The sequence below is a fragment of the Rhodanobacter sp. B04 genome (assembly GCF_002001125.1).
Lineage (GTDB): Bacteria > Pseudomonadota > Gammaproteobacteria > Xanthomonadales > Rhodanobacteraceae > Rhodanobacter.
This window is the reverse complement of the sequence record NZ_MUNV01000008.1, coordinates 1-55,962: the sequence shown is the minus strand read 5'-3', so window position 1 is coordinate 55,962 and position 55,962 is coordinate 1. Positions and strand designations below refer to the sequence as shown.

General features: G+C 65.4%; 54 protein-coding genes. 30 read left to right on the top strand and 24 right to left on the bottom strand.

All coding sequences use genetic code 11. The annotated features are described in order from the left end of the window. The first annotated feature begins 96 nt into the window (after positions 1-96). Complete coding sequence (locus tag B0E46_RS06865) at positions 97-1,527, top strand: aldehyde dehydrogenase family protein (RefSeq protein WP_077555211.1); 1,431 nt, start codon at positions 97-99, stop codon at positions 1,525-1,527. Positions 1,528-1,548: 21 nt separating this feature from the next. Here the strand turns inward: B0E46_RS06865 and B0E46_RS06860 are convergent, their stop codons facing one another. Next, positions 1,549-2,310, bottom strand: a complete 762-nt coding sequence (locus B0E46_RS06860) for a YdcF family protein (protein ID WP_077555045.1) — start codon at positions 2,308-2,310, stop codon at positions 1,549-1,551. Between the two features lie 165 nt (positions 2,311-2,475). Between B0E46_RS06860 and B0E46_RS06855 the strand changes: the two genes are divergently transcribed. Both B0E46_RS06855 and B0E46_RS06850 read left to right on the top strand, forming a co-directional pair. Further along, positions 2,476-5,904 (top strand): glycosyltransferase, encoded by a 3,429-nt coding sequence (locus B0E46_RS06855; RefSeq protein WP_077555044.1) that lies wholly within the window; start codon positions 2,476-2,478, stop codon positions 5,902-5,904. 75 nt (positions 5,905-5,979) lie between these two features. After that, positions 5,980-7,749, top strand: a complete 1,770-nt coding sequence (locus tag B0E46_RS06850; protein ID WP_077555043.1) for an N-6 DNA methylase — start codon at positions 5,980-5,982, stop codon at positions 7,747-7,749. On the opposite strand, the gene B0E46_RS06845 is transcribed toward B0E46_RS06850, so the two are convergent. Together B0E46_RS06845 and B0E46_RS06840 are read right to left on the bottom strand one after the other, a co-directional pair. Beyond that, positions 7,723-8,769 (bottom strand): restriction endonuclease, encoded by a 1,047-nt coding sequence (locus B0E46_RS06845; RefSeq protein WP_077555042.1) that lies wholly within the window; start codon positions 8,767-8,769, stop codon positions 7,723-7,725. The two genes, B0E46_RS06850 and B0E46_RS06845, sit on opposite strands and share 27 nt — an antisense overlap. Before the next feature lie 50 nt (positions 8,770-8,819). After that, complete coding sequence (locus B0E46_RS06840; protein WP_077555041.1) at positions 8,820-9,293, bottom strand: DUF1456 family protein; 474 nt, start codon at positions 9,291-9,293, stop codon at positions 8,820-8,822. A 407-nt stretch (positions 9,294-9,700) separates the two neighbouring features. Between B0E46_RS06840 and B0E46_RS06835 the strand changes: the two genes are divergently transcribed. From B0E46_RS06835 to B0E46_RS06820, 4 genes are all read left to right on the top strand, one after another. After that, positions 9,701-10,255: an RNA polymerase sigma factor gene (locus B0E46_RS06835; protein WP_077555040.1), complete on the top strand. Its 555-nt coding sequence runs from the start codon at positions 9,701-9,703 to the stop codon at positions 10,253-10,255. Continuing rightward, positions 10,252-11,313, top strand: a complete 1,062-nt coding sequence (locus tag B0E46_RS06830) for a hypothetical protein (protein ID WP_077555039.1) — start codon at positions 10,252-10,254, stop codon at positions 11,311-11,313. Before B0E46_RS06835 ends, B0E46_RS06830 begins: the two co-directional genes overlap by 4 nt. Next, positions 11,310-11,906 carry a YigZ family protein gene (locus B0E46_RS06825; RefSeq protein WP_077555038.1) on the top strand — a complete coding sequence of 199 codons (597 nt, stop codon included), beginning with the start codon at positions 11,310-11,312 and terminating at the stop codon, positions 11,904-11,906. The genes B0E46_RS06830 and B0E46_RS06825 overlap by 4 nt, the downstream gene beginning before the upstream one ends. A gap of 109 nt (positions 11,907-12,015) precedes the next feature. After that, positions 12,016-13,788 (top strand): ABC transporter transmembrane domain-containing protein, encoded by a 1,773-nt coding sequence (locus B0E46_RS06820; protein ID WP_077555037.1) that lies wholly within the window; start codon positions 12,016-12,018, stop codon positions 13,786-13,788. Positions 13,789-13,855: 67 nt separating this feature from the next. Here B0E46_RS06820 and B0E46_RS06815 read toward each other — a convergent pair whose 3' ends face one another. The 5 genes from B0E46_RS06815 to B0E46_RS06800 form a co-directional block, all read right to left on the bottom strand. Beyond that, the gene (locus B0E46_RS06815) at positions 13,856-14,038 is read right to left on the bottom strand and encodes a hypothetical protein (RefSeq protein WP_077555036.1); all 183 of its coding nucleotides are present in this window, start codon (positions 14,036-14,038) and stop codon (positions 13,856-13,858) included. A 119-nt stretch (positions 14,039-14,157) separates the two neighbouring features. Continuing rightward, on the bottom strand, positions 14,158-14,310 hold the full coding sequence (locus B0E46_RS17690; RefSeq protein WP_168171152.1) for a hypothetical protein: 153 nt from the start codon (positions 14,308-14,310) through the stop codon (positions 14,158-14,160). Positions 14,311-14,351: 41 nt separating this feature from the next. Then, the gene (gene murJ / locus B0E46_RS06810) at positions 14,352-15,932 is read right to left on the bottom strand and encodes a murein biosynthesis integral membrane protein MurJ (RefSeq protein WP_217316329.1); all 1,581 of its coding nucleotides are present in this window, start codon (positions 15,930-15,932) and stop codon (positions 14,352-14,354) included. Between the two features lie 62 nt (positions 15,933-15,994). Next, complete coding sequence (locus tag B0E46_RS06805) at positions 15,995-16,456, bottom strand: GNAT family N-acetyltransferase (protein ID WP_139350452.1); 462 nt, start codon at positions 16,454-16,456, stop codon at positions 15,995-15,997. A 254-nt stretch (positions 16,457-16,710) separates the two neighbouring features. Further along, on the bottom strand, positions 16,711-18,552 hold the full coding sequence (locus B0E46_RS06800) for an ABC transporter ATP-binding protein (protein ID WP_168171161.1): 1,842 nt from the start codon (positions 18,550-18,552) through the stop codon (positions 16,711-16,713). A 75-nt stretch (positions 18,553-18,627) separates the two neighbouring features. Between B0E46_RS06800 and B0E46_RS17890 the strand changes: the two genes are divergently transcribed. From B0E46_RS17890 to B0E46_RS06785, 4 genes are all read left to right on the top strand, one after another. After that, entirely contained in the window at positions 18,628-18,921 is a 294-nt protein-coding gene (locus tag B0E46_RS17890; RefSeq protein ID WP_217316328.1) for a GFA family protein, read from the top strand. A gap of 27 nt (positions 18,922-18,948) precedes the next feature. Then, positions 18,949-19,149, top strand: coding sequence for a GFA family protein (locus B0E46_RS17885; protein ID WP_217316327.1), 201 nt, complete (start codon positions 18,949-18,951; stop codon positions 19,147-19,149). A 176-nt stretch (positions 19,150-19,325) separates the two neighbouring features. Next, on the top strand, positions 19,326-21,731 hold the full coding sequence (locus tag B0E46_RS06790) for a DUF3772 domain-containing protein (RefSeq protein WP_077555034.1): 2,406 nt from the start codon (positions 19,326-19,328) through the stop codon (positions 21,729-21,731). A gap of 119 nt (positions 21,732-21,850) precedes the next feature. Then, a complete protein-coding gene (locus B0E46_RS06785) occupies positions 21,851-22,279 on the top strand; it encodes a VOC family protein (RefSeq protein WP_077555033.1) in 429 nt (142 codons plus the stop codon). Positions 22,280-22,340: 61 nt separating this feature from the next. On the opposite strand, the gene B0E46_RS06780 is transcribed toward B0E46_RS06785, so the two are convergent. The 3 genes from B0E46_RS06780 to B0E46_RS06770 all read right to left on the bottom strand — a co-directional run bounded on the left by B0E46_RS06780 (position 22,341) and on the right by B0E46_RS06770 (position 26,572). Next, complete coding sequence (locus B0E46_RS06780; protein ID WP_077555032.1) at positions 22,341-22,841, bottom strand: DUF3761 domain-containing protein; 501 nt, start codon at positions 22,839-22,841, stop codon at positions 22,341-22,343. Between the two features lie 274 nt (positions 22,842-23,115). Next, positions 23,116-24,762 carry an alpha/beta hydrolase-fold protein gene (locus tag B0E46_RS06775; protein ID WP_077555031.1) on the bottom strand — a complete coding sequence of 549 codons (1,647 nt, stop codon included), beginning with the start codon at positions 24,760-24,762 and terminating at the stop codon, positions 23,116-23,118. A 109-nt stretch (positions 24,763-24,871) separates the two neighbouring features. Continuing rightward, positions 24,872-26,572, bottom strand: coding sequence for a serine hydrolase (locus B0E46_RS06770; protein WP_077555030.1), 1,701 nt, complete (start codon positions 26,570-26,572; stop codon positions 24,872-24,874). Positions 26,573-26,688: 116 nt separating this feature from the next. Here B0E46_RS06770 and B0E46_RS06765 point away from each other — a divergent pair, with 116 nt between their 5' ends. The 5 genes from B0E46_RS06765 (at position 26,689) to B0E46_RS06745 (ending at position 29,602) form a co-directional block, all read left to right on the top strand. Next, the gene (locus tag B0E46_RS06765) at positions 26,689-27,558 is read left to right on the top strand and encodes a phosphatase PAP2 family protein (protein ID WP_254425075.1); all 870 of its coding nucleotides are present in this window, start codon (positions 26,689-26,691) and stop codon (positions 27,556-27,558) included. Continuing rightward, positions 27,555-28,400: a DUF72 domain-containing protein gene (locus B0E46_RS06760; RefSeq protein WP_077555028.1), complete on the top strand. Its 846-nt coding sequence runs from the start codon at positions 27,555-27,557 to the stop codon at positions 28,398-28,400. Before B0E46_RS06765 ends, B0E46_RS06760 begins: the two co-directional genes overlap by 4 nt. A 79-nt stretch (positions 28,401-28,479) precedes the next feature. Further along, entirely contained in the window at positions 28,480-28,893 is a 414-nt protein-coding gene (locus B0E46_RS06755) for a ribonuclease domain-containing protein (protein WP_077555027.1), read from the top strand. After that, on the top strand, positions 28,890-29,333 hold the full coding sequence (locus B0E46_RS06750; RefSeq protein ID WP_077555026.1) for a barstar family protein: 444 nt from the start codon (positions 28,890-28,892) through the stop codon (positions 29,331-29,333). Before B0E46_RS06755 ends, B0E46_RS06750 begins: the two co-directional genes overlap by 4 nt. Positions 29,334-29,374: 41 nt before the next feature. Next, positions 29,375-29,602 (top strand): RNA-binding S4 domain-containing protein, encoded by a 228-nt coding sequence (locus B0E46_RS06745; protein ID WP_077555025.1) that lies wholly within the window; start codon positions 29,375-29,377, stop codon positions 29,600-29,602. 75 nt (positions 29,603-29,677) lie between these two features. On the opposite strand, the gene B0E46_RS06740 is transcribed toward B0E46_RS06745, so the two are convergent. After that, positions 29,678-30,529: an arylamine N-acetyltransferase gene (locus tag B0E46_RS06740; RefSeq protein ID WP_077555208.1), complete on the bottom strand. Its 852-nt coding sequence runs from the start codon at positions 30,527-30,529 to the stop codon at positions 29,678-29,680. Positions 30,530-30,739: 210 nt separating this feature from the next. Between B0E46_RS06740 and msrA the strand changes: the two genes are divergently transcribed. The 5 genes from msrA (at position 30,740) to B0E46_RS06715 (ending at position 36,895) form a co-directional block, all read left to right on the top strand. Next, positions 30,740-31,453, top strand: coding sequence for a peptide-methionine (S)-S-oxide reductase MsrA (gene msrA, locus B0E46_RS06735; RefSeq protein ID WP_077555024.1), 714 nt, complete (start codon positions 30,740-30,742; stop codon positions 31,451-31,453). A 90-nt stretch (positions 31,454-31,543) separates the two neighbouring features. After that, on the top strand, positions 31,544-33,391 hold the full coding sequence (locus tag B0E46_RS06730; protein ID WP_174567065.1) for an ABC transporter ATP-binding protein: 1,848 nt from the start codon (positions 31,544-31,546) through the stop codon (positions 33,389-33,391). A gap of 65 nt (positions 33,392-33,456) precedes the next feature. Next, a complete protein-coding gene (parE, locus tag B0E46_RS06725) occupies positions 33,457-35,346 on the top strand; it encodes a DNA topoisomerase IV subunit B (RefSeq protein WP_077555022.1) in 1,890 nt (629 codons plus the stop codon). A gap of 324 nt (positions 35,347-35,670) precedes the next feature. Continuing rightward, complete coding sequence (locus B0E46_RS06720) at positions 35,671-36,264, top strand: fasciclin domain-containing protein (RefSeq protein WP_217316326.1); 594 nt, start codon at positions 35,671-35,673, stop codon at positions 36,262-36,264. A gap of 109 nt (positions 36,265-36,373) precedes the next feature. Next, a complete protein-coding gene (locus B0E46_RS06715) occupies positions 36,374-36,895 on the top strand; it encodes a 3-hydroxyanthranilate 3,4-dioxygenase (protein ID WP_077555021.1) in 522 nt (173 codons plus the stop codon). Here B0E46_RS06715 and B0E46_RS06710 read toward each other — a convergent pair. Then, positions 36,892-37,446 (bottom strand): NUDIX hydrolase, encoded by a 555-nt coding sequence (locus B0E46_RS06710; RefSeq protein WP_077555020.1) that lies wholly within the window; start codon positions 37,444-37,446, stop codon positions 36,892-36,894. The two genes, B0E46_RS06715 and B0E46_RS06710, sit on opposite strands and share 4 nt — an antisense overlap. Positions 37,447-37,606: 160 nt before the next feature. Between B0E46_RS06710 and B0E46_RS06705 the strand changes: the two genes are divergently transcribed. Next, a complete protein-coding gene (locus B0E46_RS06705; RefSeq protein ID WP_077555019.1) occupies positions 37,607-39,091 on the top strand; it encodes an amino acid permease in 1,485 nt (494 codons plus the stop codon). A gap of 75 nt (positions 39,092-39,166) precedes the next feature. Continuing rightward, positions 39,167-40,612 (top strand): amino acid permease, encoded by a 1,446-nt coding sequence (locus B0E46_RS06700; protein ID WP_077555018.1) that lies wholly within the window; start codon positions 39,167-39,169, stop codon positions 40,610-40,612. Between the two features lie 452 nt (positions 40,613-41,064). On the opposite strand, the gene B0E46_RS06695 is transcribed toward B0E46_RS06700, so the two are convergent. Beyond that, complete coding sequence (locus B0E46_RS06695) at positions 41,065-41,397, bottom strand: high-potential iron-sulfur protein (protein WP_077555017.1); 333 nt, start codon at positions 41,395-41,397, stop codon at positions 41,065-41,067. Between the two features lie 166 nt (positions 41,398-41,563). On the opposite strand from B0E46_RS06695, the gene B0E46_RS06690 reads away from it, so the two are divergent. From B0E46_RS06690 to B0E46_RS06675, 4 genes are all read left to right on the top strand, one after another. After that, positions 41,564-42,214: a methylthioribulose 1-phosphate dehydratase gene (locus B0E46_RS06690; RefSeq protein WP_077555016.1), complete on the top strand. Its 651-nt coding sequence runs from the start codon at positions 41,564-41,566 to the stop codon at positions 42,212-42,214. Further along, positions 42,211-42,774: an acireductone dioxygenase gene (locus B0E46_RS06685; protein ID WP_077555015.1), complete on the top strand. Its 564-nt coding sequence runs from the start codon at positions 42,211-42,213 to the stop codon at positions 42,772-42,774. The genes B0E46_RS06690 and B0E46_RS06685 overlap by 4 nt, the downstream gene beginning before the upstream one ends. Positions 42,775-42,918: 144 nt before the next feature. After that, positions 42,919-43,605: an acireductone synthase gene (mtnC, locus tag B0E46_RS06680; RefSeq protein WP_077555014.1), complete on the top strand. Its 687-nt coding sequence runs from the start codon at positions 42,919-42,921 to the stop codon at positions 43,603-43,605. A 20-nt stretch (positions 43,606-43,625) separates the two neighbouring features. Then, positions 43,626-44,651, top strand: coding sequence for a C13 family peptidase (locus tag B0E46_RS06675; RefSeq protein ID WP_077555013.1), 1,026 nt, complete (start codon positions 43,626-43,628; stop codon positions 44,649-44,651). 161 nt (positions 44,652-44,812) lie between these two features. On the opposite strand, the gene B0E46_RS06670 is transcribed toward B0E46_RS06675, so the two are convergent. From B0E46_RS06670 to B0E46_RS06660, 3 genes are all read right to left on the bottom strand, one after another. Further along, entirely contained in the window at positions 44,813-45,973 is a 1,161-nt protein-coding gene (locus B0E46_RS06670) for a serine hydrolase (RefSeq protein ID WP_254425074.1), read from the bottom strand. A gap of 216 nt (positions 45,974-46,189) precedes the next feature. Beyond that, on the bottom strand, positions 46,190-46,537 hold the full coding sequence (locus B0E46_RS06665; protein ID WP_168171151.1) for an STY0301 family protein: 348 nt from the start codon (positions 46,535-46,537) through the stop codon (positions 46,190-46,192). Continuing rightward, the gene (locus B0E46_RS06660) at positions 46,524-46,961 is read right to left on the bottom strand and encodes a BPSL0067 family protein (RefSeq protein WP_077555205.1); all 438 of its coding nucleotides are present in this window, start codon (positions 46,959-46,961) and stop codon (positions 46,524-46,526) included. Before B0E46_RS06660 ends, B0E46_RS06665 begins: the two co-directional genes overlap by 14 nt. A 545-nt stretch (positions 46,962-47,506) precedes the next feature. On the opposite strand from B0E46_RS06660, the gene B0E46_RS06655 reads away from it, so the two are divergent. After that, positions 47,507-47,941 (top strand): PepSY domain-containing protein, encoded by a 435-nt coding sequence (locus tag B0E46_RS06655; protein WP_254425072.1) that lies wholly within the window; start codon positions 47,507-47,509, stop codon positions 47,939-47,941. Between the two features lie 292 nt (positions 47,942-48,233). Continuing rightward, entirely contained in the window at positions 48,234-49,286 is a 1,053-nt protein-coding gene (locus tag B0E46_RS06650; protein ID WP_077555204.1) for an aldehyde reductase, read from the top strand. 108 nt (positions 49,287-49,394) lie between these two features. Here B0E46_RS06650 and B0E46_RS06645 read toward each other — a convergent pair whose 3' ends face one another. Beyond that, positions 49,395-50,138, bottom strand: coding sequence for an SDR family oxidoreductase (locus B0E46_RS06645; protein ID WP_077555010.1), 744 nt, complete (start codon positions 50,136-50,138; stop codon positions 49,395-49,397). 98 nt (positions 50,139-50,236) lie between these two features. On the opposite strand from B0E46_RS06645, the gene B0E46_RS06640 reads away from it, so the two are divergent. Continuing rightward, positions 50,237-51,133 (top strand): AraC family transcriptional regulator, encoded by an 897-nt coding sequence (locus B0E46_RS06640; protein WP_077555009.1) that lies wholly within the window; start codon positions 50,237-50,239, stop codon positions 51,131-51,133. Between the two features lie 107 nt (positions 51,134-51,240). On the opposite strand, the gene B0E46_RS06635 is transcribed toward B0E46_RS06640, so the two are convergent. The 6 genes from B0E46_RS06635 to B0E46_RS06610 all read right to left on the bottom strand — a co-directional run bounded on the left by B0E46_RS06635 (position 51,241) and on the right by B0E46_RS06610 (position 55,880). Further along, positions 51,241-52,191, bottom strand: coding sequence for an alpha/beta hydrolase (locus B0E46_RS06635; RefSeq protein WP_077555008.1), 951 nt, complete (start codon positions 52,189-52,191; stop codon positions 51,241-51,243). A gap of 197 nt (positions 52,192-52,388) precedes the next feature. Further along, positions 52,389-52,925: a DUF4199 domain-containing protein gene (locus B0E46_RS06630; protein WP_077555007.1), complete on the bottom strand. Its 537-nt coding sequence runs from the start codon at positions 52,923-52,925 to the stop codon at positions 52,389-52,391. A 108-nt stretch (positions 52,926-53,033) separates the two neighbouring features. Further along, positions 53,034-53,447, bottom strand: coding sequence for a response regulator transcription factor (locus tag B0E46_RS18030; RefSeq protein WP_077555006.1), 414 nt, complete (start codon positions 53,445-53,447; stop codon positions 53,034-53,036). A gap of 263 nt (positions 53,448-53,710) precedes the next feature. Next, positions 53,711-54,040, bottom strand: a complete 330-nt coding sequence (locus B0E46_RS06620; RefSeq protein ID WP_077555203.1) for a hypothetical protein — start codon at positions 54,038-54,040, stop codon at positions 53,711-53,713. A gap of 51 nt (positions 54,041-54,091) precedes the next feature. Continuing rightward, entirely contained in the window at positions 54,092-55,066 is a 975-nt protein-coding gene (locus tag B0E46_RS06615; RefSeq protein ID WP_217316325.1) for an alpha/beta hydrolase, read from the bottom strand. Positions 55,067-55,484: 418 nt separating this feature from the next. Continuing rightward, positions 55,485-55,880 (bottom strand): GFA family protein, encoded by a 396-nt coding sequence (locus tag B0E46_RS06610; protein ID WP_077555004.1) that lies wholly within the window; start codon positions 55,878-55,880, stop codon positions 55,485-55,487. Positions 55,881-55,962 lie beyond the last annotated feature (82 nt).

Below are 55,962 nucleotides of genomic sequence, written 5' to 3'. Positions count from 1 at the left end.
GCCTGGCACAGGGATTCCAGTCCGGTCGCTTGTCACGAACACTGAACATGTCGCCCGTCTATGCTGTCCGGCAACCTGTTTCGCCCGGTCGCCACGATGCTCAAGAAAACCTACCCCTACTATCTCGCCAACCAGCCGCAGCAGCCGAATGCCGACCTGGTCGTGCTGGACAAATACAGCGGCAAGATCGCGACGCGAGTGGCGATGCCCGATGCCAAAGCCACCGAAAAGGCGATCGTTGCCGCCGTGAAAGCCACCGCTCCGATGCGCGCGTTCAAGCCGTGGGCGCGACAGGCGGTTCTGCAGCATTGCGCGCAACGCTTTGACGAGCGCCGTGACGAGCTGGCCGAGGCGCTGTGCATCGAGGCCGGCAAACCGATCAAGGACGCCGCCGGGGAAGTGACCCGGCTGATCGAGACGTTCCGGATCGCCGCCGAGGAGGCCGTGCGCATCAACGGCGAGACGCTTAACCTGGAACTGGCCTCGCGCCTCGACGGTTACCACGGCTACACCAAACGCGTACCACTGGGGCCGGTGTCGTTCATCACGCCGTTCAACTTCCCGCTGAACCTGGTCGCGCACAAGGTGGCGCCGGCGATCGCCGCCGGCTGTCCGTTCGTGCTGAAGCCGTCGGAGAAAACCCCGCTCGGCGCGCTGATCATCGGCGAGGTGCTGGCCGAGACCGATCTGCCGAAAGGCGCATTCTCGATCCTCACGCTGGACGGCAAGCACGCCGCCCCCCTGGTCGAGGATGAACGCTTCAAGCTGCTCTCGTTCACCGGTGGCCAGATCGGCTGGGCGCTCAAGGCGCGTGCAGGCCGCAAGAAGGTCGTGCTGGAACTGGGCGGCAATGCCGCCTGCATCGTCGATGCCGATCAGAAGCAGCATCTCGACCGCGTGGTCGAACGACTGCTCTTCGGCGCCTTCTACCAGTCCGGCCAGAGCTGCATCGGGGTACAGCGCATCTACGCGCATGCCGACGTCTACGACGCGCTGAAGAAGAAGCTGGTCGCCGCCACCAAGAAACTCGAGGCCGGCGACCCGAAGCGGAAGGAAGTGTTCCTCGGTCCGATGATCGACGAGGCCGCCGCCGAACGCCTGCATGGCTGGATCGTGGAAGCGAAGCAGGCCGGCGGCAAGATCCTGTGCGGCGGCAGGCGCAGCGGCAACATGCTGGAAGCGACCTTGATGGAAAACGTGCCGCGCGATGCCAAGGCCAACCGCATGGAAGCCTTCGGCCCGTTCGCCCTGCTCGCCCCGTTCAAGAAATTCGGCGACGCGATCGCGCTGGTCAACGACTCCGACTACGGCCTGCAGGCCGGTGTCTTCACCGACAGCCTCGACCACGCGATGCGCGCCTGGAACGCGCTGGAACAGGGCGGCGTGATCGTCAACGACATCCCCAGCTTCCGCGTCGACAACATGCCCTACGGCGGCGTGAAACTGTCCGGCCTCGGCCGCGAAGGCGTGCGTTACGCGATCGAGGACATGACCGAGATCCGCCTGATGGTGATGCGGGAAACTTGAAGACGGCCGGGCCGAACCCGCCTACAGCGCGCCAGGCTCCGTCGCGCGCACGTTCCAGCCCATCGCGTTGTAGAGGTGGTACTGCGCGATGCCGGCATATTCGTGCAAGGCCAGGTCGGCCATGGCGAAGTTGTACGAGAGCGGCGACCACGAGGCGATGCCGCTGGCATAATCGGCCCGCATCGGCGTGGCCTGGATGCCGAAGTGGGTGAAATACAGCATGCCGCGACGCAGGTGGAAGCCGGACGACACCAGCAGCACGCGATCCGCACCCCAGGCCTTCAGCAGCGGGGCGCTGAACTGGGCGTTCTGCCAGGTGTTCATGCTGCGCGACTCCAGCATCACGTCATCGGCATCGACGCCCAGCTGGCGTAACTGGTCGGCATAGATCGCCGCCTCCGACTTGCCGAAGGCGCGCGCATCGCCGCCACTTACCTCGACCTTGCACTGCCGGCCGCCGAGCCGGCAGGCGCGATACAAGGCAGCCGCCTTGTCGATGCGCCCGTAGGCGAGCAGGCTCGCCTCGACCTGGCCGTTGCCCACTACCCTGACCGTGCCCGCCCCCAGCAGCACGATCGCATTGCGTTGCCCCCACACCGGTGGCGCATCCACCGCATAGGCGGCCTGCAGCCGTGCGAGCAGCCAGGTCGGCACCGGGCCGCAACCGACGGCCAGCAACAGGATCAAGGCCAGCGCGATCAGCGCACGGCTGCAACGTCGCCATCTCAGCAACGCCAGCAGCATCGCCAGCAGGCTGAGCACAAGCAGCACATTCAGAGTCATCGGCACAGCCCGCAGGAGAGTGGATCGCATTATGCCCACGCACCACATCGTCGGGCGGACTGCCGTTGCCGCGATCCCGTATCATCGCGATTCGACTCGCTGCTGCGCGACCAAGCGGTTCCGTGCAGACTGGCAAACCGCCGCACCTGCCCATCCCCCTTACGCATGCAAAAGAAACCGATCTTCTTCGACCCCACCGGCCGACGGGCCAGCCATGTCTCGCGACTGGCGCTGCTGGCCGGCGTGGTCAGCACGCTGTTCGTGGTGGCCTGCGCGATCAGCCTGTTCGTCGGGCCGAGCATGGTCGGGCTGCACCTGGGCGGGCATGGCAAGACCCGGCATGCACTGGCCGGGGTCAAGGCGGCCGATCCCGAACTGCTCAAACCCGCCGCCAGGCTGGCGGCGGAAGTACGTGCCCGGCAGAAGCTGCTGCATCCGCCGCGCGTCCGCGCCGGCAAGAGCGGCGTGGCGCGCACGCCACCGCCGCCATCGCTGAACAAGCCGGCCGACCGGGCACTGGCGATCGGCTTCTACGTCAACTGGGATGACAGCAGCTATGCCTCGCTGAAGCGTTCGCTGCCCACGCTGGACTGGGTGATCCCCAGCTGGATGAGCGTGAGCGGCCCGGACATGGCGCTGCATACCAGCATCGATGCCAAGGCGCTGGACCTGATCCGCACGCAGAAACCCTCCACCCCGATCCTGCCGTTGCTGCAGAACGCCGTGGACAGCCACTGGGACGGCAAGGGTCTGGCACGCATGCTGGCGAATCCGGCGGTGCGCCAGGCGCGCATCGCGCAGATCGTCGCATTCGTCGCCGCCAACCACTTCCAGGGCGTGACGGTGGACTTCGAGGAAGTCCCCGACAGCGCGCAGAAGAACCTCAAGGCCTTCCTCAACGAACTCAACGATGCGTTCGATCCGCACGGCTGGGGCATCGTGCTGACGGTGCCCTTCGACGATGCCGCATGGGACTACAAGGGCTACGCCGACATCGTCGACTTCGAACTGCTGATGGCCTACGACGAACACTGGGCGGGCAAGAACCCGGGCAGCATCGCCAGCCAGGACTGGTTCGAACGCAACCTGGACAAGCGCATGAAGGCGCTCGATCCGGACCAGACCATCGTGGCGATCGGCAACTACGGCTACGACTGGGCGCGTGGGCGCAGCGCCGATACGCTCACCTTCCAGGACGCGATGGATTTCGCCTCGGACGCCCAGGCGCGGATCGCGTTCGATCCGGATGCGCAGAACCCACGCTTCTCCTACAGCGACGACGACGGCATTACGCATCAGGTGTGGTTCCTCGACGGCGTCACCGCGTACAACCAGATCCATGCCGCCGATGACTACAAACCCTACGGCTATGCGCTGTGGCGACTGGGTTCGGAGGACCCGTCGGTCTGGTCGGTGCTGGGCCGCAACTACGGGGCACCGGCGCCTGACCAGCTGCGCACGATCGGCCAGGGCGAGGACATCGACATCGAAGGCCAGGGCGAAGTGCTCGAGATCGCTTCGCAGCCCGCACCGGGCGCACGTACCGTCGATGTGGACAAGGACGACGGCAGCATCGACGACGAGGGCTACACCAGCCTGCCCACTTCGTACGTGATCCAGCGCGCCGGCACGCTGCCGCACAAGATCGCGCTGACCTTCGATGACGGCCCCGATCCGGAGTGGACGCCGCAGATCCTCGACATCCTCAAGGCCAAGCAGGTGCCGGCGACGTTCTTCATCATCGGCGAGAACGCCGAGATGTCGCCGAAGCTGGTGCAGCGCGAGGTCAACGAGGGCCACGACGTCGGCAACCACACCTTCACCCACCCCAACCTCGGTGAAAGCCCGCCCGGCATCGTGGCGCTGGAGCTCAATGCCACCCAGCGTCTGTTCGAGGCGCTGACCGGCCGTTCGTTGCGACTGTTCCGCGCCCCTTACTTCGGCGATGCCGAGCCGACCACCGCCGACGAGTTGGTGCCGATCCAGATCGCGCAGAAGATGGGCTACATCTCGGTCGGTCTGCACATCGATTCGGAGGACTGGCAGCGGCCGGGAACCGACCAGGTCGTCAACAACGTGCTGAGCCAGATCGCCACCACCAACCCGGACCGCAAGGGCCAGGTGGTGCTGCTGCACGATGGCGGCGGCGAGCGCTCGCAGACACTGGCTGCGCTGCCGCGGATCATCGACGGGCTGCGTGCCGAGGGCTACGACTTCGTCACCGTGTCGACCCTGGCCGGCCTAAGCCGCGACCAGACCATGCCGCCGCTGCCGCCCGGTTCGCTGTCGCGCTGGGCCGACCGTTCGGTGTTCCTGACCCTGGGCATGTTCGGACATCTGACCAGTTGGCTGTTGATCATCGCGATCTCGCTCGGAGTGGCCCGATTGCTGCTGCTCGGCGGCCTCGCCCTCGTCAACCTGGCGCGTGAGCGGCGCCGCACGCCGCCGGTGCTGGGCAACGACCCGCCGCTGGTCTCGGTGCTGATCCCTGCCTACAACGAGGAAAAGGTGATCGCCAGCTCGATCCGCCGCATCCTCAAGAGCCGCTACCCGAACCTCGAACTCGTCGTCGTCGACGACGGCTCCACCGATGCCACCTCGGCGGTCGTCACCGAGCACTACGCGAACGAGCCGCGGGTGCGCCTCATCACCATTCCCAATGGCGGCAAGGCCCATGCGGTCAATACCGCCCTGCGCGAATCGCAGGGGGCCGTGGTGGTGGCGCTGGACGCCGACACCCAGTTCGAGCCGGACACCATCTCGCGGCTGGTGCGCTGGTTCATCGATCCCAGGGTCGGCGCCGTGGCCGGCAATGCCAAGGTCGGCAACCGGATCAACCTGATCACCCTGTGGCAGGCGCTGGAATACATCACCGCGCAGAACCTCGAGCGCCGAGCGCTGGCCGCGCTCGGCGCGATCACCGTCGTGCCGGGCGCCGTCGGCGCGTGGCGCCGCGAAGTGCTGGAGCAGTTGGGCGGCTTCCCGGCAGACACCCTGGCCGAGGACCAGGACCTGACCCTGGCCGTGCAGAAGGCCGGTTACCACACCTTGTTCGACAGCGAGGCGATCGCCTGGACCGAGGCGCCGGACAGCGCACGCGGCCTGGCCCGCCAGCGCTTCCGCTGGGCCTTCGGCACCCTGCAGTGCCTGTGGAAGCATCGCGACGCCACCTTCCGCCCGCGCTATGGCGCGCTCGGCATGGTCGCGCTGCCGCAGGTATGGCTGTTCCAGATCATCTTCTCGGTGGTGTCGCCGCTGGTCGACCTGGTGCTGGTGTGGCAGATCATCTCCACCAGCCTCGACTACCTGCAGCATCGCGGCCAGTTCAACGACGAGAACCTGATCAGGATGCTGATCTTCTACGCCGCCTTCATGGCGGTGGACCTCGCCGCCGCCGCGCTCGCCTTCGCGATGGAGAAGAAGGAGAAATGGAGTCTGCTGTGGTGGCTGGTGCTGCAGCGCTTCGGCTACCGCCAGCTGATGTACTACGTGGTGGTGCGCTCGGTGTGGACGGCGATCCGCGGCCCCTCCGTGGGCTGGGGCAAGCAGGAACGCAAGGCGACCGTGCAGGCCGGAAACGAGGCGGAATCCTGAGCCGGTACAACCGAACCGACACGCAACAGCGATGCCGCTTGTCCGGCGAATGTCTTCACACCTAGCATGGCCCTCATGAGCAACAAGCGCGAAGTTGAAGCCCGTTTGACCAAGCACCAGCGATACAGCCATGTCGATCAACAAAAATCTGCGGGTGCGACCTATACGCCCGCAGCCTTCGCGGAATTCGTCGCCGATCAGATGATCCGTGCGGCTTCACTCCCTGCCACGGGCGCGATTCGAATTCTGGATCCGGCTGTCGGCGACGGCGCCCTGCTCGATGCGCTGATCAAACGCCTGCCGCTTGCCGCCCGCAAACGCGCCACGGTCGTCGGCTACGACACGGACCCGGAGGCGATCGCGATCGCCTCGCAACGCCTGCGCCAGGATTTTCCGGCGCTGGATCTCCGGCTCGAGCAGCAGGACTTTCTCGAACACATCCTCCAGTTGCAGGAACGCGAGGGTACGTCCCCCGCGGCCGACGCTGCGCAGCCCTACCACCTGGTCATCGCCAATCCACCCTACGTGCGCACGCAGGTCATGGGTGCCCGGCAGGCCCGGCAATTGGCCGAAGGCTTCGGCCTCAGCGGCCGGGTCGACTTGTACTACCCGTTCCTGCTCGGCATATCCAACGTGCTGGCTGCGGACGGTGTTGCCGGTGTGATCACCTCCAACCGGTTCATGACCACCAAATCCGGGCAGGCCGTTCGTCGCGAACTGCTGTCCCGTTTCCGGATCGCGCATGCCTGGGATCTGGGCGACACGAAACTCTTCGATGCGGCCGTGCTGCCCTCGGTGCTGCTCGCTCACGGGACGACCGACCCGCGCCATCCGCATACCGACGGCATTGCCTTCTCGTCCATATACGAAACCCGCGACCCCGCCCAGGCCGACGCACCTGACGCGCTGGCCGCGCTGGCCGCCGCCGACGACACCGTCGTGGCCATTGCAGATGGGCGCCGCTTCCGTGTCCGGCATGGCGACCTCGACAACGGCCAGCATGCGGAAGGGCTGTGGCGCATTGCCACGCGCGTCAGCGATCAATGGCTGGCCACGGTCGCGGCGCATACCTGGGCGACCTTCCGCCGGATCGGCAAGATCCGGGTCGGCGTGAAATCCACCGCCGACAAGGTGTTCATACGCAGCGACTGGGCCAGCCTTCCCGGCGGCCGGCCCGAGTTGCTGCGCCCGCTGATCACGCGCCATGCCGCCCGGCGATTCAAGGCGGATGTTCCCGCCCATGCCAAACACATCAAGGAAATCCTCTACCCGCACGAAACCACCGGCAGCGGTCGCGCCGCCGTGGATCTGCGCCTTTACCCGAAGGCGGCCCGTTACCTCAAGCAGCACCGGGATGTGCTGGAGGCGAGGACCTACGTCATCGAGGCCGGACGCCGCTGGTATGAACTGTGGGTTCCGCAGGACCCGGCCGCATGGTCATCGCCGAAGGTCGTCTTTCCGGACATCTCCGAAAAGCCGGTGTTCTGGATCGATACCGATGGCGGCGTGGTGAACGGCGAATGCTATTGGCTGCAGTGCGAACGGCAAGGTGAGGAGGACCTGCTGTGGCTGGCCCTCGCGGTCGCCAATTCGAGCTTCATCGAGGCGTTCTACGACCATCGCTTCAACAACAAGCTCTACGCAGGCCGTCGGCGCTTCATCACCCAGTACGTGGAGCAATTTCCCCTGCCCGATCCGGCAAGCGAACAGGCCCGGACCATCGTGGCGCTGGCCAAGGCGATCCACGCAAAACTGCCCTCCGCCGAGGCCGAACGGTTGACCGCCGACCTCGACCGCCGTGTATGGCACGTGTTCGGATTACCGGTCGAAGAAATCGCGGGGTAACGGGATCTGGATCTTGCCATTGGCAACCCTGCCCTCAAACCGCCTGAAGCGCTGAAAGAAATCCGCCCCTGTCGTGACCAGCAGGTGCGTCAGCGTCACCTGCACGCCATTCGTTTCGGCGCAGAACACGGCATAGCGCGTGTCGCAATGCCGCGGCTGCAACGCACCGGGGCGTCCTCCATCCAGACGCTCCTCGCTGACCGGCAGAACCAGGCCGAGATCGATCGTGGGCGAGGTCTGCAGTTTCACTTCCAGCAACTGGTGCGGCAGGTCCGGGAATTGCCCCTTGTCCTCGTAACGCTGATATCCCAGACGTTCGCACACCAGACGGTGCAGCGCGGCGCCACGGCTGCGCTCCTGGTCGCGGCCGGGATCGGCAAACCGCTGCCCCACCAGCGACGAGAGACGCTCGAATATCTCGCGGATCGGCAGCAGCTCGCCGCTGACCGCCGCCTGCACCGGGCTGACCGCCGGGTTGAACCTTGCGCCAGGCCGCACGTGCGGCAGCAGCGGCTGGGTATCGTGCGGCGACACCAGTTCGCATGCCCGCGTGCCGAGCTCCAGGCTTGCTTGGTATTTGGTGGTGACGGTTCCGGTGGTATCGAGGGTGGCCAGCTGCGGGCCGCCGACCACTTTCACCTTGGTAATCACGTCGGCTTCCGTCACCTGGATGATCGCGTAACGCCGCGAGGGCGAAAGCTGCTCATTCCATATCTGCAGGTTCAAGGTCTTCTGCACATGAACGTCCAGCTGCTGGCCCAGAAAGCGCGGCTGGGTCCTGCGGAAGGATGCCGGCACCGGGTAGCCGAGCGCTTCGCATACGGCCTCCTTGACGACCTTGGATCGCGTGCGCAGCGGCAGGCCGGCCAGGGACTTGCCGCGCAGCCCGTCGTTCAGCATTTTTTCCAGGCGCTGCGTAGGTATCCAGTGATCGGCATCGCCGATATCGATCGGCTCGTAGATATCCTTGCCGGACGCTGCGATGGCGTTCTTGTAGTCGGGCTGTCTTTCCCTGCTCATAACTCATCTCCTTGAGTTGACCGTTCCACGAACTTCCATATTAAGTCAGCTTAGCGATTGTCCCGCAAACGCAGCGTCAAGCCCTTGAGGAAATTCCGCAGCAGCTGGTCGCCGCACAGGCGAAAATTCTTGTGCCCGGGCTGGCGGAACAGTGCGCTGAGTTCCGGCTTGGAAATCGGGAGGCCCGCGGCCTCCAGGACCTGGTGCATGTCCACGTCCTTCAGCTCGAACGCCACGCGCAACTTCTTCAGCACCACGTTATTGGTGACCCGTTTCTCCACCGGCCGTGGCGGCAGGCTTTCGTCGCGGCCGCGGCGCAGATACACCAGGCCGTCGAGGAAGTGCGCCAGCACCGCGTTGCTGCATTCGGCATAACCCGGCTCCTCGTCCTTCTTCAGGAAAGCCTGCACGTCCTCCTTCGTGATCGGGAAATTGGCATCCGCCAGATGGGTGATCTCCACCACCTTCGCGTCGCTGAGATCGAGCATGTAGCGGATGGCGCGCAGTACGTCGTTGTTGATCATGTCGTTCCGGTAGGTCTTGCCGAGGGCGCCATGCTACCGCGCCGCGGCAGGACGATTAACCCCGTTGATGCCTTGCCGGCGTTTCATCTTGCACGAAGCCGGCTTTCGCGAACTCCAGGAGAACCGCCCCATGACCGAAAGAATCCTGCCGCGTGGCCCGGCCCGTCGCGATACGGCCGCGCGCTGAAGTTTCCGGCCCCGGTGCACGTGCAACGGCTGTGGCTGCAGGCGGCTCCCCCGCGGCGGTCATCCCCCGGCCGCTGCCGCGCATCGGGGCTGGAGCCGGTCACGGCGACAAGGCCTGTCGAATCGGCTGGCGCCTACGCCAGGCGCCCCCAGGCGGATCTGCAGAATTCACGCCTTCCGACCTACCCCGCAGCGGGCGATTTGGCTTAACCTCGCCCCTTATGGATGCTGCGGTCGATCCCGATGCAATGCTGATGCTGGCCTATGCGCGTGGCGACCTGGCTGCGTTCGAGGCGCTGTATGCGCGTCACCGCGGCATGTTGTACCGGTTCCTGTTGCGCAGCGTGCGCGACCCGCATCGCACCGACGAACTGTTCCAGGAAACCTGGAGCCGGGTGATCAGTGCCCGCGCGCGCTACCAGCCACAGGCGAAATTCAGCACCTGGCTGCTGCAGATCGCGCACAACCTGATGATCGACAGCCTGCGGCGCCAGCGGCCGACGGCCGACGGCGACGAGGCCGAAGCCGCACTGGCCAACGTGGCGATGCCCGAGCGGTCCCAGCCCGAACACGTCCTGTCGGAATTCGAACGCCGCCGCAACCTGCAGCGCGCGATCGAACAACTGCCGGAGGACCAGCGTGCCGCCGTGCTGCTGCGACTGGAGCACGAGCTCAGCCTGGAGGAAATTGCCGAGGTGACCGGCGCCGGCCGCGAGACGGTGAAATCGCGCCTGCGCTATGCCATGAATCGTTTACGCGAAGTGCTGTCCGAATGACCGTCCAACTGCCGCCGCAAGAGCCTGACGAGCTGCTGCCCGACGAAGCCGGGCTGGCAGCGCTGTATCGCCAGCTGCCGCAGAACGAGCCCAGCGCAGCACTGGACGCCGCCGTGCTGCGCGCCGCCGCGCAGGCCGTGGCGTCGGGCGCACAGGACGCTGACCATGCCGCCCCCGACCGTCGCAAGCAGCCACGCGAGCGTGGCGACTGGGTGCACCCGAAGCCGGGCTCTGCGGCGGATTCGAACCCGCCTGGCCCAGTGAGTGCGGCACCATCCTTCAACCGGAAAAAAGCCGGGCCGCGCTGGCTGATTGCGTTGAGCAGCGCAGCCACGCTGGTGCTGGCTGCCGGTCTTGCCTGGCATATGCGCGGGATGCCGCCGACTGCGACCTCGCCCAATACTGCAGGCAACCAGGCTGCCATCCGTTCCCCGGCCGACATGGCGTCGCCTGTCGCAGCCGCTGCACCGCTGCCGGCATCGCCGCCTGCAGCCCAACCGGTCGTCGCGCTACCTGCTGCAGTCCAGCCGGCCGAGCACGTCTCCGCCGCAGCGGCAAAGTCACAGGCCGCGCGGATGGCGTCGACCAGCACTGCCATGAAGCTGCGCAGTGCAACGCCTCCGCCACCGGCAGTCGAGGAAGCCAGCGCGGCGGCGGCGCCGGTAGCCGACGCAGGCGTGGGCAGCGCTGCGAATCCTGCCGTGGAGAACCATGCGTCAAAGCCAGCAGCCATGGCTTCAACTGCAGCTGTCGCCGGCAACGCCAGCAGAACTGCGCTGTCCGTAGCGCCCATGCTCGCCTCACCACCGCCTCCTCCGATGCCGGCGCCGATGCCCATGTCGGCAGCCGCTCCCATGCCCGCACTTGCCGCACCAGCCATCGAGAAATCCACGGCCGCGAATCCCGGCGACACGCCGGCACAGGAACTCGGCAAGATCCGGCAGCTGTTCGCCCAGGGCCGTGACGACGAAGCGCGGCAGCGCCTGGTCATCTTCCATCAGGCGCACCCGCAGTGGGCGCTGCCGGCGGAGCTCGACGCCCGACTGCCCAGGCCATGAGCGAGGCGTTGTCCACGCTGGCGCAGCCATGCCGGCATCTGGAAGAGATCAAGAAGAGCCGCTTCCTCGCACTCGCCGCACCGGCGGCATCGACCGCGCAGGCACAGAGCTTCCTGCGCGAAGCGAGCGCCCCGGCCGCCACGCACAACTGCTGGGCATGGCGCATCGGCCAGGACTACCGCTTCAACGACGACGGCGAACCCGGCGGCACCGCCGGCCGGCCGATCCTGCAGGCGATCGAGGGCCAGGGCATGGATCGTGTCGTGGTCGTGGTGACGCGCTGGTACGGCGGCATCAAGCTCGGTGCCGGCGGCCTGGTGCGCGCCTATGGCGGCACCGCCGCGGAATGCCTGCGGCGCGCCGAGCGTGTGCCGATCGTCGCGATGGCCCGGCTCGCCGTGCATTGCGATTTCGCCGGGCTGGCCCTGCTCAAGGCACGCCTGAAAGACCTGCAGGCCGAGGTCGAAAGCGAAGCGTTCGGAGCCGATGGGGTGGAACTGCGGCTGCGCCTGCCGGACCGCCATGCCGTCGAGGCCCAGCTGCGCATCAGCGACCTCAGCCGCGGGCGCAGCGCGGCAAAACGCCTCGATTGAGGCAGGCACTTCGCCGCGCAAGGATTGAATCGGCCATGCCACGCCCCACCTTCAACCACATTGCCTGCTCCACGCAGGCCCAAGTCTTCGATCCCGCCTGCGAGAGCTCATGAGCGACGCCGCCAACGCCACCCCTCGTTCTGCCCGCCGCATTGGCGCCCTGCGTGGGCTATGGCCGTTCCTGAGACCCCACCGCGCGCTGGCGATCGGGTGGCTGGTCTTCCTCGGGCTGTCCTCGGGCGCCTCGCTGGTACTGCCGCTGGCCTTTCGCTACATCATCGACAAGGGCTTCGGGCATTCCAGCCAGGCGGTGATCAACGAGACCTTCATCGCCCTGTTCGGCGTGGCGCTGGTACTCGCCGTCGCCACGGCGGCGCGTTATTTCTGCATCACGCTGCTGAGCGAGCGGGCGCTCGCCTCCCTGCGCGAGACACTGTACGCCCAGGTGATCCGGCTGGACGTGAGCTTCTTCGAGCGCAGCCGCGTGGGCGAACTGCTGTCGCGCCTCAGCGCGGATACCGAAGTGGTGCAGGCACTGATCGGATCCGGTGTGTCGGTGGCGCTGCGCAGCGCGGTGATGCTGATCGGCGCCAGCGCCATGATGATCTGGACCGCGCCGTCGCTGGCCGGCCTCACCGCGCTGGTGATTCCCGCCGTGATGCTGCCGATCCTGGTGTTCGGCCGCCGCGTGCAGAAACTGTCGCGCGCCAGCCAGGATCGCCTCGCCGACGCTGCGGCGATCGCCAACGAAACCCTCAATGCCTCCACCGCGGTGAAGGCATATGCGCGCGAGAACATCGAAAGCACCCGCTACAGCAGCGCGATCATCCGTGCACTGGCCACCGCGCGCCGGCGCATCGGCATGCGCGCCCTGTTGACCATGGCGGTGATCGTGCTGGTGTTCGGCGCGATCACCCTGGTGCTGTGGGCCGGCGCGCGCCACGTGCTGGCCGGCACGCTGGATCCCGGCGTGCTGGGCCAGTTCGTGCTGTACGCGGTGTTCGCCGCCGGCTCGGTGGCCGGCCTGTCCGAAGTATGGGGCGACGTGCTGCGCGCGGCCGGTGCGATGGAACGCCTGGGCGAACTGTTGCAGGAGCGCGCCGAGATCGTCGATCCAGTACACCCGCTGGCACTGCCGCGACCGATCAGCGGTGCGCTGCGTTTCGACGGCGTCAGCTTCCACTACCCGACCCGGCCCGACACCGCCGCCCTGCACGATTTCACGCTCGACGTGCGCCCCGGCGAGACCGTCGCCCTGGTCGGGCCGTCCGGCGCGGGCAAGAGCACCGTGTTCTCGCTGCTGTTGCGCTTCTATGATCCGCAGAGCGGAAGCATCAGCCTGGACGGCATCGACTTGCGCGCAGTCACCCTCGCCGACCTGCGCGGCGCGATCGCGCTGGTGCCGCAGGAAACCGTGATCTTCAGCGGCAGTGCCGCCGACAATATCCGCTTCGGCCGCGACGCCGCCAGCGACGAGGAAGTGCGTGAAGCCGCCCGCGCCGCCGAAGCCCACGACTTCATCAGCGCCCTCGGCGAGGGCTACCAGGCCGAGATGGGCGAGCGCGGCGTGCGCCTGTCCGGCGGCCAGCGCCAGCGCATCGCGATCGCCCGCGCGATCCTGCGCGATGCCCCGCTGCTGTTGCTGGACGAAGCCACCTCGGCATTGGATGCGCAGTCCGAGGCCGCCATCCAGCAGGCACTGGAACGATTGGAAAAGGGCCGCACCATCCTGGTGATCGCCCACCGCCTGGCCACCGTGCAACGCGCCGATCGCATCGTGGTGCTGGACGGCGGCCGCATCGTGGCGCAAGGCACGCACGAGAGTCTGCTGGCCGAAGGTGGTTTGTACGCCGAGCTGGCGCGGCTGCAGTTCGTGGCCTGAACGGTCGGAAAAGGGGCCGGAGAAGATTGATCGGCCTTGCTTCCACCGGCCCGTTTTTCTTGCCCTGCTATCGAGGTGCGCGCAGCGTTGACTCGCGCAACGCGATCTCGTGCTGAACTTCGTCGAAGCAGGCGGTTTCTTCCGTGTCCAACGCGCAATGCGGCGGACGATGCATGCCTGTCGGTGAAATCGTGGCTTCTGCAATACCGATCTTGTTGATATCGGCGTCGACTGTGGCTTTTGTGCTCATGCTTCGGCTCTTGAGGATTCAAGCATCTGTTGATCATTGCAGCGTGCGAAATTTCTTTCCGGGGCTGTCACTGCATATCTAATTTCACCCGATTGAAGAGGCGTTACGAGAGCTGCCGGCTATGGTTGCGGATCGAGCGCGTGAAAGGGAGTGGTCAACATGACTTCCGCGATAATCAAATAACCAATGGCAGCCAGCAATACGCATCCCAGGACAGTGAGCACTAGTCGCAAGACGCCACGACTGATCCAGAGAAACACCTCGTAGCTCATGGAAGGTTTCTCCGGGGCCAAATCCACTCCCGACACCTGCTCTATCCGATACCCACGCGACGCAGCAGCTTGCCAAGCAACTCCACGCATTCCTTGATGCGCATCAGGTAGGTCACGGCGAAATAAGCCACGCCGTAAATGCCAAGCACGTAGACCGCGGTCAGTATCGGACCATGGCTGGGCACTAGGTACTCCGTCCCGCATGCTGCCAGGGCCGCCAGACATGCAGCCGACCAGAGCTTGAACATGATCGAGACCGGGACACCGGTCGGCCCCAGCTTCCTGTTCATCTTCCGCCGCAGCAGATAGAACTCGACCCAGCCGGCCACGCCGGCCGATGCGGTCAGGCCTACCGCGCCCCACTGCGCTGGTACGCCGAGCATCGAAGGCAGCAGCAAGGCACTGGCGAGGCCAAGCACTGCCGTGACAGCCAGCCGGACCAGCGCAAAACGCAACGGCGTCCGCGTATCCCGCATGGCGTAATAGGTCGACGAATACAGACGGCCGAACGTCGAGGCGAGCAGGCCCACGCCCGAGCCGGCGAGGATGGCCCACACGTAGTAGGAATCCTTGCTGGTGAACTCGCCGGACTGGTATAGCGCTGCCACGATCACATTGCCCAGGGCCAGAAACGCCATGGCCGACGGCACGACGAAGAACGCGATGCGTTCCAGGCCGCTGTCCAGTCGCGCGGAAAGACTTGCCGCCGTGGCCCGGTCGAGCTCCTGCCCGGCCATCCGCGACAAGGTCGGCAGCTCCGCGGCCGACACCGCCATGCCGAACAGGCTGATCGGCAGCATGTTGATCGAGGCTGCGGTGGTCATCGCCGCCATCGCACCGCGGCCCAGCAAGGTCGAGATCGCCTGGTCGACGAAGGCGCTGATCTGCACCACGCCGCGCCCGACCGCCACCGACATGAAGCTGCCGACGACCTGCCGCACATGGATGCTGCGCAGGTCGAGGCGCAGCCGCAGGTCGGGCACCAGCTTCAGCACCGAGGGCAGTTGCACCAGGAACTGCAGCAGGCAGCCCAGCACGGTGCCCCAGGCCAGATAGACGATCAGCTTGTCGGACGGCAGGTTCCTGAAGACCAACAGCGTCACGATCATCGACAGGTTCCACACCACCGGCGCGACGTAGGACAGGAAGAACTTATGATGGCTGTTGAGGATGCCCAGGCACCACGCCGACCAGACCAGAATGCCGGTACCGGGAAACAGGATGCGCACGATCAGGATCGTCAACTCGCGCTTCTCGCCGGTGTAACCGGGCGCGATCAGCCACAGCAGCCAGGGTGTCGCCACGACGCCGACGGCGACGATCACCGAGATGACCAGGGCGAGGATGGCGGCGATCGCACCGGCCAGGCGTCCGGCCTCCTCGCGCTTGCCCTGGCCAAGCAGGCCGGCATAGACCGGGATGAAGGACGCCGAGAGCACGCCTTCGCCGAACAGGTTCTGCAGGAAGTTGGGGACGCGCAGTGCCGAGCTGAAGATGTCGGCGGCGTCCGAGAGGCCGAAGTAGTGCGAGAAAACCCGCTGGCGCACCAGGCCGAAGATGCGGCTGCAGAGGATGCCCGCCCCGACCAGTACGGCGTGCTTTCGACCCGCCTCCTTCGCCATGCTCACCCGCCCGCTCAAAACGCCGAGCCTATCATTTACGCGACCGGCGCCTCTACGTCCATCTACAGCAGCTTGCGGTAGACGACGAAGCCGGACTTCTCGGCGACCTGCTCGTAGAGCTGCATGGCGGTCGCATTGGTCTCGTGGGTCTGCCAATAGACACGCGGGCTACCAGCCTCGCGGGCCCGCCGGTAGACCTCCTCGATCAGCGCGCGCCCGATCCCTTTGCCTCTGGCCGCGTCGAGCGTGAACAGATCCTGCAGGTAGCAGCTGGGGCCAAGCTGGGTGGTGCTGCGGTGGTAGAGGAAATGCGCCAGGCCCAGCAGCTGCTCGTTGCTTTCGGCGACGAGGGCATGCACCGGCTCGTAGGCGTCGAAGAATCGCGACCAGGTCATCGACGTGATATCCGCCGGCAACGCGGTCGGGCCGATCCTGCCGTAAAAAGCGTTGTAGCCGTCCCAGAGCCGTTTCCAGGTCGGGAAATCTTCGTGCCGGACCGGCCTTATCGCGACGTTGTGAATCACATGGAGTCCCTGAATTTTCCGCAGCACGAACAGGTTGTGTCATCCGTTGCCAGCAGCTCAATGGCACTTATTTAATTTAAGCACCGTCATTCCCGCGAAAGCGGGAATCCAGTGTGACTGTTGGAGCGAAAGGCACTGGGTTCCCGCTTTCGCGGGAATGACGAAAAAGTCAGGCTTTGCGCTCAAGCAAACACCAGCCCCGCCAGGACTCGATATCGCAGGCCTGATCAACCAGGCAGCCACGGCTGCGCCGCTCACGCCACGGCATCCTCGGCCGCCACGAAGCCGCCGGTCTGCCGCTTCCACAATCGCGCATACAGTCCCTCGTGTGCGATCAGTTCCGCATGGGTGCCGGTTTCCACGACCTGCCCCTTGTCCAGCACCACCAGCCGGTCCATCCGCGCGATGGTGGACAGCCGGTGCGCGATCGCGATCACCGTCTTGCCCTGCATCAGGATGTCGAGGCTGTCCTGGATCGCCGCTTCGGCTTCGGAGTCGAGCGCCGAGGTGGCTTCGTCGAGCACCAGGATCGGCGCGTCCTTCAGCAGCACGCGGGCGATCGCGATGCGCTGGCGCTGGCCACCCGAGAGTTTCACGCCACGCTCGCCGACCAGCGCCTCGTAGCCGATGCGGCCTTCACCGTCGACCAGCTGCGGTATGAATTCGTCGGCGCGCGCCTTGCGCACGGCGTCGAGGATCTGCGCTTCGCTGGCATCGGGGCGACCGTACAGCAGGTTGTCGCGGATCGAGCGGTGCAGCAGCGAGGTGTCCTGGGTCACCACGCCGATCTGCGAGCGCAGGCTTTCCTGGGTGACTTGCGCAATGTCCTGGCCGTCGATCAGGATGCGACCGCCTTCCAGGTCGTACAGCCGCAACAACACGTTGACCAGGGTGGACTTGCCGGCGCCTGACGGCCCCACCACGCCGATTTTCTCGCCGGCGCGCACGGCCAGGTCGAGCCCGGCGATCACGCCGCCCTGTTTCCCGTAGTGGAAATGGATCTGCTCGAAGTGCACCGCGCCGTTGACCACTTCCAGCGGCATCGCGCCTTCGCGGTCCTGCACCGCACGCGGTTGCGCGATCGTGGTGATGCCGTCCTGCACCGTGCCGACGTTCTCGAAGATGCCGTTGACCACCCACATGATCCAGCCCGACATGTTGTTGATGCGGATCACCAGCCCGGTCGACAGCGCGATCGCGCCCACCGTCACCTTGCCCTCGCTCCACAGCCAGATCGCCAGCGCCGAGGTGCCGACGATCAGGAAGCCGTTGAGCGTGGTGATGCTGGCGTCCATCGCGGTGGTGAGCCGGGTCATCCGGCGCAGCTTGGCGGTTTGCTCGGCCATGGCCTCGGCCACATAGCTTTCCTCGCGCCGCGTGTGCGCGAACAGCTTCAGCGTCAGCACGTTGCTGTAGCCGTCGACGATGCGGCCCATCAGCTTCGAGCGCGCCTCCGAGGCCAGCCACGAGCGCTGCTTGGTGCGCGGGATGAAGAACGCCAGCGTGCCGACATAGGCAAACAGCCACAGCACCAGCGGCGCGGCCAGCCAGAAGTCCGCCTGCGCGAACAGCACGATCGCGCTGCCGGTGTAGATGGTGACGTACCAGATCGCATCGACGATCTGCACCGCCGACTCGCGCAATGAGGCGCCGGTCTGCATGATGCGGTTGGCGATGCGTCCGGCGTAGTCGTTCTGGAAAAAGCCCAGGCTTTGCCGGATCACGTAGCGATGGTTCTGCCAGCGAATGCGGTTGGTCAGGCTGGGTGCGATCGACTGGTTTACCAGCAGGTCGTGCGTGCCGATCGCCAGCGGCCGCGCAATGAGCGCCACCAGCCCCATCCACAGCAGCTCGCGGCCGTGCTGCCGGAAGAAATCCGGCGCCGGCGCGCCCTTCGCCATGTCGACGATGCGGCCGATGAAGCCGAACAGCGACACCTCGATGATGGCCACCGCAAAACCCACCACGATCGCCGCCGCGAAGACCGGCCACACCTGACGCAGGTAGAACAGGTAGAACCGCGTCACCGAGGGCGGCGGCATCTCGTCGACCGGCTCCTTGAACGGGTCGATGAAGGATTCGAACCAGCGGAAGATCATCGGACGTTCCAGGCGTGCGTATGCCGATATTGTGCTTGAAGCACGCCCGATGCGGTGTGACGATATCGCGCCATGCAGCCCCATCGACGCGATACGGGAGAGCCTGCCGTAACGACCGACGCACTGGAAGGCGCCTGCACCTGCGGCGCCATCCGCTATCGACTGAGCAGCGAACCGATGTTCGTGCATTGCTGCCATTGCAGCTGGTGCCAGCGCGAAACCGGCACCGCGTTCGCGTTGAATGCGGTGATCGAAACCGATCGCGTGACCCTGCTGCAGGGTGAACCGGTCATGGTCGACACGCCATCGCTAAGCGGCAAGGGCCAGCAGATCGCGCGTTGCGCGCAATGCCATGTCGCGCTGTGAAGCCACTATCCCGGCGGCGGCAAGGCGATGGCGTTCGTCCGGGTCGGCACCTTGAAGGAACCTCACCGGCTGCCACCCGACATCCACATCTACACCTCGACCAGGCTGCCGTGGGTCGTGCTGTCGCCAGACACGCCAGCGGTGAAGGAGTTCTACAAGCTCGGCGAATACTGGCCGGCGGCAAGCCTGGCACGGCGCGAGGCGCTGCTGGCCAGCCTGCCACGCTGAAAGGTCGAGCCGCGTCTTGGTCCGCCAAACCGAGGACGGCGACTTCGCCGCCTCCACCAGAACGCGCAGCCCGCCTGCGCGCGATGGATCGCCCAGGCTGAACACTGCGTCAAAAGCGGAATGCTACGGCGGTCATTTCGATTGACCCACCGCGACCGGGCCGTGATCATCCGCGGATGCCTATCCTGCATCGCTTTCTCTTCATCCTGCTGCTGGCGCTGTCCAGCAGCACGCTGTTGGCGCAAGACACCCCGGATGCCGGCGCAGCCGCGCCGGTGCCGACCACCGCGCAGACGCTGACCCAGCTGCGCACCCAGCTGGACAGCATCAAGGCCACGGTGGATGCCGGCAAGGGCGATGTGCCCCTGACCGACGTGCGTGCCAGCGCGCTCGCCGTGCAGCAGCAGGCGGAGCAACTGGGTGCAGCCCTGTCGCCGCAATCCGCCAGCCTGCAGGCCCGGCTGGATGTCCTCGGGCCACCGCCAGCCAAGGGCGCCCCTGCCGAATCCGCCGAGCTCAGCGCGCAGCGTCGGCAGCTGGGCAAGGCCAAGAATGACCTGGACAGCCAGATCAAGCAGGCCAACTCGCTCGGCACCGAAGCCGCCCAGTTGGCAGCCCATGTCGCCGAACTGCGGGTGGACCAGTTCCAGGCCCAGCTCGCCTCGCGCACGGCCACGCCATTCAGCCGCGTCTTCTGGGCCGACCCGATCAGGGCCTTTCCCGACGATACGGCCCGGGTCGGGCGATTGGGCAACGATGTCCTGGCGGCCATCAAGCAGGCCTGGCAGCCACCGAACCGCACGCCGTTCGTGCTGTGCCTGGTCACGGCCATACTGCTGCTCAGCGTCGGGCGCCGGCTGATCGAGCGAGTCGTGGTGAGCGTGACCACCAACCGCATGCCGGCCGGCCGGCTGCGGCGCAGTGCGTTGACGGTCGCAGCGACCCTGGCCTATACGCTGGCCATCGGCCTGGCCGCGCATGTCGCCTACCTCGCGCTCAACTGGAACGACCTGCTGAACGACGACCTGGACGACCTGGCGCGCAAGATGGTGCGGCTGGTGACGTTCACCGCCTTCATGACCGGCCTTGGCCGCGCCATGTTGTCCAACAAGCGCCCGTCATGGCGACTGTCGGCCCTGTCCGACGATGCCGCGCATCGGTTGCGCGCGTTTCCATGGCTGCTGGGCGCTGCGACCCTGCTGCTCGGCGTCATCGAGAGCGTCAACAACGCGATCGGCGCCAGCCTTGCCGCCACGGTCACGACGCGCGGGCTGCTTGCCGTGATGATCGGGTTGCTGGTGGGCAGCGCGCTGCTGCGCCTGGGCCAGTCCCGGCGCGCCACGCTGGCTGCCGGCGAATTGCCCGCGCAGCGGCCATTGTGGGTTGGCCTGGTGATGGCTGCAGCATACGTCGGCGTCGCCATCACCCTGCTTGGCGTGGCCACGGGCTATATCGCCTTCGCATTCTTCATCGCGCGGCAGATGGTGTGGGTCGGAGTGATCCTCACCACGCTGTATCTGCTGATGTACCTGGTCGACGACATTTTCGACACCGTGTTCGCACCCAAGGGGCGCACCGGCAAGCGCATGCAGAGCAGCTTCGGCCTGCCGGCCAGCGCGCTGGAACAGACCGGCACGCTGCTGTCCGGCATCGTCCGCGCCGTCCTGCTGATCCTGGCCGTGGCGATCGTGCTGGCACCGTTCGGCGCCGGGCCGCAGGAGCTGGTGGGACGCGTCGGCTACCTGCTGAAAGGCGGCTCGCTGGGCTCGATCAAGATCGTGCCCAACGCCATCTTCGATGCCGCACTGGTGTTCGTGTTCGGCCTGATCATCCTGCGCGTGCTCAAGCGCTGGCTGAGCGAACAGCTGTTGCCGAAGACCTCGCTCGACCTCGGCATGCAGAACTCGATGATCACCCTGCTCGGCTACGTCGGTGGCGTACTCGTGTTCGTGCTGGCGCTGGCCGCGCTGCAGGTCGACCTGCAAAGCATCGCCTGGATGGCCAGCGCGCTCTCGGTCGGCATCGGCTTCGGCCTGCAGGCGATCGTGCAGAACTTCATCTCCGGCCTGATCCTGCTGGCCGAGCGCCCGGTGAAGGTGGGCGACTGGGTCAGCATCGGTGGCGTCGAGGGCGACATCCGCCGCATCAACGTGCGCGCCACCGAGATCCAGATGAGCGACCGCTCCACCATGATCGTGCCGAACTCGCAGTTCATCACCCAGAACGTGCGCAACGTGACCCTGGCCAATGCGCAGGGCCGCGTGCAGATCAAGCTGCCGATGCCGCTGGATACCGACGCGGGCAAGGCACGCGAACTGATCCTGGAGGTGCTGCGCGCGCATCACGGCACGCTCAACACGCCGGCGCCCAGCGTGCAGCTGGACAACCTCGATGGCGGCTCGATGCTGTTCAGCTGCACCGCCTACGTCAACAGCCCGCGCGAAGTCAGCAGCGTGAAAAGCGACCTGCTGTTCGAGACGCTCGAGCGCCTGCGCGACGCCAAGCTGCCGATGACGAGCCCGCAGAGCATGGTGGTGCGCAACCTGCCGCCGCTGCCCGAAAGCAGTGACGACAAGGATTGAGTGCGGCTTGCATTGATGGTTTGCATTGATGCGCGGTTGACTCGCAGCACGGCTTCACATGACGGCTAGCTGCCATGGCGCTAGCCTGATGTCCGGTTCCCGCCATCGGAGTCACCGCCGTGCCCGCATCCGCCACCACCGGCAGCACGATCATCCCCGGCCTGCGCTACCGCGACGCCCACGCCGCGATCGACTGGCTGTGCAAGGCCTTCGGTTTCGAAAAGCATGCCGTCTACGAGAACGCGCAAGGCCGTGTCGAGCACGCCCAACTCTCTTACGGCAGCGGCATGATCATGCTCGGCGAGGTGCGCGACAATGATTTCGGTCAGCACATGGCTCAGCCCGAAGAGGTGGGTGGCCGCGAGACGCAATGCCCTTACGTCGTCGTCGCCAACTGCAAGTCGCACTATCGGCAGGCCAAGGACATGGGCGCGGTGATCGTCGACGACTACGCCGAGAAGGATTACGGCGGTGCCGGCTACAGCTGCCGCGACCCGGAGGGCCATCTATGGTCTTTTGGCAGCTACGATCCGTGGCATGCGCCGTGAAAACCACAACGGGCCGGCATGAGCCGGCCCGTTGCGGACAGCTAGCGGTCGAAACCGCGGATTACGAGCACTTCTCGCCCTTGGCCGCGTGATAACCCGCTGCCTGCGCGTCCGATGCGCTCATGTACTTGCCCTCCTTGGTGGTGCCGTACCACTTGCTGCCCTGGCAGTGATACGCCTTGCTCTTGCTGCCGGTATTGACCCATACCTGACCCGGACCACCGCCTGCGGCAGGCGTGGCTGCCGGCGCCGGCATGGCATGGGACGACTTCATGGCGGTGTTCGCGGCCGGAGCCGCCGCTGCAGCGGGCGCTGCTGCTGCGGCAGGTGTGGCAGCGGCCGGTGCGGCAGCCGGCGCTGCGGCCGGCGTGCTGGCCGCGGCATACCACTCCTTCACCCCCTTGTGACCCTTGCATGCACCCTTCTTGGTGGCCTGACTGGAATAGCTGCCGTCCTTGCACTGGCCGGTGGAACCAGCCGGCGCGGAGGCCTGCTGGGCATAAACGGCGGAACCGGCAAACAGGCAAGCCAGTGCCACGGCGAACAAAGCTGACGATTTCATCTTCGGACTCCCTCCAACGTGAATTCGCATAGCGAAACGGGCGACACCGATCTGCTTGTGACGAGCCACCCTCCCGCCTTGTCGGTCCCATGCCTGTTGCCTTCCGCACGAAGCGGGATGCGACTGCCTGCGACGACACCCAGGCACCCGCAACGGCGATGCCTGCGCCGTGACTATGCCGCAAAAGCGTGACGGCGAGGAGTAGATTGCAGCAAGCGTTTATTCGGCAGACGGCCATGCCGCATGAACTTGCGAAGCGGCCGTCCCTAAGATTTCAGCGTACGGCTACCGGCGCCTTCCGGGTCGAATCCGGTCGCGCGAGCGCATACATCTCCCAGCTGATCTGTTTCAGCAACCCCTGGCGATCTTCACCCTGCTTGTACAGGTCGAAGTGCGTGCGATCGGGCAGGAAGTGGAACTCGGACTTCGCATGCAGGCCATCCAGCACGGCCTGCAGCTTGTGCGCGGCGCCGTCCAGATAGAACGTGTCGGCCGTGCCGACGTACAAGTGGATCTTGCCGTCCAGGTCGGCCTTGAGCCGTGGCCATTCCCGTTGCAGTCGATACGCGATGTCGTAGTGCTCGCGCCAGTAGGCGACCACCGCCGGATCGACGGCGCCGGTGTCGCGATCGAACATCGGCTCGGGCCGGCCATCCCTGCCACGTGGCGAGAACACCCACTCGAACGAGGCCAGCTGGCCGCCGTAGGCGCCCAGCACGCGCTCGAGTTTCGCGAACTGCTCGAAGCTGCCGAGCACCTTGGCGTGGTCGCGCACCAGCGGATACGCCGAGCCGTCCGGCCGGTGGTAGGCATTGGCGTTCGGCGCATACAGGTCGATGCCGGTGAAATCATGGAAATCGCTGGGATCGGGCGAGGTCGACCAGGTGCCGCCGAAGATTTTCGGATAGCGCGTCTGCAGCCACAGCGTGGCCCAGCCGCCGGAAGAGTGTCCGTTGAGGAAACGCCCGCTTGTACGCCCGTCCATCCGGTACTGCGACTCCAGCTGCGGGATCAGCTCCTCGGTAAGCGCACGGCCCCACGGCCCGTTGTTCACCGAATCGGCGAACTCGTGCGTGCCGGTCGGGCTCGATTCGTCGAGGAACACCCAGATCATCGGCGGCATCTCGCCCTTCGCCATCGCCGCGTCGACATAGGACAACAGCCCCATCACGCGATCGTTGTTGCCGCCGAAGCCCTGCGTGTAATACACCGTGGGATAGCGCCCGGATGCCTTGGGGTCGTAGCCCGGCGGCGTCAGCACCCAGCCGCGCATGTGAATCGGGCGCCCCCAAAACGCACTCAGCGATGGACTGGTGAAATCCACCAAGGCCGCATGCTGGCGCGCCGCTGCGACCGCCTCGCGCATGGGCGCCGGCGCCGATGCGGGCACCACCCACGGATCGTGTGCCGGCAATGCCTTGACCAAGGTCAGCGTCGGCATGCTGGCGCTCGGCAGATGGACCTTCACCACCTCGCTGACCAGGTCGCCGGCGCCGCGGCCGGTGTAGTTGTAGCTGTGATCGACGTCGAGCACGGCCTGCACGTAGTAGTCGCCCGGCGGCAATTGCGACCAGCCGGCCGGGAAGGCCTGTCCGTCGACGTCGATGTCGAGGCTCTCGCCCGGCACCCAGCGGCTTACTTCGCGCGCGGCCACACTGGTCTCGGTGGCGCGGAACGGGTTGGCGTCCACCTCATCGACTGTGCTGCTCTTGCCTTTGGACTCCGTCTTCGCTTCGGCCTCGGCGGTTTTCGCCTCGATCGCGAACAACAGCAGCCGACCCGAGCTCGGCTGTGCCGATGCCGCGCCAAGCTGCACATGGAAGTAACGATGTGCGAGGGCGGTGTCGGTTCGCGCCTGGGCGGCACCCGCCAACAATCCCAGCGACAGCAATACGGCAACGGCATGATGACGGTAACGCATGGTGATTCCCCTTCGGCGACCCTGCGGAGCATGAGACTGGCCAATCGCGCGGCTCCCCTCGGCGTGATCGGCGGCTCGACCGGATCGATCCCGGCGAGCCGGCGGTGGATCAATCTTCCCCCGTACCGGGCTTGCCAGCCGCTACCGGCACCAGCCGCAGGTCCTGGAAGTCGAAGCTGAAATCGGTCAACGGCGACATCGGCTGCATGCGCATCTCGCGGATATGGCCGTCCATGTCCAGCGTGAAATCGACGAAGGCATCGGCATTGAGCGCACGATCGTCCCAGCGCACGACGAAACTGTCGTGCTGCCACGGCGTCATCGTGCCGATCAGTTGCGCGGTCTTCGAGAAGCGCAGTCGCAGCTTGCCGTTCTCGTAGCCGATGATGACGTCGCCATACCACGGATCGCGGTAGGTGCCGGCGTACTGCGCCAGCGGCAGCGACGGCTTGCTGCTCTTGTCGCGGGCGGCCTCATGCTTGGCCAGGCTGTCGTCGGCCCTGGCTTCGCCTTGCTTCACTGCCTTGTCGTACACTATCACCCAATCCGTCAATGGAGCCACGGTCTTCTGCGCCGTGTTCAGATAAGCATCCAGCACGCGATAGGTCACTGCGTTGAACGCGGCGCCGGATTCGGCATTCGTCAGCACCACCACGCCCAGATGCAGTTCGGGCACCAAGGTCACGCGCGACACCATGCCCGGCCAGCCGCCGGTATGCCAGACCAGCCGCTGGTTGCGATAGTCGGACAGGAACCAGCTCTCGCCGTAGCCGTAGAAGTGCGGCACCAGCGGTGCCAGCTCGGGGATCGGCGGCTTGCCGATGGTGATCGGGGTCAGCATCGACCACATCTGCTGCTGGCTATCCGCGGAGAACAGCCGTACCGGCTTGCCATCCGCGCCCCTGCTCGGCAACACGCCACCGGCCAACTGCACATTCATCCATTTGGCCAGGTCATGCACGCTGGCATAGATGCCGCCGGCGCCGGGATCGTTGAGCCACGCCATCGGCGGCACCGGTTCGAGATCCTTGAAGTTGGCCTTGGCGTGGCCGACCGCGACGTCCATGCCGGGCTTGAGGTAGGTCTTGTCGATCAGCGATTCGTCCATGCCGACCGGCTGGAAGATGTGCTCGCGCACGTAGTCGGCATAGCTCTGGCCGGATGCCTGTTCGATCACCAGGGTGGCCACCGCGAACAGGATGTTGTCGTAGGCGTAGCCGCTGCGGAAGCCGTTCTTGATCGGCACGTTGCGCAGCCGCTCGACCACTTCCTTCGTCGTGTACGAAGTCGGCGGCCAGTACAGCAGATCGCCGGCGCCGAGCGAGAGACCGCTGCGATGCGCCAGCAGGTCGCGGATGCGCATCTCGTGCGTCACGTACGGATCGGACATGCGGAACCATGGCAGGTGGTCGATCACCCGGTCGTCCATCTTCAGCTTGCCCTGCTCGGCCAGCTGCTGCAGCGCCGCGGCGGTGAACGCCTTGGTGTTGGAGGCGATCGCGAACAGCGTGTGCGCGTCGACCGGCTCCGGCTTGCCGATCTCGCGCAGGCCGAAGCCCCGCTCCATCACCACCTGGCCGTCCTTGACGATCGCCACCGCGATGCCCGGCACGTCGAAGGTCTTGCGCGCGCTGTCGACGTAGGCGCCGAAATCCTGCAGCTGCGCCGGCAGCATCGGCTGCACGATGTCACGGGTCGATACCGGCGGCGGCAACGACCTTTCCGCAGGAGCCTGCGCTGCTGCGCCGGCGGCGAACACGAACAGCACGCAACATCCCGCCAGACGCGGGGAAAGGTGGCGCAGGGACATCGGCGACTCCACGGGTTGGAAGCGGGTCACTATCGCGGTAAACGCGGATGGAGGCCAGCGCAGGAAGTCACGGGCCGCCGCGCGGCCTCTCGACGCGCCGGGCGTCAGCACCGATCATGCGCTCCTTTGACGCCGCGCAGACTGCCGTGGCGCACCGAGGATCGAAGGCCGAGATGAATACCCTGGTGGATGGGATCGCCGCCCACGTGCTGCTGTTGTGGGTCATGTTGCCGTTGCTGGCCGTGCTGGGCGGCGACCTGATCGGCCGGCGCGGCGCGCGTCGGCGCATGATCGCCATGGCCGGTGAGCGCCAGCCGGACGTGATGCCGGCGCGCGCCGCAGCCACGCTGGGCGCGCTGGCAATCCTGCTGTTCGCCGGCATCGCTGGCGCCATCGGCACCGGCAGCCCCGGTGCACTGGTGCACTTCGACACCGCGCTTGCCGCCGACATCCACACACGGCTGCCGCCATCCGCGCTGCCCGTGCTTGCCACCGTCAGCCTGCTCGGCGGCACGCCATGGGTGGTCACGGTGTCCATGCTCACCCTGGTGATTCTGCTGCTGCGCCGGCAATGGAACCTGGCGACCTGCTGGGCCATCGCGCAGATCGGCATCATGCCGATCGCCTATGCCATCAAGGCCTGCTTCCAGCGAACCCGCCCACCGCATGACCCCCGCTTCGTCACCGATCTCAGCTGGAGCTTTCCGAGCGGCCACGCGATCAGCTCCGCCGTGCTCTACGGCATGCTCGCCTACGTGCTGCTGCGCCTGCTGCCGGCGCGCTGGCATCGCGTGGCGATCGCCGCCGCCCTGCTGCTGGCCGGCCTGATCGGCCTCAGCCGCATCCTGTTGCAGGCGCACTATTTCAGCGACGTCGTCGCCGGCTACGCCTGCGGCCTGGCGTGGCTGATGCTGTGCATCGGGCTTGCCGAGCATCTGCGTCGACGCGACGCAAGGCGACATCCTGCCGGGAAACCTGGTCGATGAGTCCGTCGAACGGTGACCTTTTCACCCCATCGCCTTCCTGCGGTCCACGCATCCGCGTCGGCATCGGCGGCTGGAACTACGCACCGTGGCGCAACAACTTCTACCCGGCCGCACTGGTGCAGCGGCGCGAGCTGGAATACGCCAGCCGCCAGCTGTGCACGATCGAGATCAATGGCACCTATTACGGCGCGCAGAAGGCGGCGACCTACGCGAAGTGGGCTGCGGAGACTCCGGACGGCTTTGTGTTCTCGCTGAAGGCGCCGCGCTATATCACCGAAGGCAAGCGGCTGGCCGAGACCGGCAAGGGCATCGGCAGCTTCGTGCACGGCGGCCTGGCTGAAATGGGCGACCGGCTGGGACCGATCCTGTGGCAGTTGCCGCCCTCGCGACCGTTCGATGCCGACGACCTGGCGGCATTCCTCGCTGCGCTGCCACGCGAGCTGGATGGCCAACCGCTGCGGCATGTGCTCGAAGTGCGCCACCCCAGTTTCATGGACGAACGCTACGTGGCGCTGGCACGCCGCCATGCCGTGCCGACCGTATTCACCGATTCGCCCGACTACCCGTCGCTGGCCGACCTCACCGGTGATTTCACTTACGCGCGGCTGATGCGCAGCGCCGACGAAATTCCCAGCGGCTATACCGCGCAAGCGCTGGACCGCTGGGCCGGGCACGCACGCAACTGGGCCGCGGGCAACGACATCGGCGAACTGCCGCATGCCGCCGCACTGCAACCGGCAGCCCGGCCGCGCGACGTATTCGTGTTTTTCATCGGCAGCGCCAAGCATCGCAACCCGGCCGCGGCGATGGCGCTGCAGTCACGCGTCGACGGCCGCGGATGAATCCCCTCGTCGCTGTTCGGTACATCGACGGGGACGGCCTGCATTAAGCTCGATACCTGCCCCACACCGGCCCACATGCATGCGTCGACTCAATCCGCTGATCCTGCTCGCTGCGTTGATCGTTGCCATGGTGCTGTGGCGGCAACAGACACCCAGGCCGGTTGGTCCAGCGAATCAGGCCGCAACGACCGCGTCCAGCGGCAATGCGTCCGCGACACTTCCGGCATTCCTGCCACCGGAAGCGCATGCCACGCTGGACCTGATCGCCCGCGGCGGCCCGTTTCCGCACAGCCAGGACGGGGTGGTGTTCGGCAACTACGAACACCTGCTGCCGGAGCAGCCGCGCGGCTACTATCACGAATACACGGTGGAGACCCCGGGTGCGAGCACGCGCGGTACGCGGCGCATCATCACCGGCGGGACGCCGCCGATGATCTATTACTACACCGGCGACCACTACCGCAGTTTCCGCAGCTTCAGGGTGGGCCAGTGAGCACGCACGGCCTCGACCCGGACCTGACCCGGCCGACCCAGAGCGGCGTGTATTTCGTCGGCGCCCACGATCTCGATCGCCTGGCCAAAACCGCCCGGCAACACGAACTGCACGTTTGTCGCATCAATCTGGCCGGCTGCCGCGACAAGGACGCGTTGCTGCAACAGCTGGCCGAATCGTTGCCTTTGCCGGCCTCGTTCGGCCACAACTGGGACGCGCTCGCCGACTGCCTGCGCGACCTGCGTGGGATCCCCGCCTGGGGCCATGTGCTGCTGTTCGAGCATGTCGACGGGTTGCGCCAGGCCGCCGAGGCGGACTTCAATATCCTGCTCGGTATCCTCGATGACGCAGCCACCTTCGGCAGCGACAACGACATGCCGTGGTTCGCTTTTCTGGCGCTGCCCGACAGCGCATTCGACGGCGGCCACCTGCCCGCCTGAAAAGCATGTCACCCTAGTCAGCCCTTTGCTCCCGGACTCCCATGCAAACCATCGACTTTGAACTGGAAGGCATCTACGTCGAGCTCAACATGCTGTTGAAGCTGACCGGCCTGTGCGACAGCGGCGGCGCCGGCAAGGCCATCGTCGCCACCGGCGCGGTCAAAGTCGACGGCGTCACCGAACTGCGCAAGACCTGCAAGATCCACGCAGGCCAGGTCGTCACCATCGACGACGTGGAAATCCACGTGCTGGCCGATCCCGAGGCCTGAAGGGAACCCCGCATAATCGTGCCCCATGCCCGATCCCAGCGAACCCCGAACAGGGGCAAGAGCTGGAATGACGGCTCATGAAAGGTTTCTCGAGGCTTCCTGAACCGGCACGTTGTCCGGCAGGTCCTCCAGCCGCCGATCGAGCTGCGGATGCGCCGGCAGCCTGATCAGGAATTCCCGCTCCAGCGCCTGGCGGATCTCGGCGACGCTGCCCAGCATGCGTCGCTCGGGTTCAAGCCCGATGCGCCGCACGGTAAATTCGCGGTTGCGCAAACTCAGCCGGCTATCCGACGTTGTGCGCGCCACATTCAGGTTGTTGACGAAGAACGAGTCCGGATGCGTCGACACATAGTGATTGGCCACGATGTAGTCGATCAACGGCACCGGGCGCAGGTCGAAGCGATACAACGACAACCACTGCCCGCGCAGCAGCGACTGCATGCGCCAGTCGCCATCCATCTGCACCAGCCGGTATGGCTCCAGCGGGGTCGCCTGCTCGGTATCCGCCTGCAGCCGCATCGCTCCGGCAAGATTCTGTCCGCCGAAGCCGACGTCGACCAGCCAGCTCTCCCCGGACAACTCGACGCGCAACAGCATGTGCGTCTGTGGCGTCACCGCATCCTCGGGTCGCGTCCACAGTACGCGCGCGATCAATCCCGACACTTCGAAACCGATCGTCCGCAACACGGCGGCGAACAGCAGGTTCTGTTCGAAGCAGTAACCGCCGCGGCCGTCCTGCACCAGCTTGCGCTGCAGCGCGGCCAGCTCCAGATCGACCGGCAGGCCGAGCAGCGGATTGAGATTCTCGAACGGGATCGCCGCCACATGGGCGATTGCCAGCGCATGCAGGGTCGGCAACTGCGGTGCGACCGGGCCTGCATGGCCAATGCGCCGGAGATAGGCCTCCAGATCGACGAATTCGCTCATGCTCGGATCCATGAAAATCGTGGCCACGATGGTACCCGGCCGCCGATGGCCGCGGGCCAGGTAACCGGAACCATGTGACCGGCGAAGAGACAGTATCCGAGCATGCACCGGCATCCACCCTGTGCGTCGTTGCATCTGTTGCCGGCGCTTCCACGTAACTGCATGGGCCGGAGGTCGGCCCGATACAAACTCCTGTCAGCGAGGCATACCATGATTCGTCGAACTGCCTTCCACGTTGTCCCCCTGGTCGCCGCCTTGATGGTGGCCGGGCTGAGCGCCTGCCAACCCGCTGCCGCCGCCAACAGTGCACAGGCGTTGCCCTCGCCCACGGTGGATGCGCCAAAGGCCGCAGTCGCGGGCGAGCAGACCGCGGTACTGGCCGGCGGCTGCTTCTGGGGCATCGAGGCCGTGTTCGAGCACGTCAAGGGCGTGCACAAAGTCGTAGCCGGCTTCTCCGGTGGCGCCGCCGACACGGCGCACTACGACGAGGTCAGCGACGGCGATACCGGCCATGCGGAGTCGGTCCGGGTGCAGTTCGATCCCGCCAAGGTCAGCTACGGCCAGTTGCTGCAGGTGTTCTTCTCGGTCGCACTCGATCCCACCGAGCTCAACCGGCAGGGTCCGGACAGCGGCACGCAATACCGCTCGGTGATCTTCTACGGCGACGACGAGCAGAAGAAGATCGCCACCGACTACATCGCCCAGCTGACGGCAGCCAAGTCCTTCCCGGCACCGATCGTGACCCAGGTGGTGCCGCTCAAGGCGTTCTACCCGGCCGAGGCGTACCACCAGCATTACTTCAGCGAGCATCCGGACAATCCGTACATCGTCATCAACGATGCACCCAAAGTCGCGAATCTGCAGAAACTGTTCCCGACGCTGTATCAGCCGGAACAGCAAGTGGTGGATGTGCAGATGCACTGAACCGGATCAGGTTTGACTTGCATGAGGCGGCACGAGCCCCATGTCTGGACTTCCGCGCCCCTCACGCGCCTGCCCTGACATTCTCCCCACGTGCCGCCTCACGCTCCTTCATCGCCAGCCGAATCCACCGAGCTCACCCGCAGCTTCCTGGGTGTGTTCCGCTACAGCGGGCGGGCGCTGGAACTGGTGTGGAGCACCAGTCGCCCGTTGACCGTCGCGCTGGCGCTGCTGACCCTGATTGCCGGTCTGCTGCCGGCCGGCGTGGCCTATGTCGGCGCGCATATCGTCGACGCGGTGGTCACCGCAAGCCGCCAATGGACCAGCAGCGGCCATGCGCCACTGGTATCGGTGTTCCAGTGGGTGGCGCTGGAAGGCATCCTGGTGGCGGCCCTCGCCGGCGCACAGCGTGGCCTGTCGATGTGCCAGTCGCTGCTGCGCGCGCTGCTGGGACAACGCGTCAACGTGATGATCCTGGAGAAGGCGCTGACGCTGGAGCTGGCGCACTTCGAGGATTCGGAGTTCTACGACAAGCTCACCCGGGCCCGCCGCGAGGCATCGACCCGGCCGCTGTCGCTGGTCAACCGCACGTTCGGCCTGGGCCAGAACGCGATCTCGCTGATCAGCTACGGCAGCTTGCTGTTCCATTTCTCGCCATGGGCGGTGGCAGTCTTGCTGCTGGCCGGGCTGCCCTCGTTCCTGTCCGAAACCAAGTTTTCCGGCGATGCGTTCCGGCTGTTCCGCTGGCGTTCGCCGGAAACGCGCATGCAGCTGTATCTGGAAACCGTGCTGGCCCGCGAGGACCACGCCAAGGAGGTCAAGCTGTACGAGCTCGGCCCGCTGCTGCTGGATCGCTACCGCGACATTTTCGACAAGCTCTACGGCGAGGACCGCGACCTGACCGTGCGCCGCGAAAGCTGGGGCTTCGGGCTCGGCCTGCTCGGCACGATCACGCTGTACGGCGCCTACGCATGGATCGCCATGACCACGGTGATCGGCCGCATCACGCTCGGCCAGATGACCATGTATCTGTCGCTGTTCCGGCAGGGCCAGTCGGCGGTCTCCGCGATGCTGTCGGCGATCGGCGGCATGTACGAAGACAATCTGTACCTATCGACCCTCTACGAATATCTGGAAACGCCGGTGCCACCGTCGCAGGGGACGGTCCAGCGCGGTGCGAAGCCGGACGACGGCATCCGCTTCGAACAGGTCAGCTTCACCTATCCCGGCGCCGGCGAGCCAGCGCTGCACGACATCAACCTGCATATCCGCCCCGGCGAATCGCTGGCCCTGGTCGGCCAGAACGGTTCCGGCAAGACCACCCTGATCAAGCTGCTGACCCGGCTGTACTCGCCTGACAGCGGCCGCATCCTGCTCGACGGCACCGACCTGCGCGACTGGGACAAAAGCACCCTGCTGCAGCGCATCGGGGTGATCTTCCAGGATTTCGCGCGCTACCAGATGCGCGTGGGAGAGAACGTCGGCGCCGGCGACGTCGGCCACTTCGAGGACGAGGCGCGCTGGCGCGAGGCCAGCGACAAGGGCATGGCCAGCGAATTCATCGACGACCTGCCGTCCGGCTTCAACACGCAACTTGGCAAGTGGTTTCGCGAAGGGCGCGAACTGTCCGGTGGCCAGTGGCAGAAGATCGCCCTCGCCCGTGCCTTCATGCGCTCGCGCGCGGACATCCTGGTGCTGGACGAACCCACCGCGGCGATGGATGCCCAGGCCGAAGCAAGCATCTTCGCGCATTTCCGCGAGCTGGCCGGCAACCGCATCGCGATCCTGATCTCGCACCGCTTCTCCACCGTGCGCATGGCCGACCAGATCATCGTGATCCAGGACGGCCGCATCATCGAGCACGGCGACCACGAACAGCTGATGGCGCAGGACGGCCACTATGCGCACCTGTTCTCTCTGCAGGCGCAGGGTTATCGCTGATCGGCTTGACCCTGCCCGCCCACGCGCCCCATGCTTCGCTGTCTTGAACCATCCGAAATACACGCATGAGCAGTCGCTACAACGCCGCCGATATCGAAGTCCTCTCCGGCCTGGATCCGGTCAAACGCCGCCCCGGCATGTATACCGACACCACCCGCCCGAACCATCTGGTGCAGGAGGTGGTCGACAACTCGGTGGACGAGGCGCTGGCCGGGCACGCCAGCTCGATCGAGGTGATGCTGTACAACGACGGCTCGGTGGAAGTGAGCGACGACGGTCGCGGCATGCCGGTGGACATCCATCCGGAAGAAGGCGTCTCCGGCGTCGAGCTGATCATGACCCGGCTGCACGCGGGCGGTAAGTTCAGCGGCAAGAACTACAACTTCTCCGGCGGCCTGCACGGCGTCGGCGTGTCGGTGGTCAATGCGCTGTCCGACCGGGTCCAGGTCAACATCCGCCGCGACGGCTCCGAGTACCAGATGGTGTTCGCCCACGGCGACAAGATCAGCCCGCTGGAAGTGATCGGCACGGTGCCGAAGAAGCGCAGCGGTACCACCTTGCGCTTCTGGCCGGAGGCGAAGTATTTCGACTCGCCGAAGGTCTCGCTGTCGAAGCTCAAGCACCTGCTGCGCGCCAAGGCCGTGCTGTGCGCCGGCCTCAACGTCAAGCTCACCGACGAAGCCAGCGGCGAAACGATCGAGTGGCATTACGAGGATGGCCTGCGCGACTACCTGCGCGGCGAACTCGACGGCAGCGAGGCGTTGCCGAACGAGCTGTTCGTGCACCACATGGCTCGCGACGTGGAAGGCCTGGAAGTGGCGTTGGCCTGGTTGCCGGAAGGCGAGCTGGTGCAGGAAAGCTATGTCAACCTGATCCCCACCGCGCAGGGCGGCACCCACGTCAACGGCTTGCGTACCGGCCTCACCACCGCGATCCGCGAGTTCTGCGAGATCCGCAACCTGCTGCCGCGCAGCGTCAAGCTGGCGCCGGAAGACGTGTGGGAGCGGCTCGCCTTCGTGCTGTCGGCCAAGCTGCAGGACCCGCAGTTCGCCGGCCAGACCAAGGAGCGGCTGTCCTCGCGCCAGACCGCCGGCATGGTCGAGAACGTCATCCACGATGCCTTCAGCCTGTGGCTCAACCAGAACGTGGAAATGGGCGAGCGGATTGCCCAGCTGGCGATCGAACGCGCCAGCGCGCGCCTAAAAGCGGCCAAGCAGATCGTGCGCAAGAAGATCACCCAGGGCCCGCAACTGCCCGGCAAGCTGGCCGACTGCACCGCCACCGACATCACCCGCACCGAACTGTTCCTGGTCGAGGGCGACTCCGCCGGCGGCAGCGCCAAGCAGGCGCGTGACAAGGAGTTCCAGGCGATCCTGCCGCTGCGCGGCAAGATCCTCAACACCTGGGAAGTCGAATCGACTTCCGTGTTGGCATCCGAAGAAGTGCACAACCTCGCCGTGGCGATCGGCTGCGATCCGGGCAAGGACGACTTGTCCGGCCTGCGCTACGGCAAGGTGATCATCCTTGCCGATGCGGACTCGGATGGCCTGCACATCGCCACGCTGCTGGCGGCGCTTTTCCTGAAGCATTTCCCGACGCTGGTCAGCGAAGGCCATGTGTTCGTGGCGATGCCACCGCTGTTCCGCGTCGATGTCGGCAAGCAGGTGTTCTACTGCCTCGACGAAAGCGAGAAGGAAGCGATGCTGCAGCGGATCGAGCGCGAGAAGATCAAGGGCGCGGTCAGCACCACCCGCTTCAAGGGCCTGGGCGAGATGAACCCGCCGCAGCTGCGCGAATCGACCATCCATCCGGATACGCGTCGACTGGTGCAACTCACCATCGGCGACGACGACGGCACGTCGAAACTGATGGACATGCTGCTGGCGAAGAAGCGCGCCGGCGACCGCAAGGCATGGCTGGAGGAAAAAGGCGATCTGGCTACGCTTGAGGTTTGAGTGATTGCGGACAGTTCGCTGCCTGCGAGACGTGACTGTCGTTGATGCACACGTTCGCCGATCGCCCAAGATCCACCTTGAGATGGTCCGGACAAGTCTTTGCCGTCACTCCAGCGTCCCCCGAACAGGGGCAGGAGCAGGGTTCAGCGTCTTCCTTGATTTGCAACGGCACCGGATCGCAGCCTCCGCCGCGATGACGAGTTGCCCAGACCATCCCTTGCGAATATTCATCGCCATCAATGCATCCGGATCCACCCGGGCGCCGTATCTCCACATGCTTCCAATCCGGTAAGCGGAAAAGACTTGGAGATACAGATAATGAAGATGAACCATTCCATGCGAACCCTCGCTGTCGGCCTTTGCATCGCCTTGTCCACCGCTGCCGTTGTGCCGATGGCCTTCGCGCAGTCGGATGCCATGGGTTCGATGAGCATGCACAAGGACCCGATGGTCGGCGGTGCCGCGATGTACCCGTCGAAGAACATCATCCAGAACGCGGTCAACTCGAAGGATCACACCACCCTGGTCGCCGCGGTGAAAGCTGCCGGCCTGGTCGACACCCTTTCCGGCACCGGTCCGTTCACCGTGTTTGCCCCGACCAACGAGGCATTTGCCGCCCTGCCCGCAGGCACCGTCGACAACCTGCTGAAGCCGGAAAACAAGGCCACGCTGACCAAGGTCCTCACCTACCATGTGGTGGCCGGCAGAATGACTTCGCATGATCTCGAAAAGGCCGTCATGGCTGGCGGCGGCAAGGCCGTGCTGAAGACTGTCGAAGGCGATTCGATCACGGTCGCGAAAAGCGGCAGTGCCTGGACCGTCACCGACGACAAGGGCAACGTGGCCGACATCACCATCGCGGACGTGATCCAGTCGAATGGCGTGATCTTCGTGATCGACAAGGTGCTAATGCCGTAATCGGCTGTAGCGCTTCGTTGCACCGGCCGCCCCGATTCCCTCGTCGGGGCGGCTTTTTTTGCGGCGACATCGGCGCTAAGGTGCTTGCTGGTTTTCGTGGGAATTTCGCATGGCCCTGCTGCCTCCGCTCGACCTCCAGCGCTGGATCGACGAGCACCGCCACCTGCTCAAGCCACCGGTCGGCAACAAGTGCATCGTCGATGGCGACTTCATCATCATGATCGTGGGCGGCCCGAACGCGCGCACCGATTACCACCATGACGAAGGCCCGGAATTCTTCTACCAGCTCGAGGGCGAGATGGTGCTGAAGGTGCAGGACGATGGCCGGGCGCGCGACATACCCATTCGCGCCGGCGAAATCTTCTACCTGCCTGCACGCGTGCCGCACTCGCCGCAACGCATGCCCGACTCGATCGGCCTGGTGATCGAACGGCGCCGCCTCAATGGCGAGAAGGATGGCCTGCTGTGGTTCTGCGAGCGCTGCAACCACAGGCTGTACGAGGAATATTTCGTGCTCGACAGCATCGAACGCGACTTCCCGCCGGTGTTCGACCGCTTCTATGGTTCACGCGAGGCGCGCACCTGTGACGCCTGCGGCCACCTGAACCCGGCGCCTGCGAAATACGGCTAGGCGGCGCGCTGCGCCAGCCACTTCTGCGCCATCCGGCGCAACGAGCCGTCGAACCCGGCTTGATCGGCGACTTCGGCTACCGGGCGCCAGGCCAGCGCCCGCGACTCCTCGTTGATCACGAAACGATCGTCCGCTCCCGCGCGCACCACGTAGCGCACGTCGTAGTGCCAATGCGCCGGTTCGTTCGCGCGTGCCGGTATGCGATGCCGGTCGATATCGAAAATGCCATGCTCGACCTGCAGCCCCGCCACACCGGTTTCTTCCTGTGCCTCGCGCAACGCCACCCGCGCCAGGTCCGCATCGCCGTCGGCATGCCCTCCCGGCTGCAGCCAGCGGTCCAGCTTGCGGTGATGCATCAGCAGCACGCGCATGCCGTCTGCACTGACCAGCCATGCCGAGCCAGTGAAATGGCCTGACCGATGACTGCGCTCGAACACGGCGGGATGGGACTGCAGGAAACCGGCGAACCGGACAGCCGAGGCGACCTCGCCCGGAACACGCGAGGCGTATTCCCCGAGCTCGACCAGCAATCGCGAAAAATCAGACGGCATGACTTGTGACATGGAATGCGGGAACGGTCCCCATCATAGCTGCGTCGCAGCTTGTTCCCCTTCCCCCACTCCGTTATGGTTGCTCGTCACATCGGCTCGTCGCGTCATATTCGTCGCGGTTACGGACGAGTGTGGTGTTTGTTTCCACGGGGAGTCACCAATGCTTTTCCAGCGCGTCAAGTCGCTCGACCAGATTCTCGCCACCGCCGAGAAAAAAGGCCTCACACGGCAGCTCGGTCCCTTCCAGCTCACCATGCTCGGCATCGGCGCCATCATCGGCACCGGTATTTTCGTGCTGACCGCCGAGGCGGGCCAGAAAGCCGGCCCGGGCATGATGATCGCCTTCGTGATCGCCGCCGTGGTCTGCGCGCTGGCCGCACTGGCCTATGCCGAACTGGCCTCGATGGTACCGGTCGCCGGTTCCGCCTATACCTACACCTACGGCGTGCTTGGCGAAGGTGTGGCCTGGGTCGTCGGCTGGGCACTGGTACTGGAGTACACGATCGCCGCCAGCACGGTCTGCGTCGGCTGGTCGGGCTACGTGAATGGCCTGCTGGCCAACCGCGGGTTCGGGCTGCCGGAATTCCTGCGCACCGGTCCGATGGACGGCGGCACGTTCAACCTGCTCGCTTTCCTGATCGGACTGGCTGTCACCTTCCTGCTGGTCGTGGGTACCTCCAAGTCGGCCAAGGTCAATGCCTTTCTGGTACTGATCAAGGTCGCGGCCCTGACCGTATTCATCTTCGTGGCGCTGCCTGCCGTGAAGGATCCGAACTTCCACCCGTTCGTGCCGAATGGCTGGGGCAGTCCGATGGGAGGTATCGGCGTGCTTGGCGCGGCCGCCTCGATCTTCTTTGCCTACGTCGGCTTCGATGCCGTGTCGACGGCAGCCGAGGAGACCAAGAACCCGAACCGCAACATCCCGATCGGCCTGATCGGCTCGCTGGGTGTGTGCACCGTCTATTACCTGCTGGTGAGTTACGGCGCCGTCGGTTCGGTGGGAGCCCAGCCGATGCTCGGTCCGGACGGCATGGCACTGCAGCCGGGCACGCCCGAAATGGCAGCCGCCTGCCATGCCTCGCAGGCGCTGGTCTGCAGCAAGGAGGCACTGGCGCACGTCGTGCGCATGCTTGACCACAACACGCTGGGCAACCTGATCGGCTTCGCAGCCAGCATCGCGCTGCCGTCGGTCATCCTGACCATGACCTACGGACAGACCCGCATCTTCTTCACCATGGCCCGCGACGGCCTGCTGCCGAGCTCGCTGGCGAAGATCCATCCGCGCTTCCATACACCGCATGTGATCACCCTCATCACCGGCACCTTCGTCTCCCTGTTCGGCGCCATGTTCCCGGTGGGCATCCTGGCTGACGTCACCAACTCGGGCACCCTGTTTGCCTTCATGATGGTGGCGCTCGGCGTGCTGATCCTGCGCAAGAAGCAGCCCGACCGGCATCGCCCGTTCCGCACGCCGATGGCCTGGCTGGTCTGCCCGCTCGCCGTGCTCGGCTGCCTGCTGCTGTTCTTCAACCTTTCGACCAAGACCATTGTCATCTTCTTCAGCTGGGCGGCGATCGGCCTGGTGGTCTACTACCTCTACGGCTACCGCAAGAGCCATCTGGCCAACGGTACCGAGCCGGATTGATCCGACGCCCCTCCATTTGGCCCGCAACATAGCCGGCACGGTAACCACCGTGCCGGTGTCATATCCGGAACGCCCATGCTCAAGCAGCTACTCGCCCGCAAAACCGATTTCTCCAACGTCGATGAAGGTGACGGCCCTGGCCTGAAGCGGACGCTGGGACCCTGGGGTCTCACCGCGCTCGGCATCGGTGCGGTGATCGGCGGCGGCATCTTCGTGATCACCGGCCAGGCTGCCGCCGAGCATGCCGGCCCGGCGATCATCCTTTCGTTCGTGATCGCGGCGATCTGCTGCAGTTTCACCGCGCTGTGCTATGCCGAGTTCGCGACCCTGATCCCGATGTCGGGCAGCTCGTATTCCTACGCGTACGCCACCCTCGGCGAGCTGGTGGCCTGGTTCATCGGCTGGAACATGGTGCTGGAATACGGCGTGTCGGCCTCGGCGGTCGCGGTCAGCTGGACCGGCTATTTCGTCAGCCTGCTGGACAACTGCGGCCTCCATTTGCCCGATGTGCTGACCAATGCACCGCTCGCCTACATGGATGGTCACCTCGTCACGACCGGCGCGCTGTTCAACCTGCCGGCAGTCGCGATCGTGCTGACCCTGACCTGGCTGTGCTATGTCGGCATCCGCGAATCCAGCGGCGCGAATCTCGCGATGGTGATCCTCAAGGTCAGCCTGATCGTGATCGTGATCGTCGCTGGCTGGCATTACGTGAACCCGGATTACTGGCATCCCTTCATCCCGGCGAACCAGAGTCCGGAAAAATACGGCTGGTCCGGCATCATGCGGGCGGCGACCCTGGTGTTCTTCGCCTATATCGGCTTCGAGGCCACCTCGACCGCCGCGCAGGAAGCGAAGAATCCGCAGCGCGACCTGCCGATCGCCACGCTGGCGTCGCTGGCCATCTGCACCGTCCTGTATATCGGCATCGCCGCGGTGATCACCGGGCTGCTGCCGTTCGACCAGCTCGGCACCGCCGAACCCGTGGTGACGGCGGTCAGGGCACATCCCGAACTCGGCTGGCTGCGCTGGGTGGTCGAGATCGGCGCACTGATCGGGCTGTCGTCGGTGATCCTGGTCATGATCATCGCGCAGCCGCGCATCTTCATGATCATGAGCCGCGACGGCATGCTGCCCAAGGTGTTCTCCAGGATCCACCCGCGCTATCGCACGCCGCACATCAACACCGTGATCACCGGCCTCGGCATTGCGGCGCTCGCGGCGGTATTCCCGCTCGACGTGCTGGGCGACCTCGTCTCGATGGGCACCTTGATCGCCTTCGTCGCCGTCTGCGCCGGCGTGCTGATCCTGCGCCACACGCAACCCGACCTGCCGCGCACGTTCCGCGTGCCGTGGGCACCGGTGACCTGCGTGCTCGGCGTGCTCAGCTGCCTGGCCTTGCTGTACTGGGAAAACTGGTACCAGTGGCTGATGCTCGGCATCTGGACGGTGATCGGCATGGCGATCTATTTCGGCTATGGCCGCCGGCATAGCCATCTACGGAACCAGCCATCGGCATGATCGGGGCAACTGCAGCGAATTTCGTCGAATATCATCCAAAATACGCGAATGTCATTGATGTTCGCGAAAATGGGAAGCGCCTCGCCGAGACACTCTCTTAATCAAAATAATCAGAAATTTGAATGCAACTTATTGTTTTTGATGAATTTAACGAGAATTTTTCGATACAAATTCAGTGACTGATCGCCCATTCGCCGATCGCGGGAGTATGATCCTCAGTCCGCGGGTTGATCACTTGGCAGTGGGCCCCGGATCGCCGCCCGGCGCGTCAGGTGAGTCAGCTCCTCAGCCTGATGCGTCGGGCAGCACTTTCTTCGGGCCAGCCGCCCTGCCCCCCCCGGATTGCCTCCTGCTTCGCCGCATGCGCTGCATCGTCGCGGCGCGCATGAAAAGAAAGGCCGGCATGACGCCGGCCTTCGCATGATCTGCATGGGCGACCAACCGCGTCGAGATCAGGCCTTCTTCGGCGTGTGCGACACGCACCAGCCTTTCGCATTCACCGACTTGCCCGGAAACAACTGGCACGGCCCGCGACCGGTGGCAGCGCCGGAATAGAACTGGCAATTGGCGCAGTCGTCGCCGGCCTTGTGCTTCGCGTCGGTGGACTTGCTGGCATCTTCCACATAACCCAGTGCCTTGGCGGTCGGGTCGGCCTCGGTCACCGGTGGCAGGTCGGCGGCACGCGCGAAGCGCGGCAAACCACCGATGACCACGGCAGCCACGGTGGTGCCGGCTGCCACCTTGAGGAATCGGCGACGCGATTCGGTATCTTGTTCGTTCGACATGGGCAAGCCTCCGTCGGAATCTGCCCGGCGCACCCTGCACCGGATCTCCTTCGCATGGTACGCCCGCCTGCGCAATCTTTCCTGACTTGCGCGAATGGCTCTCATTCCAACCGGGCCACCGCCTCGCGCATGCTATGATGGCCGCTCATTTGGACGTCCAAACACCATGAGCCAAGACCTCCCCGCCACGATCGCCGCAGCCACGTTCCATGCCTGTGCCGACGCCATCGCGGACGCGGCGCGCGAGCTGTCCGCGATGGGTTGGACGCCGGCCACCAGCAGCAATTTCTCGATGCGCGTGGACGCGGAACATGCCGCCATCACCATCTCCGGCCGGCACAAGGGGCGGCTCGGCCGCAGCGACATCATGCTGATCGACCTGCACGGCAACGCCGTCGGCACCGACGCCCGTCCCAGCGCCGAAACCGCCCTGCACACCCAGATCTACCGGCGCTGGCCGGACATGTGCGCGGTGCTGCACACGCATTCGCGCACGCAGAGCGTGGCTTCCCGCCTGTTCGCCAGCGACGGCGTGATCCGCCTGCAAGGCTGGGAACTGCAGAAGGCGATCACCGGCTATCACACGCACGAGAGCACGCTGGAGATTCCGGTATTCCCGAACACCCAGCACATGCCCGAGCTGGTCACCCAGGTCGACGCCTGGCTGGACACCGGCAAGCCGTTGCATGCCTACCTGATCGACGGCCACGGCATCTACACCTGGGGCCGCGACATGGCCGAGGCACAACGCCATCTGGAAGCGCTGGAGTTCCTGCTCGGCTGCGAACTGGACCTGAAAAGACTGAGGGCATCATGAGCCGACTGCGCATCTTCGACGAATCCCGCCCACAATCGCCGCTGAGCGAGCATCACGAACACGCCGCGATCGCGCGTGAACTGGGCCAGGTCGGCGTCCGCTTCGAACAGTGGGAAGCCACCCGGCCGATCGCACCGGGCGCCAGCCAGGACGAGGTGATCGCCGCCTACCGCAGCGACATCGACCGCCTGATGGCCGAAAAGGGCTACCAGGCCGTCGACGTGATCAGCCTCGCGCCGGATCATCCCGACCGCGCCGTGCTGCGCCAGAAATTCCTCAGCGAGCACACCCACAGCGAGGACGAAGTACGCTTCTTCGTCGCCGGCTCCGGCCAGTTCACCCTGCATATCGCCGGCAAGGTCTACGACATCCTGTGCGAACAGGGCGACCTGATCGGCGTACCCGACGGCACGCGCCACTGGTTCGACATGAGCGAAGCACCCTATTTCGTGGCGATCCGGCTGTTCACCAACAAGGAAGGCTGGGTCGCGCAGTTCACCGGCGACGACATCGCCCTGCGCTTTCCACGGATGCAGCCGCGCCAGGCGATGACGGGCTGAGGCATCACCGGCCGGGGGATGGCAGGCTGATTGCGGCAACCGCGGCAACGCGCACACTTGCCCGCCCTGCCCGTGACACAACCGGGCAGCCATTCGATTATGCTGATGGTTCATCAACCATCAGCACCTCCCGCCAGCATCGCCATGACCGAAATCCGCGCCATCGTCACCGACATCGAGGGCACCACCAGCTCGATCAGCTTCGTACGCGACGTGCTGTTCCCCTATGCGCGCAAGCGGCTGCCGGCCTTCATCGAGACCCATGGCGACCAGCCCGACGTGCAGCACTGGCTGCATGAAGCAGCCCGGGAAGCCGGCCTGGTCGAAGCCAGCCGCCAGGACATCATCGAGCTGCTGCTGCAATGGATCGATCAGGATCGCAAATCCACGGCATTGAAAGCGCTGCAGGGCATGATCTGGAAGGATGGCTACGAAGCCGGCGACTACCGCGCCCACATGTACCCCGAGGTCGCCGCGCGTTTGCGCGACTGGCGTGCCGACGGCCTGCGCCTTTACGTGTACTCCTCCGGCTCGGTGCCGGCGCAGCAGTTGCTTTTCCGCCACAGCGAAGCCGGTGACCTGACCCCGCTGTTCGCCGGCTACTTCGATACCGAAACCGGCCCGAAACGCGAGACCGAATCCTACCGGCGCATCGCCGAGGCGATCGGCGAGCAGGCCGCGCACATCCTGTTCCTTTCCGACATCGTGGAAGAACTCGATGCCGCGCGGGCCGCCGGCTTCCACACCGGCTGGCTGATCCGCGAACCGCTGGCATGGCCGGACGCGCCACGGCATCCCGTCCACCGCGACTTCAACGCCATCACTCTCTGAACCCGGGCGCAGATTCCGCCATGCGTACAGTCCTTACCGCCCTGCTCGCCTTCGCCGCCGGCGTACTGCTGATGCTCTGGCTGCCGAATCGCTCGGCACCGCTGCCCGGCGCCGGCATGCCGACGCCATCCGCCTCCGCGCCGGCCACCGCGGACAGCAGCGCATCGGACGCGTCGCCAACCGATGCCGCCAGCGGCGATGACTGGCCGAACACCGCGCCGACGCCGGAGCAGGTGCTCTACGCGCAGCCGCGGATGGTGCGTGAGGCGCTGGCCAAACTGACCCCGCGCGTGGCCGGCAAGCCGAACCTGTATGTGGTGACCTTTGCCGGCGACGGTGGCGAGGACGTATTCCGCAATGAGGCCGAGTACGCCGCCCCGTTGTTTGCGGGGCGCTTCGGTGCCTCTGCGCATACCCTGGCGCTGGAAAACAATCCGGCCACCCTCACCACCCATCCGCTGGCCAGCTGGAGCAATCTCGAAGACACCCTCGATGGTCTGGCCAAGGTGATGCAGCCGGATCAGGACATCCTGATGCTGTACGTCACCAGCCATGGCGACGAGGACCACAACCTGCTGGTCGACATGGACCCGCTGCCGCTGGACCAGATCGGCGCGCCGGACCTGGCCGGCATCCTGGCCAAGCGTCCGTTCAAATGGAAGGTGGTCGTGGTCAACGCCTGCTATTCGGGTGGCTTCGTGCCGCCACTGCGGGGCCCGGGCACCCTGGTGCTCACGGCCGCGCGTACCGACCGCAGCTCATTCGGCTGCGGCAGCGATTCGGACATCACCTATTTCGGCAGGGCGTGGCTGGTCGATGCCCTCAACCACACCGACAATTTCGTCGATGCGTTCAAGCAGGCCAGCAGCGAGATCAGCCAATGGGAGCGGCAGGACAAGCTGACCCCGTCCGAACCGCAAATCGATATCGGCAGCGGCATCGAAAACCAGCTCGCCCTGTGGCGCAAGGGCATCACGCCTGGCCGGGCGGTTGCTTTCGCTCCCGTCGCGCCCGCACCGGCGAGCACCACGTCTCTCTCGCAGTGACTCATCCGCGCCCTGGCAAATGGCCCGCGGAACACATGGCGCCCGGCGTCATGCTTCATCGGCCGAATCCAAGCGATGAGGCGCGCATCGGAACCATCTGCGCGAACCTGCGCGATGCGCCCGTGCTGTAGGAAGCCACCGTTTTTACAACACGACGCGACTCAGTGCGTCGATGAATCCCGCTCCGCATCCAGCGCGTGCTTGATGGCAGCAACGAACGCGCTGCGCGCGGCGACCAGCGCGTCGGACGTCGCATGCGGCCACGCACCCACCTGGGCGATCACCAGCTGGCGCGAAGGATCGACGTAGACCATCTGGCCGAAGATGCCGATCGCGGCATAGCTGCCATCGGCATCCGTCCACCACAGATAACCGTAGCCGCGGCCGGGCTCGTCGACGCTTTCCTGGCGGTGCAGCGCACCGTCAAGCCACGCCTTGGCGACCACCGGCTTGCCGCCGATGCGACCGCCGTCGAGCATGAACTGCCCCAGCCGCGCGTAATCGCCCAGCGTGGCCGACAGGCCGCTGCCGCCGGTGTCGCTGCCATCGCATTCGTCCTTGATCCAGTACGCATCGGCGGCCATGCCGTACGGCTGCCAGACCGTCTGCGACAGGTAGGCGGCCAGCGAACGATGCGTGGCCCGCTGCACCAGGATTCCGAGCAGGTCGGTTTCCGCGGTGTTGTAGTTCCAGTGCGTGCCGGCGGGCCATTGCCGCGGCTGTCTGCGCAAGTACGACAGTATGTGCGCCTGGCCGTCGACGCAGGCGCCGAGATACATCTGCGCCACGTCCGACCTGGCGTCGGCGTAGTCCTCGTTCCAGTGCACGCCGGAGGTCATCGTCAGCAACTGCTGCACCGTGACCTTGGCGTAGGCGCTGTCGCGCAGTTCCGGGATGTAGGTGCCCAGCGTGTCGTCGAGGCTGCGGATGTCGCCCCGCTGCAGCGCGATCCCCAGCAAGACGGAGGTCACCGACTTGGCCACCGAGAACGATTCCCAGCGCTGCGCCGGCCCGAAGCCCAGCGCATAACGTTGCAGGCGGATGCGACCGCGCTGCAGCACCAGCACGCCGGCGAGGTGGTGCTGGTCCATGTAGCCAGCCAGCAACCCCGACGCACCCTGACCGCCCAGCAGCAGAGGCTTGCCCTGCGGCAGTTCATGGACATGCGCGTCGTGCGGGGCGCGATCGCTGGGAAACAACTCGTACATCCGCCGGAACTGCGCCTCACGCTGTGCCTGGGGCCAGAACAGCACGGCTTCGCGTTGCTGGCCAATCGTCGGCGTGTGCTGCTCGCTGGCTGCCGTCAGCAGCGTAACGGTCATGCAAAACGCAGCCACCAGCAGGCGAATGAGGATAGTCGGAGACATGGCAGCGCGCGTCGGTGTGGTTGCGGAACCAGCATGTTAGCCGGCCGAGCCGTGCCGCTTGTGGCACGTCATGAAATCGGCTGCGGGGCGTCACCCGGCAATCGACCGTGCCCTGGGCATCCAGCCGTTTTCAATTTTCCTGGCCGAGCGGGTGCCTGCCGTCTTTCCCGGCTATTGGCAGCGCAGCGAAAGTGTCTTGCGTGCGTCGATCTTGTAATCGCACCTGCCGACCCGGTGGGCGAGCTTCTCGTCGACCGCGCTTCCATCGGCATATTTGCATCGAACAGAGACAAACCGGCCGGCGTCGTAGACGTACCCGAGTTGCCAGTAACCGGATCGCTCGTGCGCCTCGTCGGGAACCAGGCTGGCCATCTCCTCCGGCGAACCGTCAAAGACATCCACGGAGCGCAGCGCCGAGTTGCCTTGCGCGGGGCAGACATCCGCCGCACGAAGAGGGGGCGCGGAACAGGCGCAGAGGCACGCAAGCAGCAAGGAAAGAGGCACCCTATTCAACGACATAAAAATTGTCCCCGTTGTTTGACCGCCCGTGTGCTCCCCAGCGCAACACTCTTGGCCCGATCGCCTTCGGGCTTGGCGGGGTGACGTACTGGTCGTAGACAAGCACGCCGGCGGCGTTCTGGCTGACGTAGATCGCGGCATGCCCCTCGTAATGCCCCGAGGCGTTGAATGTTGCGATCACCGTGCCGGAGGCGATGTTCGCATTGTTGCGTACGGCGGCCCCCTTCCTCCACTGGCTCGTGACCGGCAAAGAAGGGCAGACCTTCTTTACATACGATACGCACTGGCCGCACAGATCCGTCCCGCGGGTTTGGCCGTCCATCGGCGCCTGATCGAACGGCCCAAGGCGGGATGTCGGTGCGCACACCCACTTTCCAACGGGCGCATTGAGGTTGCTTGCATAATTGATGGATGTATACGCCATGACAGACTGTCCCTGTTGCATGCGCGAGCTTCGCTGGTGTCGGCATGTTGCCCCGAGTTTCACGCCATGTCACCCGTGGCACGCCACCCAGTGCCGGCTTGGGGCCCGACAGCGGCTCCAGACACGTGAACGCCGGAAACTACGCGATCTCGCCCGGCCAGCTGATGGAAACGTGGCCGCAGACGAACGGGCCGACCTCGAGACAACTCCGCTGGATCGCAGCTCTCCGGCCCAAAATAACGTTGCCTGCTTTTTCCCTTGGCCGAGGCTGCAGGCCCAACGCCGCCTCGACAAAGATGAACCCTCCCCTTCTTTCACCCGAAAGTCACGCGCACATTCACGCCATCGTCCTGAGCCTGATGCTCTGATCTCGGCTGCAAGAGTCGGCGCCGAGTGCGACCTGCCGGCTCGCATCCCTTGAACGACGCCTGCGCAAGCTGGCGATACCGTTCCGTTTCGCCCCCCAAGGAGAGTTCCCCATGATCAAGCGCATGCTTCCCCTTTTGATTGGACTGTCGGTTTGCGGCGCTGCCCTCGCACAGGACATGCCTGCCACCGCCCAGTCGACCACCAGCACCACGACGACGGTGACGACGATCACGTGGCCGGCCCAGCCGCCCACCGGCGGCTCGACCGAGGATGCCGTCAAGACCGCGATCGCCAACGCCGGCTACAAGGAAGTGAAGGGCCTGAAATTCAAGGACGGCGTGTGGCGCAGCGAGGCACGCGGCGGCAACAAGAAGTGGGTCAAGCTCGCGGTCGGGCCGGTCAACGGCAAGGTGTATGCGGCCGATGCGCCATCCAAGCTCAACAAGGACGAGATCAGCGCCAAGCTGGCGAACGCCGGCTACCAGAACGTCAAGGACGTGAAGTTCGACGAAGGCCTGTGGGCCGCCGAAGCCAAGACTCCGCACGGCAACGACGTCGACCTGCTGGTCGATCCGGACGATGGCAGCGTGGTAGCCAAGTCGCACGATTGATTCGTTGCGCCTGCGATGATTGAAGAAGCCCGGCGCGTTGATGGCGTCGGGCTTCTTCGTCTGATGGCCGAGGACGCACTGCATGCGGGGCTGGCGCGATTGCAGTTTGTGGCGTGAGGAGGTCGGCACTCCAGCAGTCGTCAAACTGCGATCCCCGCCTGTGCAGGAAGACGAGCCTGGAACGGAGTGGTCCGAGCTGACTTATAGTGCACTCTGACTGGTTCCGCGCCCTTCGTTTCCCGCTTTGTTTACCCACCCTTTGTTTCCCACGCATCGAACGACAGGAATGACCATGAGCACCGTTCTGGTAACCGGCGGATCAGGCTTCATCGGCAGCCAAGCCATCCTGCAACTGCTGGCGGCAGGCCACCTGGTACGCACCACGGTGCGCAGCCTGAAACGCGAAGGCGACGTACGCGCGATGCTGCAGCAAGGTGGCGCCGAGTCGACCGACCGCCTGTCCTTCGTGGTTGCCGATCTCGAAAGCGACGCCGGCTGGCCGCAAGCCGTCACCGGCTGCGAATACGTGCTGCACATCGCGTCGCCGTTTCCCGCCACCCTGCCCCAGCACGAGGACGAGTTGATCGTGCCGGCGCGCGAAGGGGCGTTGCGGGTCCTGCGCGCCGCGCGCGACGCGGGCGTCAAGCGCGTGGTGCTGACCTCCTCGTTCGCGGCGGTCGGCTACGGGCAGAAAGTGCAGACGGCGCCGTTCGACGAAAGCAACTGGACCGATCCTGCCGGCGAAGACGTGCAGCCCTACGCGAAATCGAAGACCCTGGCCGAGCGCGCGGCCTGGGATTTCATCGCCAGCGAAGGCGGCGCGCTCGAACTTGCCGTGGTCAACCCGGTCGGCGTGTTCGGCCCGGTGCTGGGGCCGGACTACTCGACCTCGATCCTGCTGGTGCAGCGGCTGATGGATGGCGCCATGCCCGGGTGCCCGCAACTCACCTTCGGTGCCGTCGACGTGCGCGACGTCGCCGACCTGCACATCCGCGCCATGACCGATCCCGCCGCCAAGGGCGAGCGATTCCTCGCCGTGGCCGGCGATTTCCTCTCGATCCGCGACATCGCCATGATCTTGAAGAACCGCATGGGCGCAGCGGCCAGACGGGTACCGACCCGGCAATTGCCGAACTGGCTGGTGCGCCTCGCCGCGCTGCGCGACCCGGCGGTGAAACAGATCATCCCCGAACTCGGCAAGCCGAAGAACGCCACCAGCGCAAAGGCCCAACGCGTGCTCGGCTGGGCGCCGCGTACGCGCGAGGAAGCCATCGTCGCCACCGCGGAAAGCCTGTTGCGGCTCGGGCTGCTGAAGGAGAGCCCGGCGGGATCCAAGGACAACTGACGGGACTGGATTCACTTCCCGTCTTCAATGGGCGAACCAGGCCCCAGTTGGACGGGCATCGTCAGTTCGAAAACTTTCTTGGTCCCGATTTTCAGTCCCGCGTTTCGATCATTTCGACCGAGCCAGCGCCACCGCGTCGGGGCCAGCCGGGAAACGGAGTTGCCCGGAGGCATCGTTCGCCGCGCACCAAACCGCTTCGGCCACATCCGATTCGCTCGTAACCACCGTTTGCCTGGCAAATGCAGCGAAGACGGACTGCGCATAGGGTGCATACGCCTCGGGAATCAACCCTTCCATCCGCGGGGCGCCATTCTGGGTGAATCGGGTGGTTGGGCCATAGCCTGGCTCCACCAGTTTGGCGCGAGCGCCGAACGATGCGAGCTCGTGCGCAAGCGACCCGGTGAAACCTTCGATGGCCGCCTTGCTCGCGGTGTACACCGCAACCAGCGGCATCGGCGCCAACGTGGCACTCGATGTCACATTCACGACCACACCTGACCTGCGAGCCCTGAACTGGGGCAGCACCGCCTGCGTCGTCGCCATGACGCCGAAGGTGTTGGTCTCGAATACTTCGCGCGCCGTGGCCATCGGCGTGGCCTCGAACGCGCCCAGGATGCCGATGCCCGCGTTGTTGACGAGGACATCGATGGGGCCACTCGCCTGGAGCGCGGCTGAAATGCTCTCAGGCCTGGTCACGTCCAGCGCCAGCACGCGGAGTCTGTCCGAGTGGGGCAGCACGTCTTCGCGGGGTGTCCGCATGGTGGCAACCACGTTCCAGCCCCGGGAATGGAAGTAGCGCGCGGTCTCCAAACCATAGCCGGACGAGCAGCCGGTAATCAGTACAGTGTTCATTGCAGGTTTTCTCTCGGTTTCGGAGATGCCACGATAGCGAGACGGAAAAGGACGATCTACAATTCAAAGTCCGTATTACGTTGGCGAGAGTCCACAACATGCTTGACCCGCTCTCGGAGATCATCACGCTGCTTCGACCGCGAACCGTGTTTTCGAAGGGCATCAGCGGCGCCGGGCGCTGGGGGGTACGCTACGGCGACTTCGGACAACCAAGCTTCTGCGTCGTGCTCGATGGCCGTTGCCTTCTGGCTGTCGACGGCCAGGACACCGTCACCCTGGAGACGGGCGACTTCGTGTTTCTCCCTGCGACGCCGGGCTTCACCCTGTCCGGGTTCGAGCCAGTGACCCCCGAGCGCATCGATCCGAAGGTAACGCCCGCGCCGACGGGTGAAGTTCGCCACGGCACCCGTGGAGGGCGCCCCGACGTACGCCTGCTCGGCGGTTATTTCGTCTTTGACTCACCCGATACGGCATTGCTGGTGACACTGCTGCCGGCACTGGTGCATGTACGCGATGTGGAACGGCTGTCGGTGCTGGTACGTCTGGTCGGCGAGGAAACCGCCCATCGAAGATCCGGCCGCGACCTGGTGCTCGCGCGCCTAGTGGAAGTGCTGCTGATCGAGGCCCTGCGGTCGACACCGGGCGAAGGTACGCCGCCGGGGCTGCTGCGTGGATTGGCCGATGCCCGGCTCGCGGCTGCGATGCGGCACATGCACGGCGATCCCGCGCGTTCGTGGACCGTGGACCAGCTCGCGAAGAAGGCCGCGTTGTCGCGCTCGGCGTTCTTCGAAAGGTTCACGCGCGCCGTCGGGCTGCCGCCGATGGAATACCTGCTTGCCTGGCGCATGGCTGTCGCGAAGGACTTGCTGCGCAGCCACGACATCAGACTGGCCGAGGTCGCCGAACGCGTCGGCTATGGCTCGGCCAGCACCTTCAGCACCGCCTTCAGCCGCCACGTCGGCCAGTCCCCAAGCAGCTATGCACGCGGGCACTGAAACATCCCGGCGCGAATCCAAGACGACGGCGTCCGGAACAGGCACTGCTGGTGACTGCCTGAGCGTATCGGTGATGTCCACCGACGAAAGCGAACATGCTTGATCACCTATCGGCCTGCAGCGGGAATCATCCCGAGGTTGCTCATCCATGCCTCGGCCAGGGCTGGCCAGCGCGTGATCGGGTCCGACGTTGGCCTCAGTCCAAACGCGTGTCCGCCGTGCGCATACAGGTGCATTTCCGTCGGTACGCCGGCCTCCTTCAGCGCAGCGAAATAAACCAGGGCTTGCTCGACGCCGTCCACGTTGTCGTCTTCCGCCTGCACCAGAAACGTGGGTGGCGTTTCACGGGACACGGGGACATTCGGATTCAACTTGCTGTCGTGATCGACCGCGAGGTGTCCCGGATAAATCGGCATCGCGAAATCCGGGCGGGCGCTTTCCCGGTCGGCAGCGTCGACGGGGGCATACAGGCGCCGGTTGAAGTTGGTGCTGATCTCGGCCACCAGATAGCCGCCCGCGGAAAACCCGATCACGCCCACCTTGTGCGGATCGATATGCCATTCCGCCGCGTGATGGCGCACCAGCCGCAGCGTTCTCTGGGCATCCTGCAATGAAGGTACCGACAACTGGTAATTGTGCGGACGGCAATCGCACTTCCAGACATAGGGCACACTCGGGACGCGATACTTCAGCAAGACGCAGGTGATGCCCCTGGACGTCAGCCAGTCGCAGATTTCCGTGCCCTCGAGGTCCATCGCCAGGATCTGGAAGCCGCCACCCGGAAACACCACGACCGCAGCGCCCGTGTTGTTCCCCTTGGGCGCATACACCGTCATCGTCGGCTCGGTCACGTTGGTCACCGCGGTCACCGGCTTGCCGGCCAGCAACTTGTCGCTCAGCTTCGCCGTTTCCGGACCGGGAACTTGTTTTGCGTCCGGCGCCGCTCCCGGCCAGATCGGTATTTGTGTGTGTCCGGCATCCGGCTGCCAAACCGTCGTCGTTGCATGTGCGCTTGCGCATGCAGCCAGCAGACACAGGGCAAGGGCCCAAAGCTTCATGACGCTCCTCCGTGTTGGCGCTCGCCAAAGTTGTGCGATCGAGGCAGGAAATCAGGACTGACGCAACTTCGCGATACTGCACGCCGCATCGGGCCTGCTGCAGCCGCTTCCGGGGATTTCTTCGGGCAAAGCCTGCTGCAGGCGCGCGGAGTTCAGGTTGCGGGTAGGCCAGGAAAGCCCAGGCGATGCGGGCAACCTCAACCCCGTCGCGCGGGCAAGAACCGGCTGTTGCGCAGCAGTCCCGCCGAGACCAGCGACACCAGCACGCCGACCGGGAAGATCTCCGCGAAGGTCATCGGCAAGCGGTACATCGGGTTGGCGTACTGCACCTTGAAGGCATCCATGTCGGCGCTCAGTTTCGCCAGCGCCTCGGCGCTCGCGCCCTTCGCCTTCTCGCTGGCGATGATGGCGTTCGCGTAGGAGCTGGCGAAATCCATGTGGGTCATCGCCTGCACCGCTTCCCACGCGACCACGTAGAAGATCCCGGCGATGAAGCTGACCCCCAGCCCGACCCCGAGCGCCGGCCAGAACCCGATCACCCCGCCCCGGTCCACGTCCCGGTGCCGCTTGATCCCCACGAACACCGCGCTCAGTGCGATCAGCATCGTCGTGTAGCCGATCAGCATGCCGTATTTCATCGGCGGCATTCCGGAAAACGCGACGAAGGTGACGAACTCGAAGCCGCCGACGACCAGGCCGGCGATCACGCCGTACTTCAGGATGGTGCGCAACATGGTGTACCCCTTGAGTGATGGATCGAGCCGCCATTGACCGCGATCCGGTCCCGCCCGGCAATCGCCCGAACGGGTGATTTCGGCCTATTCATGCCAAATAATCCGGCGTCAGGGCACGATCCCCAGCTCGCGTGCCCGGCGGATCGCCTCGGTGCGCCGCTTCGCGCCCAGCTTCTCGAACACTCGCGCCACATGCGTCTTGACCGTGTTCGGCGAAATGTGGAGGCGCGCGGCGATCTCCTTGTTGGAATGGCCGGCGGCCAGTTCGTGCAGCACCTCCAGCTCCCGCTCGCTGAGCCCCAGCGCCGCCTGCGCCTTCGGGTTGCCGTCGAAGGCGGCCGGCGCCGGCGCGGCGAACACCCGCACGCCCAGCACGATGCCCAGCACCAGGAAGGCCGCCGCGACCAGGAACAGGTAGACGTCGCCCGAATGCATCCGCGCCAGGCGCTGGTAGTCGAGCCACTGCAGGGCGAGCGTGCCCGCCGCCAGCAGCGCCCCGTAACCGACCACCCGCTTCCACATCCCCGCCTCCACTCGCCCCGTGCCAGTTCATCTTAACGCCCGTGCGCGGGCGCCATGCCACCGCCACCGGCTCCTGCGCCACGCTGGATCATCGCGCTGTTCCACCGCCGCCTGGAACGCATCCATGGCGACATGGGGCATCTTGCGCAGGGGCCGCGGATCGGCGGATCGTTCAACCAGACCGAAACCCATTCCGGGGACGCGGAACGGAGCCACACGAGTCGAATGCTGGCCCGTGTCCGCAAGAAAGCGCCCGACAAGCCTCAGCTTTCGTTGTCCCAGAACACGTCGACCGCGTCGCGGTTCATGATGCCCCATATCGGCGTGCCCAGTCGCACCAGGCCAGTGCGTATGCGATGGCTGGATTCGTCGTAAGCAGAGATGCGAAAGATCATCTGGTACTTCGAGGTGGTGAGCCACATCGACAGCGGGACGGACAGCCAGAAAGTGTTGGATTTCGCGTGCAGGATGCGCAAGCCGCTGGCCGCGGCCCAGTCCCGCAGCAGTGCCCTGGCGTTCTGGTAGTGGCGCCAGCTCAGCCAGACGACTCCGACGATCAGCAGCGAAAAGAGCAGTGGCGTGGTTCGGGTCATCATGCCTCCAAAGATCGAAAGATCGTGGTCCGGTTCACTTTCTCACGGCAGTCAGTGAACCGGATCCCGATGCTCTTGAACCAGCGGCTCGATCTGCGTCTTCAGCACCCGGAACTGTGCGTCGACCATGAGCGGATTGGGGTCGTGGCCGACCTTGTCGAGCAGGATGTATTGCTTGGTCGGCGCCTTGATGCGGTCGAAATACGCCTTGGTCACGCTCGGCATGGTGAGGAGGTCTTCCTTGCCCTGGATGATGAAGACCGGCATGGGGAAGGTCGTGCCGAGGGCCGGCAAATCGATGCGCGAGAGCATGCCATCGCCCTTCATGCCCACGAGTTGCACGTACGAGTAGTCCTCACCGTCGGTATACGCCGTCTTGTAGGCCGCGGTGTCGTACTGCGACGGGAAATTCCACCACGTGTCCGGCGCGGGCTGGGTGTTCTTTGCCTCGTACCGGCGCGTGATGCGACGGACGATGCCGAAGGCGCGCGGATTTTCCCACGGTGGTGCACCAAGGGCCTCCAGCGAGGCGACCGCCTCTTTGTCGCCGGCGGCGCGCGTCAGCTCCAAGGCGCGCTTGTAGGTGGCGTTCTGGTTCGCACGGTATTCGACCAATTGCGATGTGCCCTGGTAGGCGGAGAACAGCTCGGGCTTCAGCTTGAGCATGTTGATCGCCAGCGCCGAACCCCAGGAGCCGCCGAACAAAATCACCTGCCGCTTGCCCAGGCGATGCGTGGCATAGGCAGCCACTTCCACGCCATCCCTGGCCATCAGCGCCATCGTCAGCGGGCGAGTGGCTGTATCCGGGTTTCGCGCAAACGTCTTGCCGCTGCCGCGCTGGTCCCACTGCACGAGCGTGAAATCCTTCTCCCACGGGCCGTAGAGATTTTCGGCAAAAGGCGTTGATGGATTACCCGGGCCGCCATGCACGATCAGGACAACGGGATTGGCGCAGTCCGCGCCACCGATGGTGACCCACTGCTCGATGCCATCGATCGGCACGAAGCCTTCTTCCGAGATCCTCATGCCCGGCTTGCATGCCGCGGACGTGTCACCGGCGACCGAAGGGCGGGACGCCAGCAATCCTGCGGCCAAGCCGGCCGCAATCAACCATTTGTTCATACGTTCCCCAAAAGGATCGGGGTCACGTTCACTTTCTTACGGCAATAAGCGAACCTGGCCACCGATAGTCGCCCGAAGCCTAAGCGGTGTTGCATGACCGAGCAAGCCGCCCTGCCGACGGGGACCGATGGCGACGGCGGACGCGCCCGGCCTGATGCGGCGCCCGACGTTTTGAACGGCTGCCATGCGGCGCGCATTTGCGGAGCTCGACTAGTCCTTGTCCGCTCCTGCGGACCCTTGCCTTACATAAACGGCACCGCACTCGTCGAGCGATTCGGACAGTGACGGCAAGCGAAGCTGCACCCGATCGTTCGCATGGGAGCTAAGCCATGTGCTGCATGTCCCGCGGCATGCCCACCCAGGCGTGCATGCGCTCCTCGTATACCGAGACGCCGGGTGCGGGGAAGGACGGATCGGCGAAGGCACCCACCGGGATGGCCATGCTCTCTGCATCGCCTTCGATGGTGTAGTAGACCGTCGAGCCGCAATGCGGGCAGAAGTTGAAGGTCGCTCGCCCCCCTTCGTCGCCGACGCGGACGAACTGCTTTGCGTTTCCGCTGACCGTGACCGCAGCGGCCGGGAAGCGCGCCTGCACGCCAAACACGCTGCCGGTCCGGCGCTGGCACGCGAGACAGTGACAGACCGAGACGCGGACAGGCTCGGCTGAAGTTGTCGCGACCAATTGGCCGCAAGCGCATGAGGCAGAACGAGAAGGCATCGGCGGCTCCCAGGTAGAGAGGAATCGGGATTCTGACAGCGGTGCCGGATTTCTTCAGTCACGGAAAGATCGGGGCCCCGAT

What these genes read in the sequence shown, in the direction of transcription:
- B0E46_RS06865 (WP_077555211.1), top strand. Translation starts at nt 97, where the DNA reads ATGCTCAAGAAAACCTACCCCTACTATCTCGCCAACCAGCCGCAGCAG.
- B0E46_RS06860 (WP_077555045.1), bottom strand. Translation starts at nt 2,310, where the DNA reads ATGACTCTGAATGTGCTGCTTGTGCTCAGCCTGCTGGCGATGCTGCTG.
- B0E46_RS06855 (WP_077555044.1), top strand. Translation starts at nt 2,476, where the DNA reads ATGCAAAAGAAACCGATCTTCTTCGACCCCACCGGCCGACGGGCCAGC.
- B0E46_RS06850 (WP_077555043.1), top strand. Translation starts at nt 5,980, where the DNA reads ATGAGCAACAAGCGCGAAGTTGAAGCCCGTTTGACCAAGCACCAGCGA.
- B0E46_RS06845 (WP_077555042.1), bottom strand. Translation starts at nt 8,769, where the DNA reads ATGAGCAGGGAAAGACAGCCCGACTACAAGAACGCCATCGCAGCGTCC.
- B0E46_RS06840 (WP_077555041.1), bottom strand. Translation starts at nt 9,293, where the DNA reads ATGATCAACAACGACGTACTGCGCGCCATCCGCTACATGCTCGATCTC.
- B0E46_RS06835 (WP_077555040.1), top strand. Translation starts at nt 9,701, where the DNA reads ATGGATGCTGCGGTCGATCCCGATGCAATGCTGATGCTGGCCTATGCG.
- B0E46_RS06830 (WP_077555039.1), top strand. Translation starts at nt 10,252, where the DNA reads ATGACCGTCCAACTGCCGCCGCAAGAGCCTGACGAGCTGCTGCCCGAC.
- B0E46_RS06825 (WP_077555038.1), top strand. Translation starts at nt 11,310, where the DNA reads ATGAGCGAGGCGTTGTCCACGCTGGCGCAGCCATGCCGGCATCTGGAA.
- B0E46_RS06820 (WP_077555037.1), top strand. Translation starts at nt 12,016, where the DNA reads ATGAGCGACGCCGCCAACGCCACCCCTCGTTCTGCCCGCCGCATTGGC.
- B0E46_RS06815 (WP_077555036.1), bottom strand. Translation starts at nt 14,038, where the DNA reads ATGAGCACAAAAGCCACAGTCGACGCCGATATCAACAAGATCGGTATT.
- B0E46_RS17690 (WP_168171152.1), bottom strand. Translation starts at nt 14,310, where the DNA reads ATGAGCTACGAGGTGTTTCTCTGGATCAGTCGTGGCGTCTTGCGACTA.
- murJ (WP_217316329.1), bottom strand. Translation starts at nt 15,932, where the DNA reads ATGGCGAAGGAGGCGGGTCGAAAGCACGCCGTACTGGTCGGGGCGGGC.
- B0E46_RS17890 (WP_217316328.1), top strand. Translation starts at nt 18,628, where the DNA reads ATGCAGCCCCATCGACGCGATACGGGAGAGCCTGCCGTAACGACCGAC.
- B0E46_RS17885 (WP_217316327.1), top strand. Translation starts at nt 18,949, where the DNA reads ATGGCGTTCGTCCGGGTCGGCACCTTGAAGGAACCTCACCGGCTGCCA.
- B0E46_RS06790 (WP_077555034.1), top strand. Translation starts at nt 19,326, where the DNA reads ATGCCTATCCTGCATCGCTTTCTCTTCATCCTGCTGCTGGCGCTGTCC.
- B0E46_RS06780 (WP_077555032.1), bottom strand. Translation starts at nt 22,841, where the DNA reads ATGAAATCGTCAGCTTTGTTCGCCGTGGCACTGGCTTGCCTGTTTGCC.
- B0E46_RS06775 (WP_077555031.1), bottom strand. Translation starts at nt 24,762, where the DNA reads ATGCGTTACCGTCATCATGCCGTTGCCGTATTGCTGTCGCTGGGATTG.
- B0E46_RS06770 (WP_077555030.1), bottom strand. Translation starts at nt 26,572, where the DNA reads ATGTCCCTGCGCCACCTTTCCCCGCGTCTGGCGGGATGTTGCGTGCTG.
- B0E46_RS06765 (WP_254425075.1), top strand. Translation starts at nt 26,689, where the DNA reads ATGCGCTCCTTTGACGCCGCGCAGACTGCCGTGGCGCACCGAGGATCG.
- B0E46_RS06760 (WP_077555028.1), top strand. Translation starts at nt 27,555, where the DNA reads ATGAGTCCGTCGAACGGTGACCTTTTCACCCCATCGCCTTCCTGCGGT.
- B0E46_RS06755 (WP_077555027.1), top strand. Translation starts at nt 28,480, where the DNA reads ATGCGTCGACTCAATCCGCTGATCCTGCTCGCTGCGTTGATCGTTGCC.
- B0E46_RS06745 (WP_077555025.1), top strand. Translation starts at nt 29,375, where the DNA reads ATGCAAACCATCGACTTTGAACTGGAAGGCATCTACGTCGAGCTCAAC.
- B0E46_RS06740 (WP_077555208.1), bottom strand. Translation starts at nt 30,529, where the DNA reads ATGAGCGAATTCGTCGATCTGGAGGCCTATCTCCGGCGCATTGGCCAT.
- msrA (WP_077555024.1), top strand. Translation starts at nt 30,740, where the DNA reads ATGATTCGTCGAACTGCCTTCCACGTTGTCCCCCTGGTCGCCGCCTTG.
- parE (WP_077555022.1), top strand. Translation starts at nt 33,457, where the DNA reads ATGAGCAGTCGCTACAACGCCGCCGATATCGAAGTCCTCTCCGGCCTG.
- B0E46_RS06720 (WP_217316326.1), top strand. Translation starts at nt 35,671, where the DNA reads ATGAACCATTCCATGCGAACCCTCGCTGTCGGCCTTTGCATCGCCTTG.
- B0E46_RS06715 (WP_077555021.1), top strand. Translation starts at nt 36,374, where the DNA reads ATGGCCCTGCTGCCTCCGCTCGACCTCCAGCGCTGGATCGACGAGCAC.
- B0E46_RS06710 (WP_077555020.1), bottom strand. Translation starts at nt 37,446, where the DNA reads ATGCCGTCTGATTTTTCGCGATTGCTGGTCGAGCTCGGGGAATACGCC.
- B0E46_RS06705 (WP_077555019.1), top strand. Translation starts at nt 37,607, where the DNA reads ATGCTTTTCCAGCGCGTCAAGTCGCTCGACCAGATTCTCGCCACCGCC.
- B0E46_RS06700 (WP_077555018.1), top strand. Translation starts at nt 39,167, where the DNA reads ATGCTCAAGCAGCTACTCGCCCGCAAAACCGATTTCTCCAACGTCGAT.
- B0E46_RS06695 (WP_077555017.1), bottom strand. Translation starts at nt 41,397, where the DNA reads ATGTCGAACGAACAAGATACCGAATCGCGTCGCCGATTCCTCAAGGTG.
- B0E46_RS06690 (WP_077555016.1), top strand. Translation starts at nt 41,564, where the DNA reads ATGAGCCAAGACCTCCCCGCCACGATCGCCGCAGCCACGTTCCATGCC.
- B0E46_RS06685 (WP_077555015.1), top strand. Translation starts at nt 42,211, where the DNA reads ATGAGCCGACTGCGCATCTTCGACGAATCCCGCCCACAATCGCCGCTG.
- mtnC (WP_077555014.1), top strand. Translation starts at nt 42,919, where the DNA reads ATGACCGAAATCCGCGCCATCGTCACCGACATCGAGGGCACCACCAGC.
- B0E46_RS06675 (WP_077555013.1), top strand. Translation starts at nt 43,626, where the DNA reads ATGCGTACAGTCCTTACCGCCCTGCTCGCCTTCGCCGCCGGCGTACTG.
- B0E46_RS06670 (WP_254425074.1), bottom strand. Translation starts at nt 45,973, where the DNA reads ATGACCGTTACGCTGCTGACGGCAGCCAGCGAGCAGCACACGCCGACG.
- B0E46_RS06665 (WP_168171151.1), bottom strand. Translation starts at nt 46,537, where the DNA reads ATGTCGTTGAATAGGGTGCCTCTTTCCTTGCTGCTTGCGTGCCTCTGC.
- B0E46_RS06660 (WP_077555205.1), bottom strand. Translation starts at nt 46,961, where the DNA reads ATGGCGTATACATCCATCAATTATGCAAGCAACCTCAATGCGCCCGTT.
- B0E46_RS06655 (WP_254425072.1), top strand. Translation starts at nt 47,507, where the DNA reads ATGCCTGCCACCGCCCAGTCGACCACCAGCACCACGACGACGGTGACG.
- B0E46_RS06650 (WP_077555204.1), top strand. Translation starts at nt 48,234, where the DNA reads ATGAGCACCGTTCTGGTAACCGGCGGATCAGGCTTCATCGGCAGCCAA.
- B0E46_RS06645 (WP_077555010.1), bottom strand. Translation starts at nt 50,138, where the DNA reads ATGAACACTGTACTGATTACCGGCTGCTCGTCCGGCTATGGTTTGGAG.
- B0E46_RS06640 (WP_077555009.1), top strand. Translation starts at nt 50,237, where the DNA reads ATGCTTGACCCGCTCTCGGAGATCATCACGCTGCTTCGACCGCGAACC.
- B0E46_RS06635 (WP_077555008.1), bottom strand. Translation starts at nt 52,191, where the DNA reads ATGAAGCTTTGGGCCCTTGCCCTGTGTCTGCTGGCTGCATGCGCAAGC.
- B0E46_RS06630 (WP_077555007.1), bottom strand. Translation starts at nt 52,925, where the DNA reads ATGTTGCGCACCATCCTGAAGTACGGCGTGATCGCCGGCCTGGTCGTC.
- B0E46_RS18030 (WP_077555006.1), bottom strand. Translation starts at nt 53,447, where the DNA reads ATGTGGAAGCGGGTGGTCGGTTACGGGGCGCTGCTGGCGGCGGGCACG.
- B0E46_RS06620 (WP_077555203.1), bottom strand. Translation starts at nt 54,040, where the DNA reads ATGACCCGAACCACGCCACTGCTCTTTTCGCTGCTGATCGTCGGAGTC.
- B0E46_RS06615 (WP_217316325.1), bottom strand. Translation starts at nt 55,066, where the DNA reads ATGAGGATCTCGGAAGAAGGCTTCGTGCCGATCGATGGCATCGAGCAG.
- B0E46_RS06610 (WP_077555004.1), bottom strand. Translation starts at nt 55,880, where the DNA reads ATGCCTTCTCGTTCTGCCTCATGCGCTTGCGGCCAATTGGTCGCGACA.